Origin of the sequence: Nonomuraea antimicrobica (genome assembly GCF_039536965.1) — a bacterium.
Classification (GTDB): Bacteria; Actinomycetota; Actinomycetes; order Streptosporangiales; family Streptosporangiaceae; genus Nonomuraea; species Nonomuraea antimicrobica.
Map to the genome: position 1 here is coordinate 1 of NZ_BAAAZP010000160.1, position 42,715 is coordinate 42,715.

Genomic DNA, 42,715 nt, shown 5'->3' on the forward strand with positions numbered 1-42,715 from the left:
GCGGGCCCGCTCGGCGGCCGAGATCTTGCCCTCGTCCGCGGGGCGCGTGCCAGGTCGGGGACGCGGCTTGGGCTGGTGCGACGTCGCCGACCGGCGCGTGCCCGTCTTGGGCACCGCGCGGCGGACGGGCGCACTCCTGCCGGTCTCCTGCTCAGTCGTCAACACGGATCCTCTCTGCCGCCCGTAGCCGGGCCGAGGCCGCCCGCGGGTTGCGGGCGAGCTCTTCTTCACCAGGGAGCTCGGCTCCCCTCGTCAGCAGGCGGAACCTCGGCTGATGCGCCGGGAGCGGAACGGGCAGCCCGGGAGGGCTGGTGTCCTTGGTTCGCGCCGTGAGGGCCTGCTTGGTGAGCCGGTCCTCGAGTGAGTGGTAGGAGAGCACGACGACTCTCCCGCCGAGCGCCAGCGCGTCGAGTGCCGCGGGCAGCGCCGCCTCCAGGGCGGACAGCTCCGCGTTCACCTCGATGCGCAGTGCTTGGAAAGTCCTCTTGGCGGGGTTTCCCCCGGTGCGCCGGGTCGCGGCGGGGATCGCCTCGCGAACGATGTCCGCAAGTCGCTTAGTCGAGGTTATTGCCTCTTTGGCCCGTTCCTTGATGATCAGGCCCGCGACACGCGGAGCGAATCTCTCCTCGCCGTAGACGCGCAGGATGCGGGTCAGCTCGGCCGCGGGGTAGGTGTTGACCACCTGCTCGGCGGTCAGCTCCTGCGAGGTGTCCATGCGCATGTCGAGCGGCGCGTCATAGGAATAGGCGAACCCGCGCTCGGCCTCGTCGAGCTGCGGCGAGGAGACGCCGAGGTCGAACAGCGCCCCGTCGATCGCGGTACGCCCCGCGCGGGCGAGCACTCCGGCCAGGTCGGCCGAGGAGGCGTGGACCAGCGTGGTGCGCTCCGCGTACGGGCTGAGCCTGCGCGCGGAGAAGTCGATCGCGAAAGGGTCGCGGTCGATCCCGATCAGGTGCAGGGCGGGGTGGGCGGCGAGCAGGGCCTCCGAGTGGCCGCCGAGGCCGAGGTTGGCGTCGACGACGACCGGCGCGGGCCCGGCCAGCGCCGGGCCGAGCAGCTCCAGAACGCGCTCGAGCATCACCGGAACGTGACCGCCCGTGCCAACGTTGTTGTCCATCTCCAACCCCCCTCTCGCGTCTTTGCTCGCGGATGACGCGTTCACCGATCGATCGCCGGTCATTCCTGGGTCCCCACCCGGCGCCGCCCGGCCAGGTCCCCATCCGCACCCTCTTCGTGGACGCCCGCCATCTGACACCGGGGAAGGTGCATCAGTTGGCAGACAGTGGTTGCGGGTGGAGACCTCGCCGAACGACATCACCGACGGATCGACCGTGGTCACTACAAGATCCCTGGCAGCACCTCCTCGGAAAGATCGGCGAACGCCTGCTCCTGTGCGTTGAGATAGGTGTCCCAGGCCTGCGCGTCCCAGATCTCCAGCCGGGTGTTGGCCCCGATGACGACGCAGTCACGTTCCAGCCCCGCGTATTGGCGCAGGCCCTGTGGGATCGTGATGCGTCCTTGCTTGTCCGGCGTCTCGTCGGACGCGCTGGCGAAGAAGACGCGGCTGTAGTCACGCACCGCCTTGGCGGTGACCGGGGCGGTGCTGAGAGCCTCGGTAATGCGCTGGAACTCCTCCACGGGAAACACGTAGAGGCATCGCTCCTGGCCTTTGGTGATCACAAGACCCTCCGCCAGCTCCTCACGGTACTTAGCCGGCAGGAACAGCCGTCCCTTGTCGTCCAGACGCGGTTGATGGGTGCCGAGGAACATCGGCCCCACCTCCCGTGCCTCGTGAAGCGCTCAGCGCTGGTGCACCGGGCCCTCCACTGCGCACCACCATACTCCACTTCTCCCCACCGTCAACTGATTCGAACCGTCTTCATCATTGGTTTCCGTTGCGTTACCGCAGGTCAGAGCGATGGAGCCGGGTGGAGGGGGTGGGCGGGGCGGTCAACCCTCATGGGCGTGTCGAGGGTTTGAAAGGCCGTGGAAATAGGGGCTGCGGAGATCGCGGAGGCTCCGGGTGGCGGAAAGTGGAGCGTCCGGTGGGGCCGGCCGTGTCACGGGATTCGCACTGCTATGCCACAAGAACAGGAAGATCGCTGGTGTTACCTGGAATTTCCGCAAATGTCGCTCTACAACCCGCAGCGTCGTAGGGTCGTACAGACAATGGAAAAGGAATGGCATGGCTCCCGCAAAGGCACCGTACCCGGGACAGCCGTCGCACTTCTCATGGAGGCCTGGTGGCAGTAACCCATGACGTCCCTCCCCAGCTCGACGAGCTGGTCTCCACGGCCCACCGGATCCGGCAGGCCATCGAGTCGGTGATCGAGGGCAAGAGCGACGCCGTTCGCCTCACGCTGACCGTCCTGCTCGCGGAGGGCCACCTCCTGATCGAGGACGTCCCCGGAGTGGGCAAGACGATGCTGGCCAAGGCGTTGGCCCGGTCCATCGACTGCCCGGTCCGGCGTGTGCAGTTCACCCCCGACCTGCTGCCCAGCGACATCACCGGGGTGAGCGCGTACAACCAGCAGACCCGGGAGTTCGAGTTCAAACCCGGGCCGGTCTTCGCCAACATCGTGGTCGGCGACGAGATCAACCGAGCCTCCCCCAAGACCCAGTCCGCCCTCCTGGAGTGCATGGAGGAACACCAGGTGACGGTGGACGGGCACACATATCCGCTCGACGCCCCGTTCATGGTGATCGCCACCCAGAACCCCATCGAGATGGAGGGCACCTATCCCCTGCCCGAGGCGCAGCGCGACCGCTTCACCGCCCGCGTGGCGATGGGCTACCCGGAGCCCACCGCCGAGCTGGAGATGCTCGACGTGCACGGCGGCACCTCGCCGCTGGACAAACTGGAGCCGGTGGCCACGACGGCGGAGGTACGCGCCCTCATCGAGGCCGTACGCGGCGTCTACGTCTCCCAGCCGGTCAAGAAGTACGCCATCGACCTGGTGGTGGCCACCCGTCACTCCCCCGACCTGCGGCTGGGCGCCTCTCCCCGGTCCACGCTGCAGCTCGTACGGGCCGCCAGGGCGCACGCCGCGCTGGCCGGCCGCGACTACGTCATCCCCGACGACCTGCAGGACCTGGCCATCCCCGTGCTGGCGCACCGGCTGCTGCCCAGCGTCGAGGCCCAGGGACAGCGCCGTCTGCCCGAGCAGGTGGTGTCCGATCTGGTCAGGCGCGTGCCGGTGCCGGAGACGCGAGCGTCGTGAGAGCCGGACTGCGGGCGCTGACCTCCAGGGGCAGGTCGTTCCTGGCCTCCGGGATCGCGGCCCTGCTGATGGCCGTCTTCCTCGGGGAGAACGACCTGTTCAGGATCGGGGTCCTGGTGACGGCGCTGCCGCTGCTGGCCGCGATGGTGGTGGCACGGACCCGCTACCGGCTGAGCTGCGCCAGACGTCTCGACCCGCCCAGGGCAGAGGTGGGCGGTGAGGCCACCGTGACCCTGCGGCTGGAGAACGTCACCCGGCTGCCGACCGGCCTGCTGCTCATCGAGGACACGGTGCCGTACGCGCTGGGCGTGCGGCCCCGGTTCGTCCTCGACCGGGTCGAGTCGCGCGGCGTACGGGAGATCGACTACCGGGTGCGCTCCGACCTGCGCGGGCGCTACACGATCGGGCCGCTGTCCATCCGCATCGCCGACCCGTTCGGGCTGGTCGAGCTGACCCGCTCGTTCACGATCAGCGACACGCTCGTGGTGACGCCGCAGGTGGCGGCGCTGCCCCACGTACGGCTGTCGGGCGAGTGGACGGGCGGCGGCGACAGCAGGACGCGGAGCGTGGCGGCGGCCGGCGACGACGACGTGGCGCCGCGCGAGTACCGGCAGGGCGACGACCTGCGCCGGGTGCACTGGCGCTCGACCGCCCGCCACGGCGAGCTGATGGTGCGCCGCGAGGAGCAGCAGTGGCAGAGCCGCGGCGCGCTCCTGCTGGACACCCGCAGGCACGCCCACCGGGGTGAGGGGCCGCGCTCGTCGTTCGAGGTGGCCGTCTCGGCGGCGGCCTCGATCGGCGTGCACCTCGCCCACGAGGGCCTGGGCCTGCGGCTGGTGACCGATCAGGGCGCCGAGCACCTGACCGACCAGGGGCTGAGCTACTCCCTGCTCGACACCCTCGCCGTGGTACGGCACAGCCCCGCCCGCTCCCTGGAGATGGGCGTGTCTGCGCTGCGTCAGGGCGGTGGCGACGGGCTGATCGTGGCCGTGCTCGGCGCGATGGACCCGGAGGAGGCCAGGGAGCTGGCCCGGCTGCGGCACAGCGGCATCACCGGCGTGGCCGTACTGCTCGACGTGAGCACCTGGGAGGGCGGCGACCGGACCGCCGAGGAGGCCCATCAGGCCGTGCAGACCGTCCTGGCCGGGTACGGCTGGCGCATCGTACGCCTGCCCGCGGGCACCTCGATCGCCTCCGTCTGGCAGGAGGCCGCCAACCGCGGCAGGTACGCGGTCAACCCCGCGGGAGGAGCGGCATGAGACTGACGATCGCCTCGGGAGTGGCCACGTTCGCCGCGGCCATCCTGCTCTACCCGCTCTTCCAGGGCGGGGCCTGGCTCTGGACCTCGCTCGGCGCCGTGCTGGCCGTGATGGCCGTCGGGCTGCTGAGCACCCGGCTGTCCCTGCCCGCCTGGGCGGCGCCGCTGCTGGGCGTGCTCGCCACGTGGATCTATCTGACCGCGGCGTTCGCCGCCGACGAGGCGTGGGCGCTGCTGGTGCCCACGAAGGAGTCGGTGGCCGAGCTGGCCAGGCTGCTCGGCGTCGGCTGGGCCGACATCCAGCGCTTCGGGGCGCCCGTACCGGAGCTGGAGGGCATCACGCTGCTGACCGCGGGGGGCGTGGCGCTCATCGCGATCGCCGTGGACCTGTTCGCCGCGCGGGTGCGCCGGGCGGCGCTGGCCGGGCTGCCGCTGCTGGCGCTGGCCACGGTGCCGGCCACGATCCTGGCCGACCCGATCAGTTGGCCGGCGTTCATCGTGGCCGCGCTCGGCTTCGTCGGCCTGCTGATCTCCGACGGGCGCGAGCGGATGGGCCACTGGGGCCGGGCCGTGCTGGTACGCCGTACCCGCGCGGCCGACCCGGCCCCGGGCGCCACGGCGGGCACCAGCGGCCTGCGGCTGTCGGGCAAGCGCATCGGGTTCGCCGCGATCGTGCTGGCCGTGCTGCTCCCGGCGGCGCTGCCCGCGATGGAGCCGGTGTCGTTCTTCACCTTCGGGGTGGGCGGCCGGGGCTCGGGTCCTGGCAACTCGATCAGCATCCCCAACCCGATCGCCAACCTGAAGGGACAGCTCGAACTGCCCGAGCGGCGGGTCGTCCTGTCCTACACCAACAACGATGACAAGCCCCGCTATCTGCGGATCTACGCGCTGGACACCTTCGACGGGCAGCAGTTCGGCATGACGCAGCCCAAGGGGGCGCCGGAGAACCGGACGGAGAACGGCCCGCTGCCCGAGCCTCCCGGCCTCAGCTCGCAGCCGAAGGTCGACAACGTGGTGACCAACGTGCAGATCAGCGACGAGATCGAGCGTCTGCAGTTCCTGCCGCTGCCGTACCCGCCCCGGCAGATCCGGGTGGACGGCGACTGGCGGGCCGACGTGGACACGCTGATGGTCTTCTCCACCCGCGACGAGGCCGCGGGCATCGAGTACGAGGTGGCCACCACAGAACCGGTCCCGACCGCAGACCTGCTGGACTCGTTCGACGGCGTGCCGCCGGAGGTGGACGAGCGGTTCCTCGCCCTGCCGGACAACCTGCCCGACGACGTCCTCGCGCTGGCCGGCAAGGTCGTCGGGAACGCCTCGACGAACTACGAGGCGGCGCTGAAGCTGCAGCAGTTCTTCACCACGGACGGCGGTTTCACCTACAACCTGCGTACGCAGGGGCACAGCAACTCGGCGCTGCGCAGCTTCCTGCTGTTCGACCGGACGGGCTACTGCGAGCAGTTCGCCGCGTCGATGGCGGTGCTGGCCAGGATCATGGGCATCCCGTCCCGGGTGGCGATCGGCTACACCGGCGGTACGAAGGCCGCCGACCGGTGGGAGGTGGGCACGAACGACTCCCACTCCTGGCCGGAGCTGTACTTCGAGGGCGTGGGCTGGCTGCCGTTCGAGCCGACCCCGGCGGGCGCGGGCGGGCAGGGCAGCGCGGTGGTGCCCGAGTACGCGCGTCCCAGGCCGGCCCCGTCGTCGCAGGCCACGACGCCGACGCCGGGCGCCACCACCTCCTCCGCCGACGAGCCGCAGGACCCGCAGGCCCGCCGCAACCCGCGCGAGCTGGACCGCGAGGGCACGGTCGCGCCCGGCGTACTTCCACCGGACGACTCCATGCCGCTGGCCGGCCAGCTCGGCATCGGGGCCGGGGCGCTGCTGCTCGTCCTGCTGATCCCCGCGGGCGTACGACTGATCACGCGGAACCGCCGGGTACGCAGCCTGGGGTGGAAGGTCTCGCAGCCCTCCGACGAGATGGCGGCCCGCATGGTGTCGTCGGGCAAGGGCTCAGGCAAGGGGTACGCCACCGTGGCGGCGGCGTGGGCCGAACTGGACGACGTCCTGTGCGACTACGGCATGGCGCGTCAGACCAGCGAGACCCCGCGGGCACTGGCCCGGCGGCTGACCCAGCAGTACGAGTTCGACGCCGACTCGGCGGCGGCCATCGCGTCGATCGCCTCGGCGGTGGAGCGGGTGCTGTTCGCCAGGGACCCCGGCCGGATCGAGCCGATGCGCAAGGATCTGCGCAAGGTGCGTCAGGCCCTGGCGGCCACGGTGTCGCGGGGCAGGCGGCTGCGTGCCGTCCTGCTGCCGCCGTCGACGCTGCGGCGGCTGCGGCTCGTGGGCGAGCGCCTGCTCGACGGGTTCGACCTGCTGGAGAACATCAGGCTGCGGCGGACGTCCGCCCAGAAGGGCGCCTGAGCACCACGGACCCGGGCGGCCGTCCCCTGCCGGGGGCGGCCGCCCGTGGCGTCGGACGGCCCACCGAGAACCGCCCGACCGAGCGCACGCGCGAACAAGCGACACACCCGAACGAGCGGCACAGCCGAACAGGCAGCACAGCCGAAACGGCCGAACAGGCGAATGGGTGGCACGGGCGAAACAGGGCCTGGCCGGAAACCGGCACCGGCCCTGACCGGGTGGACCCGACGAACGACCGATCGAGCAAGCGAACGACCGCCCCCTGCCGGGGACGGCCGCTCACCGTCGATCTGCTGGATCAGCGCTCGTCGTGACGACGACGCCAGCGCTCTTCCATGCGTTCCATGAAACTGCCCCGGTTGCCCCGGCGGGCCGGCTTGCCCGGAGGAGGGGCCGTGCCTGAGGCGGGGGCGGCGTCACCGAACCCGTTCATCTTCTTCCAACTGGACAGACCCCACAGACACGCGGCGAGCATGACCACGAAACCGCCGACGCCGAGCGGAATCAGACTCATCACCACGCCGACCATCATGATGACGACACCGAGAGCAAAGCCGATGGTGGCCTTGACCAGGCGACGCTTGTAATGGCTGCGTGGGTCACTGATCCTTACGGTGTTGGCCCACTTCGGGTCCTCGGCGTAGAGGGCCTGCTCGATCTGGTCGAGCAAGCGCTGCTCGTGCTCAGAGAGCGGCACGGCGCCTCCCAAGGACGGCCCCAGGACGGGGAAGACGGCAACGGACGACACGGGGTGTCCGAACCTCGCGGTCGGTTATCCCCAGAATACGAGGCTGTAGACGTAGGCGAAAGCAAACGTCCAACGCAGACCAAACCGGAGGTGACGTCATGGCTCTATTGTGACCCATCTCGCCCCCCTTCCCCCAAAATCCTGACACGGATGCGCCCACCAAGTCCGGACATCAAACGCTATGTCTCTATTTCATCAAGCTTGCCACGAACAAGCGACGCAGGGAGCACCGCATCGGGTCCGAATCTTCGGATCGCCTTGTCCATGGCCTGCTCCGCCTCGCGCCACCCGGTCTCCCTCTCGCCCAGGCCGAGCTGACGAGTGGCCTCACCGGCCGGTCGCAGGTTTTCCATCCGGACCCCCACCAGGCGCAACCGCACCCGCTGCAGCCCGGCCGCCTCGAACAGCTCGCAGGCGGTGGCGTAGATGACCTGCGCCACGTCGGTCGGCTCGCGCAGCGTGCGCGAGCGGTTGATCGTGGTGAAGTCGGCCCGGCGTAGTTTCACACTTACAGTTCTTCCCACGTGACCGGCCTTACGCATGCGGGCCGCCACCCGCTCCGACAGCCGCAGCAACTCGCGCCTGATCACCTCGGGATCGTCGACGTCGGACGCGAACGTCTCCTCGTTGCCGATGCTCTTGTCGGGCACGTGCGCGCTCACCGGCCGCTCGTCGCGCCCCCACGCCAGCGCCGCCAGGTGGCCGCCCACGGCCTGCCCCAGCTCGCGCTGGAGCGTGGCGGGCGGCACCCTGGCCAGGTCTCCGACCGTACGGATGCCCAGGCGCACCAGCGCCTGCTCGGTACGCTCGCCGACCCCCCACAGGGCCGACACCGGCAGCGGATGGAGGAAGGCGACCACCTCGCCGGCCGGCACCACCAGCAGCCCGTCGGGCTTGCATTGCTTGGAGGCGAGCTTTGCCACGAATTTGCTGCTCGCCACGCCCACGGAACAGGTGATGCCGTAGCGGTCGACGACCTGCTCCCTGATCATGGCGGCCACGGCGGCGGGCGGGCCGAGCCGCCGCCTGGCCCCACCGACGTCGAGGAACGCCTCGTCGGAGGCGATCGGCTCCACCAGTGGGGTGATCGAGTGGAAGATCTCCATGACGCCCCTGGAGACCTCGGAGTATTTGCCGCGGCTGGGCGGGATGATCGTGGCCTGCGGGCAGAGCCTGCGCGCCCTGCTCATCGGCATCGCCGAGTGCACGCCGTGGGCCCTGGCCTCGTAGGTGGCGCTGAGCACGACGCCGCGCCCGGCGGGCGAGCCCACGATCACCGGACGCCCCCGCAACTCGGGACGGTCGAGCAGCTCGACGCTGGCGAAGAACGCGTCCATGTCGACGTGGAGGATCGGGCAGCCGCTGTCATCGACCCCGGTCCGCGGAGCGGGGCCGATGCCGGTGATCTGCTTGCGAGACACGCCGTCGATTCTATCCGAACAGGCGTTCTATACCGAGGGGGGTGACCATCGTTTCCTCCTTCCGGCGCACCTCAGACGCGGTGGCCGAGCACGTGCAACTGCGTCGCGATGTCACGCAGCACGGGATGGGTGGCGGCGGCCTGTTCGAGCGCCGCGAGCGCCTCCGCGGCGCCCGGCTCGCCGTCCACGAGCCTGCTCGGCACCAGGTCGGCGAAGACGCGTACGCCGTGGATGGCGCCGACCTGGAACCCGGTCGCGCTCAGCAGCTCAGAGAGCGTGTCGGCGGCGAAGCGCCGGGGGGTGGGGTCGCGGTCGCCCCAGCTCCCGCTCGGGTCGCCGAGCACGGCCCTGGCCTCCTCGAACTGCCCGGCCAGCGCCCGGTGGATGGCGCTGGCGACGGGGTTGGCGGCCAGCACGCTGACGGCGCCGCCCCTGCGCAGCAGGCCCGCGACCGCGGTCAGCGCGCTGATCGGGTCTTCGACGTATTCCAGCACGCTGTGGCACAGGACGAGGTCGGCCGCGTCGCGGTGGAGCAGCTCGCCGAGATCGGCGGCGTCGCCCTGCAGGCCGCGCACGCGCACGCCCTTCTCCTTGGCCCGCCGCTCGAGCGCGGCCAGCGAGTCGGGGCTGGGGTCGACGACGGTGACGGCATGGCCGAGCAGGGCCAGCGGCACGGCGAACCCGCCGGTGCCGCCCCCTGCGTCGACGATGTCGAGCGACTCCCGCCCGGTGGCCGCCGTGCGCTCGGCCAGCATGGAGCGCAACGCGTCCCAGACGACGGCGGTCCGCACCGCCGGGGTCCTCGTGGTGACGCCTTCAGCACGCAACGTCGACTCGCCTCCCTCTCCCCCGCGACCGGCCGCCGAGGGCGTGTGCCTCGCGAAGCCGCACTTCGCGAACGGCTTTCTTCGCGGACGCGCCCCAGCCTACGCCGAACGCGCGAGCCTCGCTCCCACCCTCTCCTGCCCACCCTCCACAGAACACGCCCGCCCGAACCGGCCCGCCGATCCCGACCATGCCCGTCCGGCGCACCCGGCCCGCTCAGCCGTCGAAACCGGCCGCCAGCCGCTTGGGCGCCCGCAGCCGCCAGGCGTCGGCCAGCAGCTCGCCCATCTCCTCGGCGTCCACCGCCCCGAACCGCACGAGCACGATGGCGTGGCCGTCGTAGTGGGGGACGGTGCAGAACTTGCCCGGCTCGGCCGCGATGAGCCCGTCCTTCTCCTCGGTGGAGGTGACGGGGAGCACCAGCAGGTCGCCCTCGTCCCTGATCCGGGCGAACCACTTGCCCCGCACGTAGAAGGCGGGGGTGCCGTACATGGGTTTCTCGGCGGTCTCGGGGAGCGCCAGCGCCAGCGCGCGCACGTCGTCTTCCGTCACCATGGGGCACACCCTAGCCAGGCGCACCGACAATCTGGCGAAACAGCCCGGTCGGCGGCAGGGGTCGCGGGCGCGGAAAAGGGCGCGTCGCGGCTGGTGACGCGCCCCTGCTCCGTACGGTCGGCGGATGCGCGGCCACCCGGTCGGGCTCGCCCGGGGCGGCGGTGGGAAGCCTGACCGCGCGACGGCGCACGCCCTCACCTTCGCGAGCCGTGCGGGCCGACGTGGTTGGAACGTACCCCGAACACGCGGTCTCGGCCCGCCGAATGGGGGTGTCTAAAGGGTGAGGCTTGGCTTGAGTTGCTTGAAGCGGGCCAGCAGGCCGTTGACGAACTGCGGCGATTCGTCGGTGGACAACTCCCCCGCCAGGTGCACCCACTCGCTGATCACCACGCCCTCGGGCACGTCGGGTATCCACAGCAGCTCGTACGTGCCACCGCGCAGCAGGTTGCGGTCGACCGCGGGCATGCGGTCGAGGGTCCAGCCCTCGGCGTAGGTGGTGATCAGCTCGTCGATGCGGGCGTGGTGCCTGGCCACGCCCTCGACGATGGTGGAGGTGTACTCGTTGACCGGCGGCTCCTGACGCTCCACGCGTTCGGCGAGGATCTTCAGCGGATCCTCGCCGCGCAGCTCGGCCTCGAAGAGGATGTCAAGCGCTCTTTTGCGTGCTTTGCCGCGTGCCGACACCTCAGGCCCGGCCGAGGTATTCGCCGCTACGGGTGTCGACCTTGACCTTCTCACCGGTGGTGATGAACAGCGGCACCTTGATCTCGGCGCCGGTCTCCAGCGTGGCGGGCTTGGTGCCGCCGGTGGAGCGGTCGCCCTGAAGACCGGGCTCGGTGTTGGAGATGGTCAGCTCGACGGCGGCGGGCAGGTCGACGTAGAGCGCGGAGCCCTCGTTGAACGCGACCGTGGCCAGCGTGTTCTCCAGCATGTAGTTGGCCGCCGTGCCGACGGTGTTGCTGGGCACGTTGACCATGTCGTAGGTCTCGGTGTCCATGAAGACGAACTCGTCGCCGTCCTTGTACGAGTACTGCATCTCGCGCTTGTCGACGTTGGCCACGTCGACCTTGACGCCGGCGTTGAAGGTCTTGTCGACGACCTTGCCGGAGAGGACGTTCTTGAGCTTGGTGCGCACGAACGCGCCACCCTTACCCGGCTTGACGTGCTGGAACTCGACAACGCTCCAGAGCTCACCGCCCTCGAACTTCAGCACCATGCCGTTCTTGAGGTCGTTGGTCGTCGCCACTCGTTCTTCTCCCGCGTGCGGCCGCTCTAAAGGACGAGCAGCTCCTTGGTCGTCTTGGTGAAAAGCTCCGGCCCGCCCCCACGTGTCACGAGGGTGTCCTCGATGCGGACCCCGCCCCGACCCGGGAGGTAGACCCCGGGCTCGACGGTGATCGGAACTCGATCCTCTAGTCTACCGGTCCGAGCGGGGCCGAGGAACGGCTCTTCGTGGATCGCCAGGCCGACCCCGTGGCCCAGACCGTGCCGGAAGTGGGCGCCGTGGCCCGCGTCCTCGACGACCTGGCGGGCGGCCGCGTCCACCTCCCTGGCCTCGGCGCCGGGGGTGAGCGCGTGCCGTCCCGCGCGTTGCGCCCGCGCCACCAGGTCGTACACCTCTCGCTGCCAGCCCGCGGGCTCGCCGAGGCTGACCGTACGCGTCATGTCGGCGTGGTAGCCCTGGTAGCGGGCGCCGAAGTCCATCGTGACGAGGTCTCCCGCGCGCAGCTCGCGGGAGGTGGGGGCGTGGTGCGGGATGGCGCCGTTCTCCCCCGCGGCCACGATCGTGTCGAAGCCGGGCTTGTCGGCGCCCAGCTCGGTCATCCGGTGGTCGAGCAGGCGGGCCAGCTCGCGTTCCGTCATCCCGGGGGCGATCGCGCCGCAGACGTCGGCGAACGCCTGGTCGGTGATCGCGCAGGCGGTACGGATGAGGTCCAGCTCGCCGTCGTCCTTGACCACGCGCAGCAGCTCCACCACCGGGTCCAGCGGCACGAGGCCCTCCCCCAGCCGGCGGAACGCGGCCACGCTCATGTTCGCCGCCTCGATCCCGACGCCCGGGGCCGCCAACCGGCCCGCGACGTCGGCCACCTCCACCGCGGGCACCTCCAGCCCGCGTGCCGCCTCGATGTAGCGGTTGTCCGTGGCCAGCATCGCCGTCCCGTCGGCCCTGACCAGGACTGCGGCGTTCGAGCTGGCCAGCCCGGTGAGGTAGCGGACGTTGACGGGAGAGGTCACGAGCAGGGCGTGGACCTCGCGGGCGGGCAGCAGCTCGGCGAGCCGCGCGCGGCGTGCGCGGTAGTCGAAGGTCATTTGGCTAATTTACGCGCTATGCACCTCATGTCACTATTGCCCGCCTTGTCCCATCGGGTTCCGGCAACCGGTCAGTCGTCGTCCTCGTCGTCGTCTCCGGCGCCGCGCCGGTCGTCGCGCCGGTCGCCGTCCGGGAGGCGCCAGTCCCTGAGGAACTCGGACGCGGGGCCGGACGCGTTCATCTCGCCCTTCTCCTGTGCCCGCGCCAGGTCGCGATAGACGCCGGCGATGTCGCCGAGGGTGGAGTCGGCCTTGCCCTCCGCGAACTTCCTGGCCACCTTGCGCAGCTTGTCGCGGGCCTTGCCCGCGACGTCGGGGCTGATGCCGCCCATGGCCTGCTGGGCCGTCAGCGCATCGTCGAACGCCTTCAGCCACTCGCCGTAGCCGCCCCTCGGGACCGCCTGGCCCAGGGTCGCCTTGGGCGCGACAGTGCCGATCAGGGCGGTCGGATCGCCGCTGGGCTCGACGCTGGTCAGGACGTCCGGGGTCGGTTCGGCGGTGGAGATCGGGGGCAGGGTGGCGGGGAGCGGGACCGCGCTGGTGGGGGCCGGGGTCGGGACGGGCGTTTGCTCGTCCCGCGTACCGGTCAGGAGCACCATGCCCACCGTGACGACCGCGATGGCGACCCCGGCGGCGCCGAGCTGGATGACGGTCTTGCGGTTGGGGGCGGAGGAGGGAGGCGGCCCCAGGTCACCCGCCTGAAAGACCGCGGTGTCCCCGGCCCGCGCCGTCCCGCCCGCACCACCATGGGCGCCACCCGCGCCGACGGGGTGGATCTCGGTCGCCGCCTGCGTATACCCCGGCCCTCCGGCGCCTGGGGCTCCCGGACGGATGCCCATGTCGCGTTGGAAGGCCCCCGTCTGAGGCAGAGGGGCCCCCGTCTGAGGCTGAGAGATCCCGGCCCCGGTCCCGGCCCAAGGTGTCTGGGGCATCTGCGGCGGGGCCCCAGTGGCGGCTCCTGGCTTCGGGCGGGCGATGGCGGCCAGCGTCCGCCTGATCGACTCCCCGCTGACGGGTCGCGCCGCGGGATCCTCGGCGATCATGGCCAGCACCAGCCGGTCCAGCTCGGCCGGCACCTCCGCCCTGATCGCGCTGGGCGGGACGGGCGGCGTCCGCGGGCCCTCCCCCGGCTCGTCCGCGAAGGGGGGACGACCGCAGAGCAGTTCGTAGCAGACGCAGCCGAGCGCGTACACGTCTCCGGGAGCCTGGGCCGGTTCCCCGGTGGTCCGCTCCGGGGCGGCGTACCGGCCGCTGCCCCGTACCGGCTCGCGGCCGTCCATCCCGAAGCCGACGACCTTGAGCACGCCGCTCGCGGCCATCCGGAAGGCGTCGGGGTCGACCTGCCCGTGCACGACCCCGGCCCGGTGCGCGGCCTCGAGCCCGGCCGCCGCGTGCCCGATCAGGTCGCACACCTCGACGATCTTCAGGGTCTGGCGCGCGGCCAGCTCCTCGCCGAGGCTGAGCCCGGTCAGGTACTCCATCACCAGGAACGGCGCCCCGTCGTGCTCACCGACGTCCAGCACCATGGCCACGTTCGGGTGGATCACCCGGGCCACGGCCTGGGCGTGCTGGCGGAGCACCTCGCGCGTGGTGGCCCCCGCCGCCCTGGCGCCGAGCACCTTCACGGCCACGACCCAGTCGGCCCGCGTGTCGTACCCTCGCCACACCTCGCCCATCGGCCCGCTGCCGATGCGCTCGTCCAGCCGGTACCGGTCGGCGACCAATGAAGGCGTCGCGTCGGACATATCCCCGCCAATGACTCGAACATCAGGATGTCCGACCCACCATAGGCCCCCACGGCCTCCCCCGCCCCGCCATCGCCTTCACCCGCCGCCCGCGGCGCCGCGCGGCCGGCATTTGCCGGACCAGGTCACCGACGATCGCGCGACCGGCCCGGGTGGGCGATACTTCCGCGTGGCGAAGATCCGAAAGCCTGCGAAGGAACTGTCCGCGGCGAAACGGAAGGAAACCGCGTGCGGCACTTACGAAGGAGCGACAACTTGAACGAGCACCAGTGCGACCGTACGGCGGCGAGTGCCACCGATCCGTGGACGTGCCCGGAGTGCGGCACGATGTGGGAGCCGCTTCCGGCCACGGCCACCGCTCCCGCGCCGACACCGATCTCCTTCACCCGGAACGGCGCCATCATCGCGGTCTTCCTCGTCGCGGGCGTCGTACTCCTGGGCGCGCTGGCCGTGAGCTACACGGCGTTCACCGTCGCCCTGGGGGTCGGAGGGCTGGCGCTTGTCGGCGTGCTGGCCTTCAACCTCATCCGCAATTGGGATGATTTTTGATCATCTCACCACACCACCACCCGCGCTGCGGCGTGCGCTGGACGAGGTCGTCGGGGCTCTGACGCGTCGCAAGGCGGCGATCATCCGGCTCATCGGCCGGGGAAGAGGTCCATGCTCTGCACGTACTCCATCGCCTTCGTGAACACGGGGTCGCTCATGCGGCGCTCCATCTCCTGCGGCGAGACCTCCTCGACGCGGGAGTGGATCCACCACAGGTTGCCGAACGGGTCGCGTACCCGCCCGACCCTGTCGCCCCAGAACAGGTGCGTGACCTCGGTCACCGACGTCCCGCCCGCCTCGACGGCGCGGCGGTGGGTGGCGTCGGCGTCTGGCACGTACAGGCGCAGGAGGGCCGGGGTGGGCGGCCAGTGGGAGACCGCGTCGAACATCATCACCACCGCGTCCCCGATCCGCACCTCCGCGTGCTCGATGCGCCCCTCGGCGTTGGCCAGCCTGGCCAGCTCGACGGCGTCGAACGCGGCCTTGAGGTAGTCGATGAGCCCGGCGGTGTCGCGCCCGATGATCCACGGTGTTACGGCGGTGTAGCCCTCTGGAATGTCCATGTCCGGAGGCTATGAGGGAAGTAGGCCAGATTCCGTCCCACATCTCCGCCTAAGCTGGATTCCATGACCGACTCCCGGCTCCTGACACTGCTGTCGCTGCTCCAGACCTCGCGCGAGTGGCCGGGCAGCGAACTGGCCGAGCGACTCGGGGTCAGCCGCCGCACGGTCCGGCGCGACATCGAACGCCTTCGCGACCTCGGCTACCCGGTCGAGGCCACCATGGGCGCCACCGGTGGGTACCGGCTGGTCGCGGGCGCGGCCATGCCGCCGCTGCTGCTCGACGACGAGGAGGCCGTGGCCATCGCGGTCGGCCTGTCCACCGCCGCCAGGAACCCGGTCCAGGGCATCGAGGAGGCGTCGGTACGCGCCCTGGCCAAGCTGGAGCAGGTGCTGCCGTCCCGCCTGCGCCACCGGGTCAGGTCACTGCGCGACGCCACCGTCCCGCTGCCGGCGGAGGGCGGGCCCCAGGTCGATCCCGGAGCGCTCACCACACTCGCGGCGGCCGTGGCCAACCGGGAACGGGTGAGGTTCGGGTACCGGGCGAACGACGGCACGGACAGCGAGCGGCTCGTCGACCCGCACCGCCTCGTCGCGACCGGCCGGCGCTGGTACCTGCTGGGGCACGACCACGACCGCGACGACTGGCGGATCTTCCGCATCGACCGCATCACCGGCCCGCGCGCGACGGGCGCCAGGATCACGCCGCGCGAGCCGCCCGACGGGGACGCCGCCGCGTACGTCGCCGACCGGCTCTACACGCTCGCCCCCACGTACGAGGCCGTCGTCACCCTGCACACCGCCCCCACGGAGCCGATCAGGGCACTGGGCGAGGTCACTCCCCTCGACGGGGAGCGCTGCCGGCTGCACATGCGCGGCGACACCCTGGACTGGCTCGCCTTCCACCTGCTGGCGCTGGGCCGCGAGTTCGAGGTGCACGAGCCGCCCGAACTCGCAGCACACCTCCACACACTGGCCGCCCGCCTCACCCGTGCCGCGGGAACCCCGGCGCCGCAGGGCTGACGCGCTCCCCGGCCCCTGTGCTCCTTCAGGCAGCGCGAAGGGCGGGAAGCCGGCTGCTTCCCGCCCTCGTCGTCCGCGGATCAGGCCGTCGCAGGCTCCGGTACGCGGCGCGCGGGCGCCTCGTCCAGCGGCTGCGGCGGCGCGTTGAAGACCGCCGTGTCCAGGCGGCCCTCGGAACGGGCCACCAGCACCGGTACGACCATCTGTCCCGCGACGTTGGTGGCCGTACGGATCATGTCGAGGATCGGGTCGATCGCCAGCAGCAGACCGACGCCCTCGAGCGGCAGCCCGAGCGTGCTGAGCGTGAGCGTCAGCATGACGATGGCGCCGGTCAGGCCCGCCGTGGCGGCCGAGCCGACCACCGAGACGAACGCGATCAGCAGGTAGTCACCCACCCCGAGCTGCACCCCGAACACCTGGGCCACGAAGATCGCGGCCAGCGCCGGGTACACGGAGGCGCAGCCGTCCATCTTGGTCGTGGCCCCGAACGGCACCGCGAACGAGGCGTAGTCGCCGTCCACGCCGTTGCGCTCGACGGTGACCCGCTGGGTCAGCGGCAGCGTGCCGACGGACGAACGGGAGACGAAGGCCAGCTCGATCGCGGGCCAGGCGTTGCGGAAGAACTGCACGGGGCTGACCTTGCCCCACACCGCCAGCAGCGTCGGGTACACCACCAGCAGCACCACGAAGCAGCCGATGTAGACGCCGAGGCTGAGCTTGGCCAGCGGCGCCAGCAGGTCCCAGCCGTACGTGGCCACGGCCTTGCCGATCAGGCCCGCCGTGCCGATGGGAGCCAGCCGGATGACCCACCACAGCGCCTTCTGCACCAGCTCCAGCGCGGAACGGGCGAGGCCCAGGATCGGCTCGGCCTTCTCACCGACGGCCAGCGCCGCGGCGCCGGCCACGACCCCCAGAAAGACGATCTGGAGGACGTTGACCTCGGTGAAGGCGGTGACGACGTTCGTGGGCAGGATGCCGGTGACGAAGTCGAGCCAGGTGCCGGTGTTCTCGGGGGCCTTGGCGGCGCCGGTGTCCAGCGTGACGCCCTGGCCGGGGTTGAGGATCAAGCCGAGCCCGATGGCGAGCGCCACCGAGACGAACGCGGTGATCAGGAACCACAGCAGCGTCTTGGAGGCGAGCCGGGCCGCGCCGTTGACGTTGCGCAGGTTGGCCACGCTGACCAGGACGGCGGTGAAGACGAGCGGCGGAACGGCGAGTTTGAGGAGTTGTACGAAGATCTGGCCGACGCGGGTCAGGGTCTCGGTCAGCCAGACCACGTCCCAGAGCTTGGCGGCGAAGCCGAGCGCGATGCCGACGACGAGGCCCAGCAGCAATTGCAGGGAGAAGGAGAATCTCTTCACGGGGAGGAAGCCTCCGAAAGGAGGGCATGCCGAAGGCACGCCAGGTGAGGGGTTGGACGAACGCGGCGGCGACGTCAGCGACAGAGCGAACCCTGCAGCCGGCACAGGTCGATGTGCAGTCGCTCGACGAGCCACACGAACACGGGGGAGAACCTCACGAGCTGCCCCAACATCCACTAAATGTGGACAATTCCCGCAAAAAGAGTGATCTACCTCACAATGGTATGATCACCCAGACTCTGCGATAATTTACCCTCACCCAGCGGCGATCTCCTTGATCTGCTCGATCAGCCGCACCCGGTCCTCGTGCGTCCTGCCGAACGGCGTCACGTTCAGCGTGGTGACCCCCGACTCCCTCATCGCCTGTACGCGATCGCGCACGAACCCCTCGCTGCCCACCAGCGACATCTTCTCCAGCAGCTCGGCCGGCACCTGCGCGGCGGCCTCGTCCTTCTTGCCCTGGAGGTAGAGGTCCTGGATCAGCGCAGCCTCCCTCTCGTAGCCGTAGCGCCTGGCCAGGTCGTTGTAGAAGTTCTTGCCCCTGGCACCCATGCCGCCGATGTACAAGGCCGCGATAGGCCGCCCGAACTCCAGCAGCCCCGCCACGTCGTCGCCGATCGCGAGCGACGCCTGGGCGATCACGTCCAGCTCGCCCAGCTCGGGGTCGCGCCGGGACTTTCCCGCGGCCAGCGACGGGCCCCAGACCTCGGCGGCCTTCTCGGGCACGTAGAAGATCGGCTCCCAGCCCTCGGCCAGCTCGGCGGTCAGCTCGACGTTCTTGGGGCCGATGGCGGCCACCACGATGGGGATGCGGGAGCGTACCGGACGGTTGATGATCTTCAAGGGCTTGCCGAGGCCGGTGCCCTCGCCGGGCGGGAGCGGCACCGTGTAGTGGCGGCCCTCGTACTGCAGGCGCTCGCGCCGCCACACCTGGCGGCAGATCTCGATGATCTCCTTCGTCCGCCCCAGCGGCGCGGTGTACGGCACCCCGTGGAAACCCTCGATCACCTGCGGCCCCGACGCGCCCAGCCCCAGCGTGAACCGCCCGTCGGAGACGTAGTCGAGCCCCGCCGCCGTCATGGCCAGCAGCGCCGGGGTGCGCGAGTAGATCGGCAGGATGCCCGAGGCGATCTCCAGCCGTCCGGTCTTGGCCGCGATGTAGCCCATCTGGCTGACCGCGTCGAACGAGTACGCCTCCGGCACGAACACGATGTCGAGCCCGGCCTTCTCGTAGTCGGCCAGCTCCTCGACCGACTCCTTGAAACCGCCCGAGTAGTTGAGTGCCATACCGATGCGCATGCGGGCTCCCACCGACCGAATGATGTTCTGTTGAGGTGGCACCATGTTATCGCGCGGGCGCGGCAGGCAGGAGCCGCTAGCCTGGTTCGAGTGCTGAGTCGGGTCGTCGTCATCGTCTCCGTCGTGGTGGCCGCGGCCCTGGCGGGTCACGGGCTGATCCCCGCGCTCGGCGGGTTCACTCCCGTGCTGGAGAGCCTGCTGCCCTGGATGGGGCTGGCCGTGCCGCTGCTGCTCACGGCCGCCGCGATGGCGAGGTCGACGGCCGCGGCCCTCGCGGCGCTGGTGCCGGGGGCGGTGTGGGCTGTCATGTTCGGATCCACGCTGCTGCGCACTCCGCCGGGCGGCCCGAGCGACATCGACGTCGGCACGGTCAACGTGGGGGTGCGCAACAGCGCCTCGGGCGAGGCCGTACGCGCGATCGCCAAAGACCTCGACGTCCTGGCCGCCCAGGAGCTGACCCGGGGCGGGCCGGCCGCCAAGCAGCTCAACAAGATGTTCAAATACCACTATCCGGTCAGCACGGTCGGCCTGTGGAGTCGCTACCCGATCAGCGAGACCAAGCCGCTCGACGTCGGCCTGGGCTGGCCGCGCGCCCTGCGCGCGGTGATCACCACCCCCAAGGGCAAGGTGACCGTCTACGTCATGCACCTGGCCTCGGCCAGGCCCGGCGAGACCGCCTCGCGCGACTCCTCGCTCGCGCACGCGCGCAAGCTCATCGACGCCGACCCCAGCAAGCGCATCCTGCTGCTCGGCGACCTCAACACCGCCACCACCGACCGCGGCATGCGCGGGCTGACCCCGCCGCTGACCGACGCCCAGAGCGCGGCGGGCGAGGGCTTCGGGTTCACCTGGCCGGCCGAGTTCCCGGTCACCAGGCCCGACCACATCCTCTACCGGGGGATGACGGCGACCAAGGCGGGGGTCGCACCGGCCACGGGCAGCGACCACCGGGCCGCGATCGCCTCACTCCGCTTCTGATCCGCTGCTGGTCCGCTTCCGATCTTCGCCCCGGTCAGGGGTGGCTCCCCGAGAGCAGGTCGAGGTCGTCGGGCGTGTCGACGTCGGCCGGGTCTCCGTGCTCGTCGCACGGCACCTCGGTGACCAGCTCGGGATGGGCCTTCAGGTACGGCCGCGCCCCGACGTCCCCCACGGCCAGCTCCGCGACCCCGGCGAAGTGCGTACGGGAGATCAGCACGGGGTTCCTGCGCCGCCCCGCATAGGTGGCGACGGCCAGCCCGGCGCCCGAGGCGATCAGCGCGCGTACCGCGCCGGGCCGGATCAGCGGCTGGTCCACCAGCGCGACCACCACGGACTCGGCCTCCTCCGGCAGCGCGGCCAGCCCGACGCGCAGGGAGGAGCCCATGCCGGAGGCCCAGTCCGGGTTGCGTACGGTCACCGCCCTGCGCACCTGCACCGTGGCCGCGCCCAGGACGACCACGACCGGATGGCAGCCGCCCTCCTCCAGCAGCCGTATCCCGCGGTCGACCAGCCGCTCACCCTCGTACTCGAGCAGCGCCTTGGGCTGCCCCAGCCGCGAACCCGAGCCGGCGGCCAGCAGCAGCCCGGCGACCTTGGAGCCCCTCACGTCGCCTCACCCCGTGCCCCGAGGCCGGGCTCGTGGTGGATGCGCCCCTCGGTGGCGGACAGCGGGCGGCCGGAGCCGCCCCAGCGGAGCTGGATCAGCTCGGCGGCGATCGACACGGCCGTCTCCTCCGGCGTGCGCGCGCCGAGGTCGAGCCCGATCGGCGAGCGCAGCCGGGCCAGCTCGGCCTCGGTGAGCCCGCTCTCGCGCAACCGCGCCAGCCGGTCGTCGTGGGTACGCCGCGAGCCCATGGCCCCCACGTAACCGGCCCCGGTGCGCAACGCCACCTCCAGCAGCGGCACGTCGAACTTGGGGTCGTGGGTCAGCACGCAGATCACCGTACGCTCGTCCACCTGCACGGAGGCCAGATAGTCGTGCGGCCACTTGACCACGACCTCGTCGGCGTCGGGGAACCGCTTGGCGGTGGCGAAGACCGGCCGCGCGTCGCACACCGTGACGTGATAGCCGAGGAACTTGCCCACCCTGGCCACCGCCGCGGCGAAGTCGATGGCGCCGAACACCAGCATCCTGGGCGGCGGCGCGAAGGAGTGCACGAACACGGCCAGGTCGTCCAGCCGCCGCTCCCCCTGCCCGCCGTAGTGCCGCAGGCCGGTCAGCCCTTGGGCGAGCATGCCGCGGGCGTCGTCGTCCACGGCGGCGTCGAGGCGTTCGAGGCCGAGCGTGCCCGACGTGCGGCCGGGCCAGATGACGCGGCGGGCGCCGATCCGGCCGGGGCCGGAGGCGATGGTGGCCACGGCGACGGGCTCGCGCGCCTCGATGGAGGCCGCCACCTCCCCCAGCTCGGGGAAGGTCTCGACGGAGACGGGCTCGACGAGGATGTCGATGATGCCGCCGCAGGTGAGCCCGACGGCGAAGGCGTCGTCGTCGCTCACGCCGTACCGTTGCAGGACGGGCGTGTCGATGCCGGCGGCCAGCTCGAACACCGCGCCCTCGACGCAGCCGCCGGAGACGCTGCCGACCACCTCGTCACCGCACACGGCCATGGACGCACCCGGCTGCCTGGGCGCGCTGCTCCACGTGCCCACCACCGTGGCCAGCCCGAATCTGAGCCCTGACCGCCACCACTTCATGATCTCCGGCAGCACGTCACGCATGGGCGAGCCTTTCACTGAGTCGCTCGTAGGCGGCCAGGCTGTGCCCGGCCACCAGGTCGTCGAGGTACGGCAGCGCCGCCCGCATGCCTCCCGTCAGCGGCTGGTAGTCGTCATACCCCTTGTGCGGGTTGACCCAGATCACCCGATACGCCTGCCGGGCCAGGCGTGCCATCTGCGTGCCCAGCAGCTCGGGATCACCGCGTTCCCACCCGTCGGAGGCGATCACCGCGATCGCTCCCCTGGCGCTGTAACGAGCGAGGAACTCCTTGAGTTCGTCACCCAGCCGGGTTCCGCCGCTCCAGTCGGGGATGACCTTGGACGCCTCGTTCAGCGCGGTGCCCGGATCGCGGTGGCGCAGCTCGGCGGTGATCGGGGTGAGCCTGGTGCCGACCGAGTAGACCCTGGTGGCCCTGGGCTCGCTCCTGACCAGCGCGTGGGCGAAGCGCAGCAGCGTCTCGGCGTACGGGGCCATCGAGCCGCTGACGTCCACGAACAGCACGACCGGGCGCGGCCTCGTGGTGTGCCGGCGGTGGCGGAGCCTGGCCACCTCGCCCTTCCTGAGCGCGTCGCGGATCGTCCGCCGCTGGTCGAGGATGCCCCGGTGGGCGCTCTCGAACCGGCGCGAGCGCCGCCGGGCCCGGCCCGCCCTCAGCATGGCCAGCATGCGGTGCACCTCGGCCCGCTCGGCGTCCGTCAGCCGCGCGACGTCGCGGTGCCGCAGCACCTCGATCCGGCTGGACGTGGCCGGGGCCGCCGTCCCGTCGTCGTCGCCGTCGCCCTCCTCGCCCTGCCACTCGGCCAGGTGGCGGGTGACGCTCGTGCTGGCCGTACGGGTCAGGACGGCCCCGTGGCCGCCGAAGTAGGCGGCGAAGCAGCGGTCGTAGCGGGGCAGGTCGTCGGGGGTGGCGCAGAGCGTCAGGCGCCCGGCCCAGTACACCTCGCCCGCGTCGGTCACGTCGAGGTGGGCCAGCGCCCGCAGCAGGTTCTGGGTGCGCTCGTGGTCGGCCGCGACGCCCGCCGCGCGCAGGGTCCTGGCGAACCCCGTCATGGTGGCGGCCGGCCCGCCCGCACCCCGGTCACCCCGGTCAGTCATGGCCGAGCAGTCCGTTGCCGATCACGGTCGCCACGTCCTCCCGGTACTTCAGCGCCGCGCCGAGCGTGGCGGCGGCCCGGCCGGGATCCAGCTCCTTGGCGCCCAGCGTCAGCAGCGCCTCGGTCCAGTCGAGCGTCTCGGCCACGCCCGGCGGCTTGACCAGGTCGGCCCGCCGCAGCCGCTCGGCCGCCCGCGCCACCTGAGTGGCCAGCACCTCGGTGCAGTCCGGCAGGCGCCGCAGCAGGATGGCGACCTCGCGGTCGAAGTCGGGATGCTCCAGCCAGTGGTACAGGCAGCGCCGCTTGAGCGCGTCGTGCACCTCGCGCGTGCGGTTGGAGGTCACCACGACCACCGGCGGCGTCGCGGCCCTGACCGTGCCCAGCTCGGGGATGGAGATCGTGAAGTCGGAGAGCACCTCCAGCAGGAACGCCTCGAACTCGTCGTCGGCCCGGTCGATCTCGTCCACCAGCAGCACGCTCGGCTGCGTCTCGATCGCCTTCAGCAGCGGCCTGGCGATCAGGAACCGCCGGTCGTAGATCTCCCCCTCCAACCGGCTCACGTCGGTGACCCCCGCCGCCTCGGCGGCCTTGAGGTGCAGGAGCTGGCGGGCGAAGTCCCAGTCGTACAGGGCCTGGGCGGCGTCCAGCCCTTCGTAGCACTGGAGCCTGATGAGCGGCGCCTTCAGCAGCGTCGCCAGCGTCTTGGCCAGCTCGGTCTTCCCGACGCCCGCCTCGCCTTCGAGGAACAGGGGCCGCCCCATGCGCAGGGCCAGGAAGGCGGCCGTGGCCAGCCCCTCGTCGGCCAGGTACGCATGCCGGTCGAGCAGCTCGATGAGCTTCGCCGGAGACTCGATGTCCACCGGCCTGATTGTCCGCCGCAGCACCCTTTCAGGCTACGACGACACTTCGCCTCCGCGATATTCGCCCGGAACGACCGTCACCAACGGTAAGCTTGCGCTCACTGAAAGAGATGACGGACAAGGCCCGCCCCCGAGCCTTGCCTCCCGAGGTTCCCCATCGACAAGATCCGGCGCCACCGGGACCGGGGCTTGGCAGCGAGGACATCCGCGAGCAACCGGAGAAGAGATGATCCACGTCGGCAGTCGTCCCGCACGCCCCCACACCGTCACGGCCGGCGCAGCCGGTGCGGCGGTCGCGGAAGTGGCGGGCGGGTCGTGATGCACGCGCACCTCAGCGCGCCCGACCCCTGGGACACGTTCCCCGTCTCCCCCGAGGTCAGGCAGCGCAGCAAGATCACCGCCGCGCGGCGGGCGATCGACGTCGCCCTTCAGTCGCGCTTCCTGTGGGTCAGCAGTGAGAAGCGGGAGGCCATCTCCGCCTGCGAGGATCTTGAGCTGCTGCAGAAGTGGCTCATCCACGTTCTCACGGTCGACTCGGTCGACGAGCTGTTCCTCGAAGCGGGCTGACCTCCGCGCCCGTCTCCGGCCGCCTCCGGTTCACCCCTGCCGGTCCTGGCCGGCTCCTGGCGCGTCGCCCTCGCGGGCCTCGCCGCGTTCGCTTATGAGGGCGCGCAGCTCGGCCGTCGCCCGGTGGGCGCGCGACTTCTCCGACCCCTGGATGCCCATGGCCCCGATCGTCCGGCCGTCGGAGAAGTCGATCCGCGGCCACGGGTCGCCGACCACCAGCGTGACCTCCAGGATCTCCGCCCACTCGTACCGGTGCGTACGCAGGGCGTTGACGATCGTGACGCCCCGCTCGTCGGCCTCCACCCGCACCCGGCCCAGCAGGTGCAGCACGAACGCCACCGCGCAGCCGAACGCGACGAGCGCCACCCGATCGGGCAGCTTGAACGGCTGGGCGATGAAGATCGCCATCATCACCGACCCCACCACGATCAGCGTGGCGAAGCCGTAGGCGACGAACCGACCCCGGCGCGGACGCCAGGTGACGGGCAGGGGCGGAGGGGAAACGGGCTCTGACACGAGGGAAACCTACCGCAGCTCAGTGGAGGTCTCTCAGAAGGAGGGCGGTCTCGAGCGCGGCGATGGCCGACTCGTACCCCTTGTCCTCCTTGCTGCCCGGCAGGCCCGAGCGGTCGAGCGCCTGGTCCATCGTCTCGCAGGTGAGCACGCCGTTGCCGACGGGCGTCTCCTCGTCGAGCGAGATGCGGGTCAGGCCCGCCGTCACCGAGTCGCAGACGTAGTCGAAGTGGGCGGTCTCACCGCGGATCACCGCGCCCAGCGCCACCACCGCGTCGCAGCGGCGGGCGAGGGCCTGGGCGACCACCGGGATCTCCAGCGACCCCGGCACCCGCACGACCGTCGCCGTGGCGCCGCTGTCGTCGCACGCCCGCAGGGCCCGCGACACGAGCTGGTCGGTGATCTTGGCGTGCCAGCTCGCCGCCACCACCCCCACCGTCAGCCCCGACGCGTCGGGCGCCGCGACCCCCGGCCTTCCTTCGCCGCTCATGACGCCTCCGAGATGTCGTGGCCGAGCCGATCGCGCTTGGCCCTGAGGTACCGCTCGTTGTACGGGTTCATGGCCACGGGCATGGGCTCGCGGCCGAGGACCTTGATGCCGTAACCGTCCATGCCCTTGAGCTTGGCCGGGTTGTTGGTGAGCAGCCGAACCGACCTGACGCCGAGGTCGGCCAGGATCTGGCCCGCGTTGGAGAACTCTCGCGCGTCGACCGGCAGCCCCAGCTCCAGGTTCGCGTCGACGGTGTCGCTGCCGTTGTCCTGCAGCCCGTACGCCTTCAGCTTGGCCAGCAGCCCGATGCCCCGCCCCTCGTGGCCGCGCAGGTAGACGATCACGCCGCGGCCCTCCTCGGCGACGGCCGCCATCGCGTGGTCGAGCTGCACCCCGCAGTCGCAGCGCAGCGACCCGAACACGTCGCCGGTCAGGCACTCGGAGTGGGCCCTGACGAGGACGTTCTCGCCGTCGGACAGGTCGCCGTAGACGAGCGCGACGTGCTCGCCGCCGTCGAGCGCGCTGGCGTAGCCGTACGCCCGCCACGTCCCGTACGCGTTGGGCAGCCGCGTCTCGGCCACCCTGGTGACCATGCTCTCGGCCCGCCGCCGGTAATCGACGAGCTGCTCGATGGAGACCAGGGCCAGGTCGTGCTCGTCGGCGAAGCGCCGCAGCTCGGGCAGCCTGGCCATGGTGCCGTCGTCGTTGACCACCTCGGCCAGCGCCCCTGCCGCCGACAGCCCGGCGAGCCTGGCCAGGTCGACGGCCGCCTCGGTGTGACCGCGCCGGGCCAGCACGCCGCCCTCGCGGTAGCGCAGCGGGAAGATGTGGCCGGGACGCACCAGCTCGTCGGGCTCGGTCGCCGAGTCGGCCAGCGTACGGATCGTCCTGGCCCGGTCGGCGGCGGAGATGCCCGTGGTGACGCCGTCACGGGCGTCGACGGTGATCGTGTACGCCGTGCGCATGTGCTCCTTGTTCTGGAAGACCATGAGGGGCAGGCCGAGCCGGTCGAGCTCCTTGCCCTCCATGGCCACGCAGATCACGCCGCTGGTGTGCCGGATCGTGAACGTGCACAGCTCCGGCGTGGCCCTGGCGGCGGCGAAGATGAGGTCGCCCTCGTTCTCCCTGTTCTCGTCGTCGACCACGACCACGGGCTTGCCCTGCCGGATGTCGTCGATGGCACGCTCGATCGGGTCGAGCTTGATGTCACTCACTGGTTCACCGCCGGGTTCGGGGTCGAGCTTGATCTCGTTCATTGGGCCACCGCCACGTTCGGGACCGCGGCGCGGTATTCACGCAACCACTTCACAAAGCCGACGAGGACCAGGAGGAAGAACACGCCGTACACGGCTCCGGAGACCACCAGCCCCGAGCTGAACGCCAGCGGCACCCCGACGAGGTCGACCGCCACCCACACGATCCAGAAGTCGACCAGCGCCCTGCCCTGCGCCCAGGTCGCCAGGGCGCTGCCGACGAAGATGTAGGCGTCGGCCGCCACCAGGAACGCGCCCTTCGGCAGCGGCTCGTGCGCGCCCCACGACAGCCCCGTCACGTAGAACAGCAGCCCGATCACGGCGGTGCCCACCAGCATGACGCCGACCAGCAGCGAACGCTCCCACCACTGGGCGGGCCGGACCGCGAGCGGCTTGCCGTCCTGGGTGCCGCGCCGCCACGCCAGCCAGCCGTAGACCGCCAGGGCCGCGAACAGCGCCTGCTTCAGCGCGTTGCCGGTGATCTGCGCGTTGATCGAGGCGATCAGCAGCAGCACCGACCCGGCGAACTGCACCGGCCACGTCCACATCGACCTGCGCATGGCCAGCACGACCGTGGCCAGGGCGGCGACGTTGCCGACCAGGTCGGTCCACAGCACGCGCGTGCCGAACACCTCGAATCCGGCATTGAGCCAGTTCACTGTCTGACCACCAGCCTCTCCACATACTTCGCGATCACGTCGACCTCGATGTTCACCACGTCGCCCACCTGGCGCTCGCCCATGGTGGTGAGCTTCAGCGTGGTCGGGATGAGACTCACGCCGAAGCTTTCGTCGTCAACCGTCGTGACCGTCAGGCTGATTCCGTCGACGGCGATCGAGCCCTTCTCCGCGACGTACGGGCTGAGCGCCTCGGGGAGCGAGAACCGCAGGTCGTCCCAGCTCTCGCCCGGGTCGCGGGACAGCAGCGCGGAGGTGCCGTCGACGTGGCCCTGCACGATGTGACCGCCGAGGCGCTGGTCGGCGCGTACGGCGCGTTCCAGGTTCACCGCCGAGCCCGCCGCCAGGCCGCCCAGGGAGCTGCGGTCGAGCGACTCCCTGATCACGTCGACGGTGAACACGTCGCCCTCGACCGCCACGACCGTGAGGCACACGCCGTTGACCGCGATGGAGTCGCCGTGCTTGGCGTCGGAGGTGACGATCGGGCCGCGCACCGACAGCAGGGCTCCGCCGCCCGCTTGCTCGATGGCCACCACGTCGCCCTTTTCCTCAATGATCCCGGTGAACATCACTTCTCCCTGCCTGGGTGGGTGGCGGGCCGGGCGATCAGCCGTACGTCCGGCCCGATGGGGGAAATCTCGTCGAATCTGAGGCGGTGGAGCTCGCCGATCGTCCGCACCCCGGCCTCGCCGAGCGCGGACCTGCCGGAGCCCAGCAGCGCCGGGGCCACGTACGCGACCACGCGGTCGACCAGCCCCTGCCTGACGAACGAACCGGCCAGCGTGGGCCCGCCCTCCAGGAACACGCTCACGACCTCCCGCGCGGCCAGCTCGCTCAGGAGGGCGCGCAGGTCGAGGCCGTCGTCGTGGCGGGGCAGGCGCAGCAGGTCGGCCTTGAGGCCGGTGTCGGCGTCGTCGGCCACGGCGACGAGCGTGGGGGCCTGGTCGTCGAGGACGCGGGCGGACTGCGGTGTCCTGGCGTCGGGATCGACCACGACCCGCACCGGCACCCGCCTCCCACCGGCACCGGCACCCGGCACCCCGCCCGGCCCATCCGGCCGGTCCTCGGACGGGGACGGGCCGGGGCGCGCCGTGAGGCGGGGGTCGTCGGCCAGCACCGTGCCGATCCCGGCGACGATCGCGTCGGCGGCGGCCCGCATCCGGTGCACGTCGGCCCGCGCCTGCGGCGAGGTGATCCACTGGCTGGTGCCGTCGGCGGCGGCCGACCTGCCGTCGAGCGTCGCGGCGAACTTCCAGGTCACGTGCGAACGCCCGAGCCGCGCGTACGTCAACCACTCCTCGTTGACCCGCTCCGCCGCCTCGGCGAGCACCCCGGTGGTGACGGCGACCCCGTGGGAACGCAGCCGCGCGGCGCCGCCCGCCGCCTTGGGGTTGGGGTCGGACACGGCGATCACCACCCGCGCCACGCCCGCCGCCAGCAGCGCGCCGCTGCACGGCCCCGTGCGCCCGGTGTGGTCGCAGGGCTCGAGCGTCACATAGGCGGTGCCGCCCCGGGCCCGCTCTCCCGCCTGCGCCAGCGCGACGACCTCGGCGTGCGGCCCTCCGGCGTACGCGTGGAAGCCCTCACCGGCGACCTGCCCGGCGGCGTCGAGCACGACGCAGCCCACGACCGGGTTGGGGCTGGTGCCGCCGTGCCCGCTCCGGGCCAGCTCGACGGCGCGCGCCATGAATGCGGCATCGCGCTCGGGTCTCTCCACCCCGGGTCTCCTACTCGCCAGTAGCTCAAAGCCACGGCGGGCCCCGGGGGATCTTCGTCGCGACGCCCGAAGGCACCACGGCAGGCGGCCGGCTGGGACGCCGGACACCTCGCGCGCTTCCTCCCATCCGGACTTTAACCGTCGGTCCCGGAATTTCACCGGGTCAACCGGCCGATGGCATCGGCCGGGTCGCGGACTGTCACCGCCGGTTCGGATTTTCACCGACCCCGGAGCACGCTAGCTCTCTTTCCGCTATCAGTGTGCCATGCCCCGAACCGAGCACGCGACCGCCCCCACCTAACCGACCAAGCGCTCGTTTCAGGCGGCCATGAGCCGATGCGCGCGACGCGCCGCCGGGCTGTACCGGACCTGCCCGGGGACCAGCCCGATCCCGGTGTGGAGGGTACGCAGCGTGGCGGTGGCCCACAGGTCGCCGACCGGCGTGGCGGGCAGCCCGTACAGCCGCCTGGCCCAGCGCGGCAGGGTCGCGAACGCCAGCAGCGTCAACGCCGGCAACGCGGGCTTGAGCGGCGTCAGCAGCAGCGGGAGCGGGGCGTTGAACGACAGGCGCAGCGGATGGGCCGCCTCGGGGACGAAGCGCAGCCCCGGGCGGGCGGCCTCGATGTAGTCGCGCAACTCGGCCACCGAGCCCGGCACCTCGTCGGGCGGCAGCCCCACCACCTCGGCGGCCCTGCGCCACTCGGCCACGAACGTGTCGGCCTCGGCGTCGGACAGGCGTACCCCGGCGCGGCGGGCGACCGACAGGTAGGAGTCGACCTCGCCCACGTGCACCCAGCGCAGCGCCTCGGGCTCGTCGAGGTGGAACGTCTCTCCGGTGTCGGGGTCGCGGGCGGTCAGGGTGGCGTGGATCTTGCGTACGCGGCGACCGGCGCGCTCGACCTCGGCCCGGGTGCCGTACGTGCGTACGCGGACGAACTCGGTGGTACGGGCGAACCGCGACCACGACTCGTGCGGATCCATGAGCGCGGAGTTCTGCAGCACCCCGCGCATCGCCCTTGGGTGCAGACCCTGCATCAGCAGCGCCCGGAAGCCGCCCACCAGCAGGATCGGCTCGCCCATCACCCGCCACGTCACCGAGCGGGGCCCGAAGATCCCATAGTCGCCCATAAGTAAAGAGTTACCCGGGTAAGGGACGTTTCAGTCACAGCCCACGGCCCCACGACCTCACGGCGAGGCCGCGGTTCGGCGAGGCCGCGGTTCCACAGGCGAGGGCGCGGCTCAAGGGCGGGGAACGGCTTCAGAACGAGGGGACGGCTTCAGAGCGAGGGGACGGCTTCAGGGCGCGGACGCCGACTGGGCGCGGACGGCGGCGGCGCGGAGATCGTCGATGGCGGCCAGCGGGTCGGCGGCCCCGTAGACGGCGCTCCCCGCCACGAACACGTCGGCACCGGCCTCGGCGCAGCGCACGATGGTCTCGGCGTCGACCCCGCCGTCCACCTGCAACCAGACGCGCCCGCCGTGCCGCTCGATCAGCTCACGCGCCCGCCGGACCTTCGGCAGCACCACGTCGAGGAACTTCTGCCCGCCGAACCCCGGCTCCACGGTCATCAGCAGCAGCATGTCGACCTCGCCCAGCAGGTCTTCGTACGGCTCCACGGCCGTGGCCGGGTTGAGCGCGAGGCCCGCCCGGGCACCGAGCGAGCGGATCTCCCGCAACGTACGGATGGGGGCCTTGGCCGCCTCCGCGTGGATCGTCACGCTGCCCGCCCCCGCCCCCGCGTACTGCGGGGCCCAGCGGTCGGGGTCGTCGATCATGAGGTGGCAGTCGAGCGGCGTGGCGGTCGCCTTGCGCAGCGCCTCGACCACGGGCAGCCCCAGGGTCAGGTTGGGCACGAAGTGGTAGTCCATGACGTCGACGTGCAGCCAGTCGGCATTGGGCACGGCGGCGGCCTCGTCGGCGAGCCGGGCGAAGTCGGCGGCGAGGATGCTGGGCGAGATCTGTACGGCCATGATGGCCCAAGTGTATTGACTTCCTCCCCCTCCTGAAGCTGAAGGCCGGGGATTCCAACCCGTCCCTACGCTGAGGCTGAGGTTCGCGGTTCACCGGCCGGCCCAGGCGCCGCGGGTGGCATGACGCCGACATCATCCCGGGGACGGCCGAAGCTACGAGACAGTAGCGTACTGATGATCACGGATAGGGGGCCGGCGTGGAGGATCTGGGTTCATCCGTTCTGGCTGCGCTGGCGGCGGCGGGCGAACAGGTCGATGCCGGCGTCGTGGCGACCTGGCTCGGGCCGGCCCACGCGGACTTGGTACGTCCGGGACCGAACCGGCCGACGGGATGTGATCTTGCGCACGACGGTCACGGCGGGGTGCTCCGCGCGTTGGCGGCCCTGCTCCACAGGAGGCTGGCCGCAGCCGTCTTGGGGGCTCACTCCACAATCGCCGATCACTATCTCACGCTGTGGGGCGGGCTGGAGAACGGCCTGCCGGCGCTGGCCGCGCATCCCCTGCTGGGCGATGCCGACGGCGGGTACGGCTTACGTCACCTGGTCTGCCACCTGCTCGCGGCCGGGCGCGCCGAGGAGGTGCATCGGCTGCTGGCGTGCGAGCAGCCCGCAGGTCAGGGACGGCCTGGGGTGGTGAACGTGTGGTTCGACGCGCGGCACCGGGCCGGGCAGGTCGATGGTTACCTGCGTGACCTGGAGGCTGCCGCCGGGGCAGCGCGCCGGGCCACCGACGCGGCGGCCGGCCGTAACGCTCCGTCGCTGGGTCTGGAGATGCGCTACACCCTGATGAGAGTGTGCGCGGAGCAGGCTGATCGGCCGCGCCGTGGGGTGGCGTTGATGCTGCTGGAGGCGGGGCTCTGGGATCGGGTCCGGGCCTTGAACGACGTCCGCCGCCTGCCCGGCGGCGAGCGGGGCCGGGCGCTGCTGGACATGCTCCCGCATCTGCCCGAAGAGCAGCGGCCGCCGGTGCTGCACGAGGTGGTGGTCGACGCCATGGCCGCGGTACGAGGTGATCCCGGCGTCGACTCCGATCTGCTGTCCGAGGTGGCGGCGCTGCTCTCGCCGCAGGGGATGCGTCGCGCGGTGGCGTCCGTCTCCGGGTTGGAGAGCCCGCAGAGTCGCATCATGGCTCTGGCCGGGCTCGCCCCTCACCTGACGGCCGAGGCGATGTGTGACGCGCTGGCCGTCGCCAGAACGTTTCAGGACGAGTTCTACCGTGCGTGGGCGCTGCAGGAGCTTGCTCCGTTCCTCACCGCCGGGCCGGCGTCGGAGGCGCTGCGTGATGTGCGGGCGATGCCCTCTTCGTTCTCTCGCGATGCCGCGCTGATGGCGCTGATTCCGCGGCTGCCCGAGAACTTACGCGGCGGCGCCCTCGCGGAGGTGAGGGAGTTCAGTCCCGAGGCGCTGGGACAGTGCTGGGCCGAGGCCATCATGCTGCTGCCAGAACACCGGCGCCGTGCCGCACTCGCCCGAGTCGTTGAGAGGGCCGCGCCGGACGGGCATGTCGAACTGCTGGTGGAGGCGGCCGGGGTGCTGCCACCCGGCGAACGCGACGCGGTCCTGGCCGAGGCGCTGGCAGTGGCGCACACGATCACCGATCGCGATGTCCGGGAACGTTCGCTGGTCAGCGTGGCAGCGCTGCTGCCCGCAGGAGCCCGAGACCAGGTCGTGGCCGGGTTGCTCACGTCCGCCCAAATGCTCGTCGACGAGGACGACCGCGCCCGGCTGTTGATCGACGCGGCCGAGCTGGCAGCGCCCGAGGAACGGGTCGCACCGCTGACGGAGGCCGTTGCGCTGGCCGGTAAGACCGAGAATGCCACCCTGCTCATCAGAGCGGCTGCCCTGCTGCCCGCCGATCACCCGGCCAGGAACGCGGCACTGGGCCAGGCACTGGAGATCAGACTCCAGGACGTCTCGTATGAGAACTACTTCGCCTACGGCGTCCTCGACGAGCTGTGCCCACTCCTCACCGACGAACTGATGGCCATGCTCGTCCACGCGATCCAGGCGTTGGAGCGTCCCGGCTACCTGGGGCGTTTCCTGTCCGCGAGGGCCGAGCACCTGGCGGGCGTCGCGCTGGAGGCCGGGCTGGACGCGGCCAGGTCCTTCACCGACCCCACTCACCGAGCACTGGCGCTGACCGCCTTGTCCGACCGGCTGCCCGTCCGGCGGAAATACGAGGTGCTGGAGGAGGCCCTCACCGCGGCCCGCAGCGCGCGCCGCTGCCTCGACGACATTGCGCTGCGGCTTCCTCCCGAGCGACGCCGCGCCCTGCTCGTCGAAGAGCTGTCCTACTGGCACGACGGTTTCCTGGACACCTGGCGCCAGGATCGCCCCGACGAGTCGGCGCGGCCGGTGCCGTTCGGCTTCAGCCCCGTCCCGGTCGGTGAGACCTGGGGTTTGGGCGAGGCGGTGCACGCCGTCCTGATCCGCGCTCAGCGGGCCTGGCGTCGAGGCGAGGGGCGAGCTGCGGTCCTCGCGCTGATCCGTACGGCCTTGGACCGTTATCGCTTCGTGGACGCGCCGGACTCCCCCGTGCTGACCGCCGCCGCCCGAGACCTCGGCGGACCCGGCGCCGAACGGGAATATCGCCTGGCCATCCGCGACATCGACCAGTGGTGGAGCCATCCGACCACGCTCGGCCACGCGGCAGAGTGACACCGTTCCAGTCGGCCTCCGACCAACCGCAGTCGGGCCACCGCAGTCGGGCCACCGCTGAGAGCGCGCCGCTGAGAGCGCGCCGCAGTCGGGCCACCGCTGAGAGCGCGCCGCAGTCGGGCCACCGCTGAGAGCGCGCCGCTGGGGCACCGCCGTCAATGGGCCACTCCAGTCGGGCCACCGCTCAGTGGACGGCCGCCCGGGACCGCCGCTCCACCCGTGACATCAGCCCGAGCCTGATGAACAGCACAGGCGCGCCCACCTGCACCCACAGCGCCAGCACGGCGTACGCGACGAACGTCGCCGCCTCGGTCTGGGGCAGCACCTCGCGCTCGGCGTACCAGATGAGCGCCGCCACCGCCGTCCCGAGCGCCCAGCGGGCGGCCCGCTGCCCGAGCGGCCCGCCCGCGTCGAACCAGCCGAGCCGGTCCATGACCGACGCCCCGGCCAGCATGCCGAGCAGCACGCCCGCCAGGGTGACGACCGTGTCGAGCCGCTGGGGATCGATCGCCCCGGCGAACCTCCAGCTCAGGGGCGGCGTCCACCCGGCGTACGGGACGTTGGCCAGCGCCGCCGCGCCGATCAGCGCCCCGGAGAGCGCCACGGACATGGCGAGCTGCGCCCACAGGGGTCGCCGCCGCCACCAGCGCGTCGCGGGCCGTTCGAACCTGCTCACCAGCGCCAGCACCACCAGCCCGAGCAGCACCCCGACGACCACGTCGGAGATGAAGTGCACCCCCAGGTACACCCGGCTCAGGCACACCAGCGCGACGAGCGCCCCGGCCGTCCACCACGCCCACGGCCTGGCCACCACGGCCGCCAGCCGTCCGAAGGCCGCCGTGCCGATCTGGGCGTGCCCGGACGGCAGCCCGAAGGCCCCCTCGACGGACAGCGGACGGATCCCGGGCTCGATCCAGTACGGCCTGGGTTGGTGCGCGGCGAGCTTGCCGATCGCGTTCGTGCCGGCCGCCAGCAGGACGGTGAGCCCCAGGCGCAGACCCAGTGCCGGGTTGACACACCAGTAGAGGACCGGCAAGCAGAGCAGGAAGAACGTGTCCGTGCCGAGCACCGACACCAACTCCATCACGGGACGGACGGCATCGGGCAACCCCTGCAGCCAGATGATCGGCGCCAGCTCGGCCCGGTGAAGGTCATCGAGAAGATCCACGTCGTAGATCGGACCACAGGAACCTCTCCGGTGCCAGATCTCCCACCACCGCAAGCGCCGCCAATCCCGCTCACACCCGGAGCCGGGGCCGGAAAACAGCCGGAAGCCGGCGCACCCGAAGCGCCCTCAGGACCCCACAGCCGTGCCGGGAACAGGACCGCCCCCGGCACGCCATCAGGAGCGCTTGCGCAGCAGGGCCAGGAACATCGCGTCGGTGCCGTGCCGGTGCGGCCAGAACTGGGCGTGCGGCCCGTCGCCGAGCCCCGCCACCTCGGGCAGGTGACGGCGGGCGTCGAGCTGCTCGATGTCATGCCTGCGCGCCAGGACGTCGCTCACCACGACCCGCGTCTCGGCCAGGTGCGGCGAGCACGTGACGTACGCCACGACGCCGCCGGGACGGACGGCGTCGACGGCCGTGTCGAGCAGCCGCCGCTGCAGCTTGCCGAGGTCGGCGATGCCGGACGGGTCGCGCCGCCACCGGGCCTCGGGCCGCCGCCGCAGCGCGCCGAGCCCGGTGCAGGGCGCGTCGAGCATGACCCGGTCGAACGCCCCCGGCCGCCAGGCGGGCTCGGTGCCGTCGGCGGTGACCACCGCGGCCTCCCGGGTGGTCTGCCAGACCAGCCGCGCCCGGTGGTATTGGACGTCGGCGGCCAGCAACCGCGCGCCGCCGGGAAAGCCCTCCGCCGCGGGATCGGCCGCCTCGGCCAGGTCTCCGTGGGTGGCGATGGCGTCGAGCAGCCCGGCCTTGCCGCCGGGCCCCGCGCACATGTCGAGCCACAGCTCGCCGTCACGGTCACCGTCGCCGTCACCTTCACCGCCGCCGTCGAGCGGCACCCGGGTGAGGGCGAGCGCGACCAACTGGCTGGCTTCGTCCTGGACCGCGGCGCGGGTCTCGGCCACCGCCGCGATCTGCCCGGGATCGCCCTCGCGCAGGTAGGCGGCGTACGGCGAGTAGCGCCCCGGCACGGCCCCCGCGTCGGCCAGCTCGGCCACCGAGCTGCGCCCCGGCCGCGCGACCAGGGTCACCAGGGGACGGGCGTTGTCGGCGTCGAGCAGGTCGGCCAGCTCGTCGGGCGCGCCCAGGGCGTCGCGGAAGGCGGAGACGATCCACCGGGGGTGACCGTGGGCGACGGCGAGGTGGCCGACCGGGTCGTCGGCCGGGTCTGGCGCGACGATGGGCACCCATTCGTCGAGTGTCCTGGAGCCGATCTTGCGCAGCACCGCGTTGACGAACTTGGCGGCCCCGGCGCCGACGCGCAGGCGTACGAGGTCGACGGTGGTGCCGACGGCCGCGTGCGGCGGGACGCGCATGCGCAGGAGCTGGTGGGCGCCGAGGCGCAGGGCGTCGCGTACGTCGGGGTCGGGCGCGCGGTCGCTGCACACCTCGATGACGGCGTCGTAGGTGCCGAGCCCGCGCAGGGTCCCGTAGGTCAGCTCGGTCGCCAGCGCGGCGTCGCGCCCCCTGATGCCGCGCTCGCGGAGCAGGCGCGGCAGGAGCAGGTTGGCGTACGCGTCGCGCTCGTCGACCGCGCGCACGACGTCGAAGGCCGCGTTGCGCGCCGGGTCGCGGGTGGGCCGGCGAGGCTTGCGCGGACGGCCGTCGGTCACGTGAAGACCTCGCCGCTCTCCGGGCGGACCCCCCGGGCCCACTCCCCCGCTCCCATCACCCGCTTGCCCTGCGGCTGCACCTCGCCCAGCTCGACCGCGTCGGTGGCGGTGCCGACCACCACCGTCGTCTTCGTGGCCGCGATCTCCCCCGGCGCCAGGCGCTCACCCGCGAGCACGCGCACCGGCCCGAGCTTCACCCGCTGGCCACGAAACTCGGCCCAGGCCCCGGGATTGGGCGTGCAGGCCCGGATCAGGCGGTCGACGTGCATGGCGGGCTTGGCCCAGTGGACGCGGGCGTCCGTGACGGTGATCTTGGGGGCGACGGTGACGCCGTCGGCGGGCTGCGGGCGGGCCTCGAGGGTGTCGTCCTCGACGCCGTCGAGGGTGGCCGACAGCAGCCCCGCTCCCGAGACCGACAGCCGCTCCAGCAGTGACCCGCTGGTGTCGGAGGCGCGGATCTCCTCGGTCACCACGCCGTAGACGGGACCGGCGTCTAGCTCTTTGACGATCTGGAACGTCGTCGCGCCGCCGATCTCGTCACCGTGCAGGATCGAGTGCTGGACGGGGGCGGCCCCGCGCCAGGCGGGCAGGATCGAGAAGTGCAGGTTGATCCAGCCGTGCCGGGGCACGTCGAGGGCCGACTGCGGCAGCAGCGCGCCGTAGGCCACCACGGGACAGCAGTCGGGCTCAAGGGCGCGCAGCCGGTCGAGGAAGGCCGGGTCACCGGCCTTCTGCGGGCGCAGCACCTCGATGCCGGTCTCCTCCGCCAGCGCGGCCACCGGCGACGGATGCACCTTGCGGCCCCGGCCTGACTGGGCGTCGGGCCGGGTGACGACCGCCACCACCTCGTGCCGGGGCGAGTCGATCAGGGCGCGCAGCGACGGCAGCGCCGTCTCGGGAGTGCCCGCGAAGACCAGACGCATGCGTTCAGAGTGCCTTTCCGCCGGTGGCGTGGGGCGAGACCTTGATCACGGGTGCGGCCAGGCCGCTCCACTCCGCCTCGCGCACGGCCTTCATGGCCAGTTTGCGCTGCTTGGGGTCCATGCGGTCGATGAACAGGATGCCGTCGAGGTGGTCGGTCTCGTGCTGGAAGCACCGCGCCATCAGGTCGGTGCCCTCGATCGTGACGGGCTCGCCGTGCAGGTCGAAGCCCTTGGCCACGGCGCGAACGGCCCGCGGGGTGGGGAACGACAGGCCGGGGAACGACAGGCAGCCCTCCTCGCCCTCCTCGTCGAGGTCGGCGGAGAGGTCGAGATCGGGGTTGATCAGGTGGCCGAGCTGCTCGTCGACGTAGTAGGTGAAGACCCGAAGACCGACGCCGATCTGCGGGGCCGCGAGGCCGGCCCCCGGGGCGTCCATCATCGTGTCGGTGAGGTCTTTGACCAGCTTGCGCAGCTCCTTGTCGAAGTCGACGACCGGGGCCGCCGGGGTGCGCAGCACCGGGTCACCGAACAGCCGGATCGACTGGATCGCCAAGGGGGTCACTCCGTTTCTCAAGCGTGGATCAGCCCAGTTTAGTGGGTGCGCGGGGCCGTCAGCCGCCGTGCGCCCTGGCGTGCTCCAGCGAGCGGGCCTTCATCGCGGCTTTGCGGGCCGCCTTGACCACGGCCTGGTCGTCGTGGGCGGTGGCGAGCATGTCGAGCACGGCGACCGTGTCGGGGTGGCCGACCGCGGGCATCTCGCCGACTAGCTTGATCAGATCTTCGCCCGGCTCGGGCGGGTCGATGCGGACCGCGGCAGGGCCGGACAGGTGCATGAGCGCGGCCAGGGAGTCGACGGCGATCCAGGTGTGGTCGTCGGGGCTGAGCGCCGGGGCCTTCAGGTCGCGGATGTGCAGCCAGGAGGCGGCGTAGCGGCGCATGAGCGGATGGTCGAGCGCCTGCCTGACCGGGAGCTCGGCCTCCGGGCCCAGCTCCTCCAGGACCGCCCCCACCGCGCCGCGCTGGCCGGCCGTGCCGGAGGCGGCGATCTCGATCAGGTCGCGGGCGGCCGACTCGGGCGAGCGGCGCTCCAGCCACCCGGCCACCGCGCTCTGCGTGGCGCTGCCCTTGACCAGCGCGTCGACCAGCTCGGCCGCCGACAGGTCGGCGAACACCTCCACCTCGGCCGTGGTGGGCGCGTCGTGCCCCTCGCGCAGCAGGTCGCGGCGGATGGCCCAGACACCCAGCGGGGTGAGCGCGGTGCGGCCCGCGACGGTCTGCTCGACCAGCCCGCAGTACGTCAGCAGGCTCAGCGCCTCCAGCAGCTCCGCGGGCAGCGCGGCGGCGATCTTGCGCATCTCGGCGGGCCCCGGCGCACAGGCCACCTCGTGGGACTGGAGGATGCCGCGGGCGAGGTTGGCGGTGGCGACGCCCGACCGTACGGAGTAGATCGTGGCCAGCATCTCGGCCAGGTGGCCGTCGACCACGGCCGAGCCGGTGAGCCCGTCGTCGGCGCGGTCGAGCACGTCCATGACCACGCCGTCCCAGAACTCCAGCGTGGCCTCGACCGTGAGCTGCATCGACAGCGGACCCCGTGCGGCCCGGCCGCCGACGATCTGCAGCAGCCCGGTGTTGACGGCGACGATCCAGACCAGGCGGACGCGGGCGGCGGACAGGCCCAGCTCGGCCGCGGCGGCAGCGGCGTCGGCCTCGGCCAGGTGCCCGTGCGGGGTGACCTGGCGGGTGCCCGTCCAGGAAGTGAGCCTGATCGCGTCGGCCACGAGCGGCACCGTGGGCACCGCCTTGGCCAACTCGGCGTCGGACGCCGGCAGCACCGGCGGGAAGGTCAGCGCCTCGTGCTCCACCGGAGTCTCCTCAGGGGGCCGTGGCGGCACGGCGGCCTGCTCATCGATGAGCTTGCGCAGCTCGGCGAGGTCGAAGACGTTGTTTGCCACCCACGAAACTTACTGCACACCGGTCACATGAGCGTACTCAACGGATGGCTCGCGACCGGGCTTTGAACGCGGCCTTGCGTGCCGCCTTGGCCACCGTGCCGTCGGGGATGGAGCGCCCGAGCAGCTCGAGCACGTCGACGACGTCGGGGTGGTCGACCCGCCACATCTCCTCGATCAGGTGGGCGGGTGGGCCGGAGGCGGCCATGTTCTCGGCGAAGATCTCGGGGTCCTCCTCGGCCGCGGGCATGGCCAGGGCCAGCATGTCGACGCTGACCCACAGCAGCTCGTCCTGCGTGAAGTGCGGCGCGGGCAGCCCTCTGGCGGCCAGCCAGTGGATGGCGTGCGGGCGCAGCTCCTGGTCCTCGAGGTAGCCGCGGACGGCGGGCTCGGCGTCGGGCCCGAGCCGGTCGACGATGGTGATGGCGATGCCGCGGGCCACGGCTGGCGCGCCAGAGGCGGCGGCCAGCAGCTCGGCGGCGGCCTCGCCGGACACGCGGCCGGACAGCCACCGGGTGATGTCGTCTTCGGCCAGCTCGGTGGGCACGCCTTCGAGCAGACCCTCGATGAGCCCGAGCGCGTCGGCCTCGGCCAGGTCGGGGGCCTGGGGGGCGTCGATGCCGAGGGAGAGGTAGTGCTCGCGCAGGGCCCAGACGCCCTGGGGCGTGAGCTCGGCGGAGTCGCCGGTGACCTGGAGCAGGCCCGACCACTCCAGCCGCCCGAGCACGGGCGGCAGGTCGACCTCGCCGTCGCCGGCGATCTCGTCGAGGTGGTCGCGGATCACCGTCACGGGCACCCGCACCTGGAGCCGATAGAGCATGTCGCACAGGTCGTAGAGGCCCTCGTCGAGCTCGGCCGAGCCGGTGACCGCGCCGCCGGTGTCCTGCTCCAGCAGGTGGGCGACGCGCTGCGCCCATGCCGTCAGCGGCTCGTCGCCGTCGGGCAGCGGCTGCTCGGCCAGCATGGGGACGGCCTCCAGCGCGGCGCGCAGGTCACCGGGATCGGCCAGCCGCACGGCGGGCAGCGGCGTGCACGCCGGGCAGTCGCAGGGCGCCTCGCCCAGATCGGGCAGCTCGCCGGAGGGGATGGCGATCGACTGCTCGAGCGACTCGGGGCCGATGGAGCTGAACAGGCTCTTGGCCATGCCGAAGTTCGCCGGGTCGGCGAGCGCCCCGGACATGCGGGGCTCGATGTCGTCGAGCCGCTCGCGCATGAGCCCGGCGGTCTCCGCGCTCACCTGGCCGGACTCGCTGAGGTAGTCGACGAGGGTGCGGGCGGCCGCGACGGTCTCGGGAGCGCTCTCGGGAGGGGCGATGACCTTGCGCGGATAGATGGACAGCAGCAGCTCGTCGAAGGTCTCCGGAGAGAAATCGCCCAGTTCGTTGACGTTGAGGTAGTCGCTGGCGTAGTCGCAGAGCAGGCGGACCTCGTCCGCGTCCACTTCGACTTCCCGCGTGCGCCCCCATGCACGCAGGTCGTCGATGGCCTGGTTCACCCATTCGATCGACACAGGGGCACGCTAACGGCTGGCCAACGGATGAGCGAATCGGGGAAACGGTCTAAATCAGGTCGAGCGGGTCGACACTCACCCTCACGACATCTGGTGTCTTACGCGCCGCGCGTACCCCGCTGGCTCCCTTGAGCGCGGCGGCCAGCGCCAGGCCGCCGGTACGGGGCACGCGGATCATGGCACGTTCCTGGCCCGAGTCGTCCACCGGCACGGGGCCGAGCACCTGGGCGTCGGGCGGCAGGCGTACCTCGTCGAGCATCTGCCTGACCGCGGCGGCCACGCCCGTGAGCGTCGCCATCCGCACCGCGGGCGGGAACCCCAGCTCGGCCCGGTCGCCCAGCTCGCGCTCCGCGTGGGTGACCGGGTCCCACCTGAGCAGGGCCTGTACGGCGGGCAGCCCCGCGTCGCCGAGCACCACCAGCTCGGCGGCGGGACGCAGGAGGGCGGCGGCGTTCATCCAGCGGCGCACCGTCTCCTCGGCGGCCCGCAGGTCGGCCCGCCCCAGCAGCGCCCATCCGTCGAGCAGCACGGCCGCCGCGTAGCCGCCCTCCGCCACCGGCTCGGCGCCCGGCGTCGCAACGACCAGGGCGCGCGCGGCCGGCACGGTGGCCAAGACGCCGTCGCGCCCGGACGTGCGCACCTGAACGGACGGGAACGCCCGGCCCAGCTCCTCCGCCGTACGCCGGGCGCCCGTGACGACCGCCCGCAGCCGAGGGCTGCCGCAGTTCGGGCACCGCCAGTCGGCGTCCACCCTTCCGCACCAGCGGCAGTAGGGGGCCGCGTGGCCGCCCCTGAGCGCCAGCGGCCCGTGACAGCGCGGCGCCTCGCCGTCGGCCTCCACGAGTTGTGCGGCGGTCCGGGTGGGCGGCAGGACGCAGCGGGCCGGGGCGCGGCAGTGCCGGCAGGCCAGCGCCGGCAGGTAGCCCCGCCTGGGCACCTGCACCAGCACGGGGCCGCGTTCCAGCCCGTGGCGCAGGGCCCGCCAGGCGAGGCTGGGCAGGCGGGCCTGCCGGGCGGCCTGGTCCTTGGCCAGCTCGGCGTCCTCCCCCGCGGGGTGGACGCGGGGCGCCAGGCTCCTGATCGTCGTACGGGCGGCCACGATCGGCCTGGCCCAGCGGGAGGCGATGAGCTGGGTGGCCTCGGCCGTACGCGCGTAGCCGCCGATCAGCATCGCCGCGCCCGTCCTGTGGGCGCGCAGCCCGAGCACCTCGCGGGCGTGCGGGTAGGGGGCCAGCCGCTCGGCGTGCAGGTCGTCGCCGTCGTCCCAGATGGCGACCAGGCCGAGCGCGGCGACGGGGGCGAACATGGCGCCCCGTGTGCCGACCACGGCGCGCACCTGGCCTCTCAGCACCTTCAGCCATCGCCGGTAGCGCTCGGCCGGTCCCAGGTCGGCGGTGAGCGCCACGTGCCTGCCGGGGCCGAGCAGCCGCTCGAACTCGGCGTCGGCCAGCGCCACGTCCTTGCCGTCGGGGACCACGACGACGGCTCCCCTGCCGCCGTCCAGGGTGGCGCGTACGGCCTCGGCGACCGGGACCGCCCAGCCCCGGGCACCGGGCACCGCCGACCACACGGCCCTCGGGGCCCGCCCCTGGCGCAGGGCGTCGAGGAACGAGGGGCCGGTCGGGTACGCGTCCCAGGCGCTCGCGGCCCGCGCGCCCTCGGAGGGCTGCTCGCGCTGTGGGGCCTGCTCGCCCGCCGGGACCGGGGCGTGGGCGGTGGCCGAGGCGGGCGCGGAGGCCGGGGTGGGCGCGGAGGCCG

The 42,715-nt window shown here is 72.1% G+C and carries 41 protein-coding genes and 1 riboswitch; of the genes, 8 read left to right on the forward strand and 33 right to left on the reverse strand.

From position 1 onward, the window contains the following. Positions 1–151 precede the first annotated feature (151 nt). The gene (gene rsmH / locus ABD844_RS38910) at positions 152–1,117 is read right to left on the reverse strand and encodes a 16S rRNA (cytosine(1402)-N(4))-methyltransferase RsmH (protein WP_344889763.1); all 966 of its coding nucleotides are present in this window, start codon (positions 1,115–1,117) and stop codon (positions 152–154) included. Positions 1,118–1,338: 221 nt separating this feature from the next. Continuing rightward, positions 1,339–1,770 carry a division/cell wall cluster transcriptional repressor MraZ gene (mraZ, locus tag ABD844_RS38915; RefSeq protein ID WP_344889766.1) on the reverse strand — a complete coding sequence of 144 codons (432 nt, stop codon included), beginning with the start codon at positions 1,768–1,770 and terminating at the stop codon, positions 1,339–1,341. 410 nt (positions 1,771–2,180) lie between these two features. On the opposite strand from mraZ, the gene ABD844_RS38920 reads away from it, so the two are divergent. The 3 genes from ABD844_RS38920 to ABD844_RS38930 are packed head-to-tail and all read left to right on the forward strand — an operon-like array spanning position 2,181 to position 6,909. Beyond that, the gene (locus ABD844_RS38920; RefSeq protein WP_425568728.1) at positions 2,181–3,221 is read left to right on the forward strand and encodes an AAA family ATPase; all 1,041 of its coding nucleotides are present in this window, start codon (positions 2,181–2,183) and stop codon (positions 3,219–3,221) included. Beyond that, positions 3,218–4,480 carry a DUF58 domain-containing protein gene (locus ABD844_RS38925; protein WP_344889771.1) on the forward strand — a complete coding sequence of 421 codons (1,263 nt, stop codon included), beginning with the start codon at positions 3,218–3,220 and terminating at the stop codon, positions 4,478–4,480. The genes ABD844_RS38920 and ABD844_RS38925 overlap by 4 nt, the downstream gene beginning before the upstream one ends. Continuing rightward, the gene (locus ABD844_RS38930; RefSeq protein ID WP_344889774.1) at positions 4,477–6,909 is read left to right on the forward strand and encodes a transglutaminase TgpA family protein; all 2,433 of its coding nucleotides are present in this window, start codon (positions 4,477–4,479) and stop codon (positions 6,907–6,909) included. The genes ABD844_RS38925 and ABD844_RS38930 overlap by 4 nt, the downstream gene beginning before the upstream one ends. 298 nt (positions 6,910–7,207) lie before the next feature. Here ABD844_RS38930 and ABD844_RS38935 read toward each other — a convergent pair whose 3' ends face one another. The 8 genes from ABD844_RS38935 to ABD844_RS38970 all read right to left on the reverse strand — a co-directional run bounded on the left by ABD844_RS38935 (position 7,208) and on the right by ABD844_RS38970 (position 14,513). Beyond that, positions 7,208–7,606: a DUF3040 domain-containing protein gene (locus ABD844_RS38935; protein ID WP_344889776.1), complete on the reverse strand. Its 399-nt coding sequence runs from the start codon at positions 7,604–7,606 to the stop codon at positions 7,208–7,210. Positions 7,607–7,836: 230 nt separating this feature from the next. Further along, on the reverse strand, positions 7,837–9,078 hold the full coding sequence (dinB, locus tag ABD844_RS38940) for a DNA polymerase IV (RefSeq protein WP_344889779.1): 1,242 nt from the start codon (positions 9,076–9,078) through the stop codon (positions 7,837–7,839). 71 nt (positions 9,079–9,149) lie between these two features. Further along, the gene (locus ABD844_RS38945) at positions 9,150–9,833 is read right to left on the reverse strand and encodes a class I SAM-dependent methyltransferase (RefSeq protein ID WP_425568730.1); all 684 of its coding nucleotides are present in this window, start codon (positions 9,831–9,833) and stop codon (positions 9,150–9,152) included. A 286-nt stretch (positions 9,834–10,119) separates the two neighbouring features. Next, on the reverse strand, positions 10,120–10,458 hold the full coding sequence (locus ABD844_RS38950) for an MmcQ/YjbR family DNA-binding protein (RefSeq protein ID WP_344889784.1): 339 nt from the start codon (positions 10,456–10,458) through the stop codon (positions 10,120–10,122). 273 nt (positions 10,459–10,731) lie between these two features. Continuing rightward, positions 10,732–11,142, reverse strand: coding sequence for a transcription antitermination factor NusB (gene nusB / locus ABD844_RS38955; protein WP_344889788.1), 411 nt, complete (start codon positions 11,140–11,142; stop codon positions 10,732–10,734). Between the two features lies 1 nt (position 11,143). After that, on the reverse strand, positions 11,144–11,704 hold the full coding sequence (gene efp, locus ABD844_RS38960) for an elongation factor P (RefSeq protein WP_344889791.1): 561 nt from the start codon (positions 11,702–11,704) through the stop codon (positions 11,144–11,146). A 26-nt stretch (positions 11,705–11,730) separates the two neighbouring features. Beyond that, the gene (locus tag ABD844_RS38965) at positions 11,731–12,768 is read right to left on the reverse strand and encodes a M24 family metallopeptidase (protein ID WP_344889793.1); all 1,038 of its coding nucleotides are present in this window, start codon (positions 12,766–12,768) and stop codon (positions 11,731–11,733) included. 71 nt (positions 12,769–12,839) lie between these two features. After that, positions 12,840–14,513 (reverse strand): serine/threonine-protein kinase, encoded by a 1,674-nt coding sequence (locus ABD844_RS38970; RefSeq protein ID WP_344889796.1) that lies wholly within the window; start codon positions 14,511–14,513, stop codon positions 12,840–12,842. 255 nt (positions 14,514–14,768) lie between these two features. On the opposite strand from ABD844_RS38970, the gene ABD844_RS38975 reads away from it, so the two are divergent. Further along, on the forward strand, positions 14,769–15,062 hold the full coding sequence (locus ABD844_RS38975) for a hypothetical protein (RefSeq protein WP_344889799.1): 294 nt from the start codon (positions 14,769–14,771) through the stop codon (positions 15,060–15,062). An 89-nt stretch (positions 15,063–15,151) separates the two neighbouring features. Here ABD844_RS38975 and ABD844_RS38980 read toward each other — a convergent pair whose 3' ends face one another. Continuing rightward, the gene (locus ABD844_RS38980) at positions 15,152–15,625 is read right to left on the reverse strand and encodes a VOC family protein (RefSeq protein ID WP_344889802.1); all 474 of its coding nucleotides are present in this window, start codon (positions 15,623–15,625) and stop codon (positions 15,152–15,154) included. 63 nt (positions 15,626–15,688) lie between these two features. Here ABD844_RS38980 and ABD844_RS38985 point away from each other — a divergent pair, with 63 nt between their 5' ends. After that, positions 15,689–16,645, forward strand: a complete 957-nt coding sequence (locus tag ABD844_RS38985) for a helix-turn-helix transcriptional regulator (RefSeq protein WP_344889804.1) — start codon at positions 15,689–15,691, stop codon at positions 16,643–16,645. An 80-nt stretch (positions 16,646–16,725) separates the two neighbouring features. Here the strand turns inward: ABD844_RS38985 and ABD844_RS38990 are convergent, their stop codons facing one another. The 3 genes from ABD844_RS38990 to ABD844_RS38995 form a co-directional block, all read right to left on the reverse strand. Beyond that, positions 16,726–18,006 carry a dicarboxylate/amino acid:cation symporter gene (locus ABD844_RS38990; RefSeq protein ID WP_344889807.1) on the reverse strand — a complete coding sequence of 427 codons (1,281 nt, stop codon included), beginning with the start codon at positions 18,004–18,006 and terminating at the stop codon, positions 16,726–16,728. 74 nt (positions 18,007–18,080) lie between these two features. After that, positions 18,081–18,179 (reverse strand): putative leader peptide, encoded by a 99-nt coding sequence (locus ABD844_RS53425; RefSeq protein ID WP_425568729.1) that lies wholly within the window; start codon positions 18,177–18,179, stop codon positions 18,081–18,083. An 82-nt stretch (positions 18,180–18,261) separates the two neighbouring features. After that, the gene (locus tag ABD844_RS38995; protein WP_344889810.1) at positions 18,262–19,305 is read right to left on the reverse strand and encodes an LLM class F420-dependent oxidoreductase; all 1,044 of its coding nucleotides are present in this window, start codon (positions 19,303–19,305) and stop codon (positions 18,262–18,264) included. Positions 19,306–19,395: 90 nt separating this feature from the next. Here ABD844_RS38995 and ABD844_RS39000 point away from each other — a divergent pair, with 90 nt between their 5' ends. Continuing rightward, positions 19,396–20,283, forward strand: coding sequence for an endonuclease/exonuclease/phosphatase family protein (locus ABD844_RS39000; protein WP_344889812.1), 888 nt, complete (start codon positions 19,396–19,398; stop codon positions 20,281–20,283). Between the two features lie 34 nt (positions 20,284–20,317). Here ABD844_RS39000 and ABD844_RS39005 read toward each other — a convergent pair whose 3' ends face one another. From ABD844_RS39005 to ABD844_RS39020, 4 genes are read right to left on the reverse strand one after another with little or no spacing between them, the layout of a single operon-like run. Beyond that, the gene (locus ABD844_RS39005; protein WP_344889815.1) at positions 20,318–20,890 is read right to left on the reverse strand and encodes a nucleotidyltransferase family protein; all 573 of its coding nucleotides are present in this window, start codon (positions 20,888–20,890) and stop codon (positions 20,318–20,320) included. Beyond that, on the reverse strand, positions 20,887–22,002 hold the full coding sequence (locus ABD844_RS39010; protein ID WP_344889818.1) for an XdhC family protein: 1,116 nt from the start codon (positions 22,000–22,002) through the stop codon (positions 20,887–20,889). The genes ABD844_RS39005 and ABD844_RS39010 overlap by 4 nt, the downstream gene beginning before the upstream one ends. Beyond that, positions 21,995–23,095 (reverse strand): vWA domain-containing protein, encoded by a 1,101-nt coding sequence (locus tag ABD844_RS39015; protein ID WP_344889821.1) that lies wholly within the window; start codon positions 23,093–23,095, stop codon positions 21,995–21,997. Before ABD844_RS39015 ends, ABD844_RS39010 begins: the two co-directional genes overlap by 8 nt. Beyond that, positions 23,088–23,954, reverse strand: a complete 867-nt coding sequence (locus ABD844_RS39020; RefSeq protein WP_344889823.1) for an AAA family ATPase — start codon at positions 23,952–23,954, stop codon at positions 23,088–23,090. The genes ABD844_RS39015 and ABD844_RS39020 overlap by 8 nt, the downstream gene beginning before the upstream one ends. Before the next feature lie 318 nt (positions 23,955–24,272). Between ABD844_RS39020 and ABD844_RS39025 the strand changes: the two genes are divergently transcribed. Continuing rightward, the gene (locus ABD844_RS39025; protein WP_344889826.1) at positions 24,273–24,521 is read left to right on the forward strand and encodes a hypothetical protein; all 249 of its coding nucleotides are present in this window, start codon (positions 24,273–24,275) and stop codon (positions 24,519–24,521) included. A gap of 30 nt (positions 24,522–24,551) precedes the next feature. On the opposite strand, the gene ABD844_RS39030 is transcribed toward ABD844_RS39025, so the two are convergent. The 8 genes from ABD844_RS39030 to rpe form a co-directional block, all read right to left on the reverse strand. Continuing rightward, a complete protein-coding gene (locus ABD844_RS39030) occupies positions 24,552–25,037 on the reverse strand; it encodes a PH domain-containing protein (protein ID WP_344889829.1) in 486 nt (161 codons plus the stop codon). A 19-nt stretch (positions 25,038–25,056) separates the two neighbouring features. After that, entirely contained in the window at positions 25,057–25,524 is a 468-nt protein-coding gene (gene ribH / locus ABD844_RS39035) for a 6,7-dimethyl-8-ribityllumazine synthase (RefSeq protein WP_344889831.1), read from the reverse strand. Then, positions 25,521–26,780 carry a bifunctional 3,4-dihydroxy-2-butanone-4-phosphate synthase/GTP cyclohydrolase II gene (locus ABD844_RS39040; protein ID WP_344889834.1) on the reverse strand — a complete coding sequence of 420 codons (1,260 nt, stop codon included), beginning with the start codon at positions 26,778–26,780 and terminating at the stop codon, positions 25,521–25,523. Before ABD844_RS39040 ends, ribH begins: the two co-directional genes overlap by 4 nt. After that, positions 26,777–27,436 (reverse strand): nicotinamide mononucleotide transporter family protein, encoded by a 660-nt coding sequence (locus ABD844_RS39045; protein ID WP_344889836.1) that lies wholly within the window; start codon positions 27,434–27,436, stop codon positions 26,777–26,779. Before ABD844_RS39045 ends, ABD844_RS39040 begins: the two co-directional genes overlap by 4 nt. Then, entirely contained in the window at positions 27,433–28,023 is a 591-nt protein-coding gene (locus ABD844_RS39050; protein ID WP_344889839.1) for a riboflavin synthase, read from the reverse strand. Before ABD844_RS39050 ends, ABD844_RS39045 begins: the two co-directional genes overlap by 4 nt. Continuing rightward, the gene (gene ribD, locus ABD844_RS39055; RefSeq protein ID WP_344889842.1) at positions 28,023–29,171 is read right to left on the reverse strand and encodes a bifunctional diaminohydroxyphosphoribosylaminopyrimidine deaminase/5-amino-6-(5-phosphoribosylamino)uracil reductase RibD; all 1,149 of its coding nucleotides are present in this window, start codon (positions 29,169–29,171) and stop codon (positions 28,023–28,025) included. Before ribD ends, ABD844_RS39050 begins: the two co-directional genes overlap by 1 nt. A gap of 109 nt (positions 29,172–29,280) precedes the next feature. Next, positions 29,281–29,411, reverse strand: a riboswitch (FMN riboswitch). Between the two features lie 78 nt (positions 29,412–29,489). Continuing rightward, a complete protein-coding gene (locus tag ABD844_RS39060; protein ID WP_344889844.1) occupies positions 29,490–30,299 on the reverse strand; it encodes an oxygenase MpaB family protein in 810 nt (269 codons plus the stop codon). A gap of 168 nt (positions 30,300–30,467) precedes the next feature. After that, the gene (rpe, locus tag ABD844_RS39065; RefSeq protein WP_344889847.1) at positions 30,468–31,142 is read right to left on the reverse strand and encodes a ribulose-phosphate 3-epimerase; all 675 of its coding nucleotides are present in this window, start codon (positions 31,140–31,142) and stop codon (positions 30,468–30,470) included. Positions 31,143–31,504: 362 nt separating this feature from the next. Between rpe and ABD844_RS39070 the strand changes: the two genes are divergently transcribed. After that, the gene (locus tag ABD844_RS39070; protein ID WP_344889850.1) at positions 31,505–33,799 is read left to right on the forward strand and encodes a hypothetical protein; all 2,295 of its coding nucleotides are present in this window, start codon (positions 31,505–31,507) and stop codon (positions 33,797–33,799) included. A 184-nt stretch (positions 33,800–33,983) separates the two neighbouring features. Here ABD844_RS39070 and ABD844_RS39075 read toward each other — a convergent pair whose 3' ends face one another. The 7 genes from ABD844_RS39075 to ABD844_RS39105 all read right to left on the reverse strand — a co-directional run. Next, on the reverse strand, positions 33,984–34,967 hold the full coding sequence (locus ABD844_RS39075) for a phosphatase PAP2 family protein (RefSeq protein WP_344889852.1): 984 nt from the start codon (positions 34,965–34,967) through the stop codon (positions 33,984–33,986). Positions 34,968–35,141: 174 nt separating this feature from the next. Then, a complete protein-coding gene (locus ABD844_RS39080) occupies positions 35,142–36,575 on the reverse strand; it encodes an RsmB/NOP family class I SAM-dependent RNA methyltransferase (RefSeq protein ID WP_344889855.1) in 1,434 nt (477 codons plus the stop codon). After that, positions 36,572–37,498 carry a methionyl-tRNA formyltransferase gene (gene fmt, locus ABD844_RS39085; protein WP_344889858.1) on the reverse strand — a complete coding sequence of 309 codons (927 nt, stop codon included), beginning with the start codon at positions 37,496–37,498 and terminating at the stop codon, positions 36,572–36,574. The genes ABD844_RS39080 and fmt overlap by 4 nt, the downstream gene beginning before the upstream one ends. 4 nt (positions 37,499–37,502) lie before the next feature. Further along, a complete protein-coding gene (gene def, locus ABD844_RS39090) occupies positions 37,503–38,051 on the reverse strand; it encodes a peptide deformylase (protein ID WP_344889860.1) in 549 nt (182 codons plus the stop codon). 58 nt (positions 38,052–38,109) lie between these two features. Then, on the reverse strand, positions 38,110–39,450 hold the full coding sequence (locus ABD844_RS39095) for a hypothetical protein (RefSeq protein ID WP_344889863.1): 1,341 nt from the start codon (positions 39,448–39,450) through the stop codon (positions 38,110–38,112). Between the two features lie 37 nt (positions 39,451–39,487). After that, entirely contained in the window at positions 39,488–40,957 is a 1,470-nt protein-coding gene (locus ABD844_RS39100; protein WP_344889866.1) for a hypothetical protein, read from the reverse strand. Between the two features lie 49 nt (positions 40,958–41,006). After that, positions 41,007–42,715 (reverse strand): primosome assembly protein PriA (locus ABD844_RS39105; protein WP_344889869.1); only part of this gene is annotated, 1,709 nt, incomplete at its 5' end.

Excerpts from the sequence above, each read along its gene's own strand:
- ABD844_RS38945 (WP_425568730.1), bottom strand. The coding sequence starts at position 9,833 with ATGCTGGCCGAGCGCACGGCGGCCACCGGGCGGGAGTCGCTCGACATC.
- ABD844_RS39010 (WP_344889818.1), bottom strand. The coding sequence starts at position 22,002 with ATGCGTGACGTGCTGCCGGAGATCATGAAGTGGTGGCGGTCAGGGCTC.
- ABD844_RS38965 (WP_344889793.1), bottom strand. The coding sequence starts at position 12,768 with ATGACCTTCGACTACCGCGCACGCCGCGCGCGGCTCGCCGAGCTGCTG.
- ABD844_RS53425 (WP_425568729.1), bottom strand. The coding sequence starts at position 18,179 with ATGTTGGGGCAGCTCGTGAGGTTCTCCCCCGTGTTCGTGTGGCTCGTC.
- rsmH (WP_344889763.1), bottom strand. The coding sequence starts at position 1,117 with ATGGACAACAACGTTGGCACGGGCGGTCACGTTCCGGTGATGCTCGAG.
- rpe (WP_344889847.1), bottom strand. The coding sequence starts at position 31,142 with ATGGCCGTACAGATCTCGCCCAGCATCCTCGCCGCCGACTTCGCCCGG.
- fmt (WP_344889858.1), bottom strand. The coding sequence starts at position 37,498 with ATGCGTCTGGTCTTCGCGGGCACTCCCGAGACGGCGCTGCCGTCGCTG.
- ABD844_RS38970 (WP_344889796.1), bottom strand. The coding sequence starts at position 14,513 with ATGTCCGACGCGACGCCTTCATTGGTCGCCGACCGGTACCGGCTGGAC.
- ABD844_RS38995 (WP_344889810.1), bottom strand. The coding sequence starts at position 19,305 with ATGCGCATCGGTATGGCACTCAACTACTCGGGCGGTTTCAAGGAGTCG.
- ABD844_RS38980 (WP_344889802.1), bottom strand. The coding sequence starts at position 15,625 with ATGGACATTCCAGAGGGCTACACCGCCGTAACACCGTGGATCATCGGG.
- ribH (WP_344889831.1), bottom strand. The coding sequence starts at position 25,524 with ATGAGCGGCGAAGGAAGGCCGGGGGTCGCGGCGCCCGACGCGTCGGGG.
- ABD844_RS39015 (WP_344889821.1), bottom strand. The coding sequence starts at position 23,095 with ATGACTGACCGGGGTGACCGGGGTGCGGGCGGGCCGGCCGCCACCATG.
- ABD844_RS39050 (WP_344889839.1), bottom strand. The coding sequence starts at position 28,023 with ATGTTCACCGGGATCATTGAGGAAAAGGGCGACGTGGTGGCCATCGAG.
- ABD844_RS39060 (WP_344889844.1), bottom strand. The coding sequence starts at position 30,299 with ATGGGCGACTATGGGATCTTCGGGCCCCGCTCGGTGACGTGGCGGGTG.
- ABD844_RS38920 (WP_425568728.1), top strand. The coding sequence starts at position 2,181 with ATGGCATGGCTCCCGCAAAGGCACCGTACCCGGGACAGCCGTCGCACT.
- ABD844_RS39025 (WP_344889826.1), top strand. The coding sequence starts at position 24,273 with ATGCACGCGCACCTCAGCGCGCCCGACCCCTGGGACACGTTCCCCGTC.
- ABD844_RS39040 (WP_344889834.1), bottom strand. The coding sequence starts at position 26,780 with ATGAACGAGATCAAGCTCGACCCCGAACCCGGCGGTGAACCAGTGAGT.
- ABD844_RS38930 (WP_344889774.1), top strand. The coding sequence starts at position 4,477 with ATGAGACTGACGATCGCCTCGGGAGTGGCCACGTTCGCCGCGGCCATC.
- ABD844_RS38985 (WP_344889804.1), top strand. The coding sequence starts at position 15,689 with ATGACCGACTCCCGGCTCCTGACACTGCTGTCGCTGCTCCAGACCTCG.
- mraZ (WP_344889766.1), bottom strand. The coding sequence starts at position 1,770 with ATGTTCCTCGGCACCCATCAACCGCGTCTGGACGACAAGGGACGGCTG.
- ABD844_RS38950 (WP_344889784.1), bottom strand. The coding sequence starts at position 10,458 with ATGGTGACGGAAGACGACGTGCGCGCGCTGGCGCTGGCGCTCCCCGAG.